This window comes from Bacillus sp. EU52, from assembly GCF_037964975.1.
Lineage (GTDB): Bacteria > Bacillota > Bacilli > Bacillales > Bacillaceae > Bacillus > Bacillus subtilis.
In genome coordinates this window covers 1,131,592-1,188,550 of sequence record NZ_CP150177.1, presented here as the reverse complement: position 1 = coordinate 1,188,550, position 56,959 = coordinate 1,131,592, and the positions used below count along the sequence as shown (strand labels likewise).

Below are 56,959 nucleotides of genomic sequence, written 5' to 3'. Positions count from 1 at the left end.
CAAATGCTGGATAAATACGGCGGCAATGTGTCTATGGCATTAGCGGCTTACAACGCCGGACCGGGGAATGTTGACCGATACGGAGGCATTCCTCCTTTCCAAGAAACGAAAAACTATGTAAAAAAAATAACTTCAGCTTATTACGCGTAACCAGAGGTGCTCTTTCCCTCTGGTTTTTTTGCGAAGTGAAATCTTACGCATTCCTGATTTTTATGTGATATGATATGAAATACAAACCCCGGCTGTTAGCCGAAATGAGTCATCAAACGCATAAAAGGCAGTTTGTTTGTAGAAATGATGCCTTGTTGCTAAAATAAATCTAGATGAAACAATGAAATACAGAAAATTACTTTTTGCAATAGGATTTATGATTCCTATTAGCCATATTTAAAGGAGTAGTCAACATGGGACAATCGTTTAACGCACCTTATGAAGCGATTGGAGAGGAACTTCTATCGCAACTTGTTGATACTTTTTATGAGCGTGTCGCGTCTCATCCTTTGCTGAAGCCGATTTTTCCAAGCGATTTGACAGAAACCGCCAGGAAACAGAAGCAATTCTTAACTCAGTATTTAGGCGGGCCTCCGCTTTATACTGAGGAGCACGGCCATCCTATGCTCAGAGCAAGGCATCTTCCCTTTCCAATTACAAACGAGAGAGCTGATGCGTGGCTCAGCTGTATGAAGGACGCAATGGACCATGTAGGGCTGGAGGGCGAAATTCGTGAGTTTTTGTTTGGCCGGCTGGAGTTGACAGCAAGGCATATGGTGAATCAAACGGAAGCGGAGGATCGATCATCTTGACAAACTATCAGCATGAGCTATACTTCGCCCATTGCCACGGTCATCCAAAAAAGCCGCTTGAAATTTATATGTTTGTAGACCCTTTATGTCCAGAATGCTGGTCCTTAGAGCCCGTCATCAAAAAGCTAAAAATCAGATACGGACGTTTTTTCACCTTACGCATTATCGCTTCCGCAAGCCTTACCGCTTTAAATAAAAAGCGAAAAAAGCATCTTCTCGCAGAAGCATGGGAAAAGATCGCGAGCCGCTCTGGCATGTCATGTGACGGCAATGTCTGGTTCGAACAGGAACAGCCGCTTTCATCGCCTTATATGGCTGCTCTCGCTTTTAAAGCAGCCGAATTGCAAGGCCGAAAAGCCGGCATGCAATTTCTCAGAAATATGCAGGAGAGCCTATTTGTTTCAAAGAAAAATATTACGGATGAAAACGTGCTTTTGGAGATTGCTGAAAATACAAGTCTCGATCTTGAAGAATTCAAAAAAGATCTGCATTCTCAAAGCGCGGTCAAGGCGCTTCAATGTGACATGAAAATTGCTGCTGAGATGGATGTTTCTGTTAATCCGACACTGACGTTTTTTAATACGCAGCATGAGGATGAAGGGCTTAAAGTTCCTGGCAGCTACTCATATGATGTATATGAAGAAATTTTATTTGAGATGCTTGGCGACGAGCCGAAGCCTTCGGAAACACCGCCTTTAGAATGTTTTATTGAATATTTCCGCTTCGTTGCCTCGAAGGAAATTGCTCTTGTATATGACCTGAGCCTTGAAGAGGTAGAAAAAGAAATGAAAAAACTGGCGTTTGCTAAAAAGGTTGCCAAAGTAGAAGCCAAACACGGAATGTTTTGGAAGTCTCTCAGCACTTATTCTGATGAATATCAATCATGTGAAAAATAGCCGCAGGCGTGCATATGCTTGAGGCTGTTTTTTTATGCCATAACCAAACGTACGTTCCATTTTTAGCACTAAAGAAACCGCGCCGGGATAAGCGCGGTTTCATATGTCTTAACGACAACAAAGGGGATGGGAGAAATTTTTCACGGTCAAACAAAGGGGTAATGTTTGTTTGTGATCAATTTCACATCCTTATGATAACAAAAGATGTCGACTTTTGACAACCTCTATGCTTAATGTTCATATTTTTGTCACAAAACATAACGAAGTGCATTCACTCATATCCTTATAAGGAAAAAGGACGAGGAGGACCGCCATGATGTCTACTTTGATCTCAATTGTGTGCATTGCTGTTTTTTTCTGCTTGAATATCTTAGGCATGATGCATATGCTGCCGCTTTATATTACCTCTCCTCTGCTGTTTCTGTCTATTTTGTTTACCCTCTACCGCTTGAATCACCGGAAAACCTTTAAAGGGTTTTAAAAAAGCCTGTGCGTCATTTCCGCACAGGCTTACTTTTTTAAGACTGCTTGACTTTCATCAGCAGCTCTTCCATTTCATCAAGTTTTTCTTCAAACATTTTGCACGCGGCTTCGATTGGCTCTGGAGACGTCATATCAACACCCGCTTTTTTCAGGACATCAATCGGGTATTGTGAGCTTCCCGCTTTCAGGAAGTCAATATAACGGTCAACCGCCGGCTTTCCTTCCTTCAAAATCTGGCTGCTTAATGCTTGGGCAGCGCTGTACCCTGTCGCATACTGATACACATAGTAATTGTAATAGAAGTGCGGAATACGCGACCATTCAAGGCCGATTTCCTTATCAATCACCATGCCGTCTCCAAAATACTTTTTATTCAGGTCGTAATAGACATTTGTCAGAAGCTCAGGTGTAAGCGGCTCGCCTTCTTGCGCCTTTGTATGGATCAGATGTTCAAATTCAGCGAACATCGTTTGTCTGAAAACCGTTCCCCTGAAGCCCTCAAGCATATGGTTGAGAATATATAAGCGCTGTTTTTCATCCTCTAAATTGTTCAGCAAATATTCGCCAAGGAGCGCTTCATTTGTCGTAGAGGCAACTTCCGCGACAAAGATGCTGTAATTGCCGTATGGATAAGGCTGGTGCTTTCTCGTATAGTAGCTGTGTACGGAATGTCCAAACTCGTGCACAAGCGTAAAGAGATTATTGACGTTATTATGCCAGTTCATCAAAATATACGGATTCGTGCCGTAAGCTCCTGATGAATAAGCCCCATTGCGTTTGCCTTTATTTTCGTAAACGTCCACCCAGCGGTTTTCCAGTCCTTCTTTTAGGATAGAGGCATATTCTTCCCCTAAAGGTGCGAGGCCTTTCAGCATGTAATCTTTGGCTTCCTCGTATGTCACCTTCATCCCAGCATCTTTCACAAGCGGTGTATACAGGTCATAGATATGCACTTCATCAAGCTCAAGCACTTTCTTTCTTAGCGCAATATAGCGGTGCAGGAGCGGCAAATGCTTATTAATCGTCTTAACAAGGTTATCGTATACTTCCTCAGGAATACTGTTGTTAGAAAGCGCAGCCTCACGCGCGGACTTGTACTTTTTCACTCTCGCGTAGAAGTTGTCCTTTTTCACAGTGCCGCTTAGCGTCGTGGCCATTGTGTTTTTATATTGTCCGTACGTTTTATACACTGCGTCAAACGCATTTTTGCGGACTTCACGGTTTTCACTTTCCAAGAAATTAATAAAGTTGCCGTGAGTGATCTGTTTTTCATTCCCATCTTCGTCTTTAATGGATGGAAACGTTATATCTGCGTTATTTAACACACTGAATGTATTTGAAGATGACCCCAGTACCTCGGAGGCTTCAGCAAGCAGTGCCTCTTCCTTCTCGCTCAGCACATGCGGACGTTCCTTTGTAATCTCCTCAATCGCATGAGAGTACAGCTTTAATTCTTCTTTTTCAAGAATGAACTGCTGCAGTTTGTCTTCTTCTATGGATAAAATCTCCGGAACCAAATAAGCTGTCGCGCTTGCGGCCTGTGTATACAGGTTTCCCGCCTTGTCATTCAGCCCCTGGTAAAAGGAGTTCCCAGTATCCTGGTCAGAGCGCATATGCGCATATGTGTACAGCCTACCCAGCCGCTCCATCACTTTATCTTGATACGTAAGAGCCTCGTATAAATGATCAGCTGAATCTGCCAGCTTTCCTTTATACTTAGATAAATTTGGAATTAATTCTCTTACAGCTTGAAATTCTTTATTCCAGGCCTCATCACTAGGAAAAATATCCTCAAGTCTCCATGTGTCTTCTGCCTTTACCTCACTTCTGTCAGGCAGTTGGTTTGCTTTTTTTTCCTCAGCCATGGTAATCCCCCTCGTCTTCTTTGATTCAAGCCAATTGAAAAAACAGCTGTTTCTCAATAAACTTGTGTTGTGAATATCTTCCGGTTTTTCACTGCCTTTTGTCAAATCATATGCAGTAATGAAGAGAACGAATGCCAAAAAAGCAGTAAAAACACGAAAAACCTTTCCTTTTGTGCCTTTCACAGCCTGCCCACCACCTTTGTCTTAGGGTGAGCCAAATCAGACAAACTCATTCTACAAAACAGCTGCGGTCTCTTTCTATGAGATCCTGCATGGAATGTATGCCGCCTGCAGGCTGATTCAGCACATATACTTCTTTCTGAGTCTCCCTTAAAAATCCCTTCTTGCACAAAAAATCAATATACTGTTTAACCGCTTCTGAAAGACACTCTTCGCTGCATTCGAACCTGAGTGCAATGTTCTTTTTATGAATGTGCAGTTTGCACTGCTGCAAAACGGCTGAAAAACGAATTGGCGCACGTTTATCTCCAAGATCCGTCATAAACAAATAAAGAAACCCCTGCCACACAAAAACCGGACTCTTAAAAACTGCCCCTTTTCTAACAGGAACAAACACTTCAGTCGGCAGAAAAGAAAAAGATGTCTGCCGCTTCTCATAAAACATCTGCCTAAGGCGATTTGTTTCCTTAGAGTTAAACCGATGGGGTTTATGGCGAAAACGGTGAATCGCTTTCGTCCAGCCTGAATATTGAATTGAGGGTTTCGGTTCAGTGAAAAAAAGATCGTCTGCACCTGCCCGATGGATAGGGATCGTTTGGACTGAGGAATAAGAATGGTTTGTGTAGAATGGAATGATGTGGCTGAGTCGGAGAAAAGAACGCCTTTCAGGACAATAACATATCAGTTCTCTGTATGGACTTGCATTGATAAACTGCCAATGAAAAGCTGAAAGCTGATAAAAGGACGAAGCAGTCCGTTTTAAGCGGCTGTATCCCATAATCCACTGCGGGATGATTCCTTCTTGTTTGAAGCCCTCTGTCCGCTTTTGAAAGACATCTGGAGCGATAGTGGCGCATTGATATTCAACAGCAACCATATGCTCCTTGATCCTTGCCATGACGTCTGGTCTTTGGTTGATTGTCTTTATATACGGCTCCAATATTGGTGAAGCCCGTTGCGTTTTCAGCCATACATACAACTGTCTTTTTCCTTCTAAGTGGTAGGCGCTTTCCGGTTCGATATCTATGGAGCAGGACTTGTTCTGTTTATGGGCAAAATGCGGCGCTTTTTGAAGTCCGAGCTTCACAGCTAGCTCTCCCCCGCATACCGGACAGAAGAACCGTCTCCGCTTTAATTTCTGGTTTTGCTGAGCGCCTAGAAGGTGAAACATTTGGCCGTCTTCAGTCACAGCACTAAACAATTGTCATCTCTCCTTTCCAGATGAAGTATACTTTCTGGAAAAGATGATCAACTCCTGTTCGCTGTATTTTCCGCTTGTCTATATGTTTTTGATTTTTCACATCTCTAAAATGGCATTTTCGTGCATAAAAAAAACCGATTTCCGGAAGGAAATCGGTTTGCTATGATGCAAAGTGTTTTTTTATCGTTTCTAGAGCATGCTCTGAAATAATCAGCTTGCCGTACTCTTCAAGACGGTGTATGCTGATTGAGGATTCATTTGCGTACTCCAGCAGGATGCTTAGCTGATTTTCAACCTCTTCATCAGTCATATTGCAAAAATCTACATATAAATAATATCGGTTCTCAAACGAATATAAAGTCGTTTTGCTTCCGTTAACGTTCAAATTAGATAGAGAAATAACATCCTCAAAATCGCCAAATCGCAAGACAAATTGAAGCTTTTGCTCCTTCTCTTCCTGATTGACGGCTTGCTCTTCTTTCTGGAAATCATCCAGCAAGGCGTCAAGATCCTCAGATGCTGGTTCTTGCTTTTTATCCTCAGGAATCGGCAGTTCGAGCTTTTGTCCGTCTTTGGAAAGCTGGGCTTTTGTGACGATGATTTCTAATCCTTTGTCCAGTGCCTGAACTTGAATCCAAAGTGGGCCTTCCACAGCGAATTCCTCTTCTTCATGAACTTCATCCATGACTTCCCAGAAAAGTTCTTCACTGCGCTCACGGTTATACCAAATTTCTTCTCTGTCAAAACCGCGATCTTCAATATCTCCGTAAGACATATAAAATTTTACTGTATGCTCGTTAATTCTTTCAATTTCCATTTGCCAACCTTCCCTTCTATATAAGATGTTGAAGGGACATCTAAGCTCCCGATTAATTGTACTTTACTACACTTTACCCATTCCGTCCACATCTTAACCTTAACCAAGGCCAGTGTGAATTCCTTTGTATTTCTATTTTATGATAAAACAGTCACAAAAGAAATAAAAATGCACCTTTGCCTAAAAAACGGCAGTTCAGGTGGCTGATATCATAAAATACAACCTGTCTCATATAGTAGTAGTACAAGCGAAGGACTGAAAGCGAGGTGCCGCTTCATGGAGCATGACTATCTGATTTCTCTGCTTGTCATTGTTGGGATTGACCTGATCCTCGGCGGAGATAACGCGGTTGTTATTGCCATGGCCAGCAGACATTTGCCGGACAAGCAAAGACAGCAAGCCATTATTCTCGGAACATTTATTGCCGTTGCCATGAGAATCGGATTAACAAGTGCAGCAGTATATCTTTTGAACATTCCGTTCTTGCAGTGCGCCGGCGGAATTTTCCTGCTGTATTTAGGATATCAGCTGCTGATTGAAAAAAAAGACACGAAACACATTAAAAGCAGCACCTCCCTGTGGAGAGCGATACGAACGATTGTGCTTGCAGATCTCTTTATGTCGCTGGACAACGTCATCGCAGTTGCGGGAGCATCACACGGTGAGTTTTCTCTCGTTGTTATAGGTTTGTGTGTATCGGTTCCGGTTATTATTTGGGGCAGCAAACTCATCCATATTGCACTAGAGAAAATACCGCTTCTGATTTACGCGGGAAGCGGGCTGCTTGCTTATACTGGCGGAGAAATGATTGTCAGAGACAAAAAGCTGTCGCTTTTTATGGCGCAGCACGGCACAGTTGAAACGCTCCTCCCCATTTTGACGGTTGCGTTTGTCATCCTTGCGAGCATTTATTACCAGCAGGTTGAAAAATAAAAGAAGGCTGATGACTCAGCCTTCTTTTGATGATACGATCTATTAGTTTGCCAAACGCTGTGCTTCTCTTAATTGGAAAGAGCGAACTTTTCTTGGCAGGAAACGTCTGATTTCGTCTTCGTTATATCCGACCTGCAAACGTTTTTCGTCAATGATGATCGGACGGCGAAGCAACCCTGGATGCTCGTTGATCAAGCGGTACAAATCTTGCAGCGGCATAGATTCAACGTTCACATTCAGTTTTTGGAATACTTTTGAACGGGTTGAGATGATTTCATCTGTTCCATCCTCAGTCATTCGAAGAATTTGTTTTATTTCATCAATTGATAAAGGTTCAGAGAAAATGTTTCTTTCTACAAATGGAATATCGTGCTCCTCGAGCCACGCTCTCGCCTTTCTGCATGAAGTACAGCTTGGTGATGTGTATAGTGTAACCATTCATCTTCACTCCTCTAATTAGTAGGATGAACATCTATTTTATTCTTAAATTGAAATTACTCTAAAAAAGGAATCTTTACAGGTATTATACTATAAAAAAGTAAGTGTGAACAGTATCCTAAGAAAAAAATGTGTCAATCCAGCAAATTTTTAATGTTCATGATATGTTCTAATTCTCAATTAGCTTAACTGATCGAAAATATTTTTTTGTTTTTCTTCATCAATGAGTTTCAGGACTTCATCCGTTTTTTCGTACGATTCCCCGTACCATTTCTCGTCTTTATAAGTATGAATGTTTTCATATGTTTGTTTCATGGCTTCAAGAATTTCTTCTTCTGATTCTGTTTTTGGTGACCAGTACAGAATCTCCATCTTGTTTACTTCATTCGTAGCCAATGACCGGCGCCGGTACCCAATTGACTGAGCATGCTTGAAATGCTCTCTTTGATAAAACCTCAGGCGTTTTTCTGTATCAGTATCATCTTCATCCACAGGTTCCACCTCGAGCAATATGGGCTTATTTTTCTTTTTCAGCTTCGCGATCAATTTGCCGCCAAGCCCCTGCCCTCTTGCATCCTTAGACACATACAGATAATCAACGAAGATAAAAGAATCGAATTCCGCAAACATTAAAATATGATGTTTGCCTTCATCTTTATGATAAATATCGCTTCGCTCTTTCAGAAGAGCTTCCATATGCGCTTTTGATTTCATTTCTTCAATTGGAAAGTACTCGCTAAGCTTTTCATACCAGTTCATTGATTTGCTCCTTATGAGTTCGTTGTCTTCATACTTTTAGATATACCCCATTTCTTCTTGTTTAAACAGCCTTACATCTATAAAGACGTGCGAACTTCCGCCATGGTTTCATTTTTTTTTTCAGCAAAACGGAGCCAACTGCTCCGTTCATTTTGAAGTGTTTCTCATTGAACTCGATTTTCCCGCCTGTAATGAACCAGGCGGGGCTGCGCCAGTGCAATCAGAAATGTCATGATATATAATGCAGCAGCCGCGATAAAAGCTATTTTCGCACCAGCAGCATCAGCCACTAGCCCCATAATGGAGTAGGTGACGCCTGACCAAGGAGTCAAAATCGCATTTTTTGCAGCCATGATTCCGATTCGTTTCTGCTCGGGAATAACTTCCTGCAGCATGGTTTCCTGGCAAATATCACGCACCTGATAAAAAGGCCCCATTGCAGCACAAGCCAGAGCGCATAAAAATGGGACTGGAGAAAATGAAAACAAAAGGGTCAGCGCCGACATTACAAGCGAGCTGAACATAATGGCATAGCCCATATTCCGCTCAAAAAAAGAAGAAAAACGAATAGCAATCACACTGCCGACAATTGCGCCTATAAAATAGGAAGCGTTAAACATCCCCCACCACACCTCTGTTTCATGCAAAACAGCCGCAGTAAATGCGAGGAGAATAGCAGATGACCATACGGAACCCGCCAAAGCTTCTAACATGTCCATTACAGTAATGTCTCTTACAATAGGGATGATCATTAAATCCTTCCATATACTTCTGACAGATGCTGTTTCAGCAGTTCCTGCAGCCTCTTCTTCATTTACATGCAGCACACTGATGGAAGCTCCCGATAGAACAAACAGGCAAATGGCAGCGCCGACAACGAGTTCAAAAGGAACGGCGTACGTCAGAAGGCCTCCAAGGCCCCAGCCTGCTGTTAAGAACAATTGATTCGAGAGGGAGATCACACCATTCGCTTTTACATATTGCTTCTTTGGAACAATAATCGGCAGCAGCGCAAATCTTGCCGGCTGAAAAAAAGCGCCCGCGAAGGAAAAACAAAACACAAACAGCAACGTAATCCAAAAGAATGCCTGTCCGTGATGAGTGACGCTGTATGCCATCAGGATTATAAAGACCGCTCTCAGCAGATTCGCTCCCGCAAGCACCTTTTTAAAACCGAGAATGCGAAGCACCGGAGAGACGCAAAAGCTTGCTGCTATACTCGCAAACGACATGAACGATAAAATAAGGCCCGCCAAAAAAACGGAGTCAGTCATTTGATAGATCCGGACCATTAAAACGATTGTGACGAGGACTCCTGCTAAAGATTGAAAAGATTGAGACAGCAATAGCGCAAAAACATTTTTGTTATGCAGAAATTGAATCGTATTTCGCCTCCGCTTTTTCCTCTAATTGTAAATGTTATCATTCTCACTTTCTATGAAGACGCAAAAAAATCCTTCAAGAGAAATCTCTTGAAGGATTGATGAATCATGAAAAAGCTTTAAATTCGGCTTCCGTGCACATCACAAAATGTCCCGGTTTGACTTCACGGAATTCCATCGTTTCCCCATCCTTTAATTGATGGACAGACGGATCATATTTCTGGCGAACGCGATTTCTCTCATAGTCCGGATCAGGAAGCGGAATCGCAGAAAGCAATGATTTTGTATATGGGTGAAGCGGATTTTCATAAAGCTCATCTGCCGGCGCAAGCTCAACCAGTTTCCCGAAATACATGACGCCAATGCGGTCACTGATGTATTTGACCATCGATAAATCGTGGGCAATAAACAGGTATGTGAGCCCTTTTTCTTTTTGCAGTTCTTTCATTAAATTCACGACCTGCGCTTGAATGGATACATCCAAAGCGGAAATCGGCTCATCCGCGATAATGAATTCCGGATCAACAGCAAGAGCTCTGGCAATCCCGATTCTTTGGCGCTGGCCGCCGGAAAATTCATGCGGATAGCGGTTCGCGTGTTCCTTGTTTAAACCAACTGTTTCCAATAGTTCATGAACCCTCTGCATCCGCTCTTTTTTCGTTTTTGCCAGCTTATGAATATCAAGGCCTTCAGCAATAATATCAGCAACTGTCATTCTCGGATTCAGGGATGCATAGGGGTCTTGGAAAATCATCTGCATTTTGCGGTTGAATTCCAGCAGCTTTTTCCGCGATTTTCTCCCGTGCACATTTTCACCGTTAAACAGCACCTCACCATCGGTTGCTTCGTACAGCCGGATAATGCTTCGGCCTGTTGTCGATTTACCGCAGCCAGATTCACCAACCAGCCCTAATGTTTCACCTTTATAGATATCAAATGATAAATCATCTACAGCCTTAACCGTTCCCCTCGGCGTGACAAAGTGCTGTTTTAAATGTTTGATTTCTAATAGTTTTTCAGTCAATTCATTCACCTTCTCTCACTAAGACAGGTTTTTCAAACGTGTTTGCCAGTTTACGCATTTTCGCTTTTACCGCTTCTGGCGGCTCTACCTTTGGCGCGTCGGGATGAAGCAGCCACGATTTGACATAATGAGTATCAGATACCTTAAACATTGGCGGCTCCTGTTCAAAATCGATTTTCATCGCATAAGGGCTCCGCAGGGCAAAAGCATCTCCTTTTGGCGGGTTTGTCAAATCAGGCGGCGTGCCCGGAATGGCAGTCAGCTCTTCCTCTCCTGAACTTTCCAGTGTCGGCATGGATGCAAGAAGCCCCCAAGTGTATGGATGTCTCGGATCGTAGAAGATTTCGTCTACCGTACCGGTTTCTACAATCTGTCCCGCGTACATGACAGCGACCCGGTCAGCAACGTTAGCCACAACACCAAGATCGTGTGTGATAAAGATGATGGACGTGTCAATTTTCTTTTGCAAATCCTTCATTAATTCCAAAATTTGCGCTTGAATCGTTACATCAAGAGCAGTTGTCGGCTCATCGGCGATCAGAAGCTTCGGATTCGCTGCAAGCGCCATGGCAATGACAACCCTCTGTCTCATCCCGCCTGAAAATTCATGCGGAAATTGGTTCACCCGCTTTTCCGGCATTGGGATACCGACTAATTCCAGCAGTTCAACCGCGCGTTTTTTAGCCGCTTCCTTCGAGATCTTTTCGTGTTTAAAAAGCACTTCCGTAATTTGTTTACCGACCTTCATCGTTGGATTTAAAGAGGTCATCGGATCTTGGAATATCATGCCGATCTCTTTTCCCCGGACATTTTGCATTTCTTTTTCGGACAGCGGCACCAGATCCTTTCCTTCAAACAGGATCTCACCGCGTTTGAAATAACCCGGAGGCATTGGAATCAGCTTCATAATCGCTTGAGAGGTTACACTTTTTCCGGAACCTGATTCTCCAACAATGGCCAGCGTCTCCCCTTTATCCAGATGGAAATTCACTCCGCGGATCGCCTGGACCTCTCCGCCATATGTTTTAAATGAAATTGCTAAATCTTTTACTTCTAATAGGCGTGTCACCCGTATCACTCCCTTATTTACGTAACTTAGGATCCAATGCGTCTCTTAATCCGTCGCCGACAACGTTGAAACCAAACATTGTAATGCAGATAAATCCGGCAGGGAAGAATAAACGCCACGGATAATAGGTCAATGCAGGCAATCCGTCAGAAGCCATCGTTCCCCAGCTTGCCAGCGGAGCCGGAACACCAAGTCCCAAATAGCTTAAAAAGGCTTCTGTGAAAATCGCAGTAGGAACTGTCAGTGTCATCGTGACCAAAATAGAACCCATCGCGTTTGGCACGATATGTTTAAACAGAAGACGGGATGTTTTTGCACCCAGTGTTTGTGAAGCAAGCACATACTCCTGATTCTTCAGCTGCAGCACTTGTCCGCGCACGATTCTGGCCATATTAATCCAGCCTGTAATCGTCATGGCAATAATAATCGTAAATAGACCTTTCGGAAGAACAACCATCAGTAAGATAACCATTAATAATGAAGGAACTGCCCAAAGGATATCAGCGATACGCATCATGATTTCGTCCGTTCTGCCTCCGCGGAAGCCTGAAATGCTCCCCCAAATGACGCCGATCAGCAAATCGAGAATAGCAGCTGCAACACCGATAAAGATTGAGATTCGAGCCCCTACCCATGTACGGACGAAAATGTCTCGTCCAAGATCATCTGTTCCGAACCAGTGATCTTTTGAAGGCGGCTTATCCGCATTTAAGAGATTAGTAGTTGAATAATCATACCTTGAGAACATCGGCGCAAAAATTGCCATAAGGATAATAAGTACGATAATGATAAGCCCGACCATTGCAAGCTTATTGCTGCGGAAGCGAAGCATCGCATCTTTCCAGAGGGAAAGGCTCTTTTTACTTATTTTTTCTGCATCGCCGGCATTCGCTGCGGCTGGTTCAAACATGTTTTTTGGAATGTTCTGCATGGCCTAGGCTCCTTTCTTTGCTTTGGAAAGCTTGATTCTTGGATCAATAATGCCGTATAACACATCTACGATTAATACACACAATAGCAAGATGACACTGAAGAACACCGTTACACCCATAATGACCGTATAATCACGGTTTGTAATACTGTTGACGAAGTGTGCACCAAGCCCCGGAATCCCAAAAATGGTTTCAATAATGAAGCTCCCCGTTAAGACCTGTGCGGCCATCGGGCCCATATATGTAACAACCGGCAAAAGCGCGTTTCGAATGGCGTGCCGCACTGTAACCGCTGGGCGGGACAACCCTTTCGCTTTCGCTGTGCGGATATAATCACTGTTTAACACTTCGATCATGCTTGAACGGGAAAGTCTGGCAATAAACGCCATCGGCATGGAAGCAAGTGCGATTGAAGGCAAAAAGGTGTATGCCCAGGAATCCCACCCCGCGACCGGAAACAGCCCAAGCTTCATGGAGAACACATATTGCAGAACAGCCGCCATGATAAAGCTCGGAACCGAAATACCAAATATCGTTAAAATCGCGACGGTATAATCCTGCCACTTATTATGGTAAAGGGCTGCAATGACCCCAAACAATACACCTAACGCTAAAGCGAGGAGAATAGCTTCTGCTCCAAGAGTAAATGAAACGGGGAAACCTGAACTGATCAGGTCGTTAACACTCTGACCTTTATATTTAAATGACGGTCCGAAATCCCACATTGCAACTGATTTCAAATAACTGACATATTGTACAAACAGCGGCTTGTCCAAGCCATAATGCGCATTTAAATTTGCTTCAATTTCAGGCGGAAGCTTTTTCTCACCTGAAAATGGCCCGCCCGGTGCTGCTTGCATTAAGAAGAATGTCACAGTTACAATCACAAATAGTGTGATAATCATATAGACTAAGCGTCTTCCGATATATTTTAGCAAGGGGGAACACCTCCATGGTTTTTACATTTTTATACTCCATCAGTAAGAAAGGTATATGGGGCTTTTCTCCCCATATACCTTGAGGTCTTTTATTTTCAGACGTAGCCTTATTTAAAATATGCGTTTCTGAAATAAACCTCACCAGTACCTGGCATGATAACACCTTTTAGGTTTTCATCCTGTACCCAAGTATCAGTATAGAAATAGATTGGGGCAACCGGCATTTCATCAATGAAAATACCTTCTGCTTTTTTCAGCAGCTCTGCACGTTTTGTTTTATCTGTTTCAGTTTGTGACTGATTCAGAAGCTTTTTGAATTCTGGATTTTCCCAGCCTGTATCGTTATTTCCTCCGTTTTTGTCGCGGAACAATTCAAGGAAGTTGATAGGATCATTGAAGTCGCCGAGCCAGCCCATACGGCCGATTTGATAATCTTGGCTGTGGAGCTTATCAATATAGACATTCCACTCTGAGTTATCAAGCTCAACATCAACGCCTAAATTTTTCTTCCACATTTCTTGTACTGCTTGAGCGATTTTCGCGTGTGCGTCATCAGTGTTGTAAGACAATTTGATTTTTGGCAAATCAGATGCCTTGCTTAAGCCCATTTCTTTTAGGCCTTTATCAAGGTATTCTTTTGCTGTTTTGACATCATTGTCTTTGAAGTATCCTTCTTTGTTATCCTCAAATCCCTTCATTGTAGGCGGCACTGCAGCCATTGCCGGGATTTGCTCTCCTTGCGTAACGTTTTTAACAATCGACTGACGGTCAAGCGAATATGTTAAAGCTTTACGGATATTTACGTTGTCTAATGGCTTAGCTTCAGTGTTGAATTTGTACCAATACACACCTGCAATCGGCTCAACATGTAAAGAACCGTCTTTTTTCAAGGTCGGCAGGGATTCTGTCGGAAGCTGTCCGAGCGGCATACCGGCCCAATCAAGTTCGCCAGCTTGGAATTTTTTTAGTTCCGTATTGTTATTGTTGATCATAACCATATCGATTTTCTTCAGTTTGACTTTGTCTTTATCCCAATACTGGTCATTTTTTTCGAGAGTAATAGAGCCGCTGTGTTTCCATGCCGTCATTTTGAACGGCCCGTTTGATACATAATCATCTCCGGCATTTGTATTCCACTTTTTATTTTTCTCTGCAATTTTCTTATTGATCGGCATATACGTATAGAACGCAGTTAATTCAGTGAAATATGGAGTCGGGTTATTTAATTCAACCTTCAGCGTTTTGTCATTCACAGCTTTTACTGCCACATCGTCTAGGCTGCCTTTTCCGGTATTGGCCGCTTCAGCACCTTTTATGTAGTAGAGCTGGTAAGCGTATTGTGATTCGTTATTAGGGTCAAGCGCCCATTTCCAAGCATATTCAAAATCTTGTGCAGTTACAGGGTCTCCATTAGACCATTTCACACCATCACGAATGGTAAATGTATATGTCTTTCCGTCCTTGCTCGTTTCAATCTTAGAAGCCATGCCTTCTTCAGGCTCACCATCTGCATTGATACGTGTCAATCCTTCAAAAGTCTGACGGATAACACCGCCTGATACTGAATCATTTGCCAATCCCGGATGTAAGGAGAACGGCTCAGTTTTAATATTAATGTTAAGTGTCGTCTTTCCTTTACTGTCCTTTTTCCCTTCACCGTTTGATCCGCTGCCGCCAAAGCCGCACGCGCTCAGCACGAGAGTGAAAATGAGCATCAACGTGACAATCGACCAACGTTTTTTCATATTCGCAAACCCCCTAATAATAATTTTCAGCTCCTTACGGCTAAATCCTCAGAAATATCAGACAAATGAACCTGAGTTTCCACAACTTTTATTCTGTTCCGTCTTTTCTGATTATTTTTGTAAAAAAGCTGTAACAATAGAGTGAACAAGTTCATTATAATGAAACAAATAATTTATTGCAATATTATTTTATCAATTTAAAATATTTAAACTTCGTTAGTTTTTCTTCCATGAACATAATATCCTTCTACCATTTAAAGCATAAATTGATTAAAAACTTTTTCATGTGTTTTCTGCCCATATTGCTTTTTACATATAATATCTGCCTGTTTTTACGCTGATAGCAGTTATCATTTAAGGATTTTACAGCACTCGTGTTATTTATATTATTACAATTTTACTGGAAAAAAGAATGTTTTTTCATGATGACAATTGGTTATAATTGATTTATAATGAAGCAATCAAAAGAAAAGCTTGCTATGAAAAAGAGTAGTACACGTTTCACCTGTTTGAAGAGAGTCTGCGGTGCTGGGAGCAGATAACGGGCAATGTGGAATGGACTTTGGAGCAGCTGACCGAACTGGAAAAAAGTAGGCTCAGCCGGAGCAGTCTCCGTTACAAACGTCAGAGTGATTTCATTTTAATGGAATAATCAGGGTGGTACCACGGTTCATTCGTCCCTTTTTTACAGGGGAAGAATGAGCCTTTTTTATTATGTTTTAAGAAATGAGGTTGATGTTTTCATGAAACAAACGATTTTTTCAGGCATTCAGCCAAGCGGCTCAGTGACGCTCGGCAACTATATCGGTGCAATGAAGCAGTTTGTCGAACTGCAGCATGATTATAACAGCTATTTTTGCATCGTGGACCAGCATGCGATAACTGTTCCTCAAGACCGGCTTGAGCTTAGAAAGAATATCCGCAATCTCGCAGCGCTTTACTTAGCTGTCGGACTTGATCCAGAAAAAGCAACATTGTTTATTCAATCAGAGGTCCCCGCGCATGCGCAGGCCGGATGGATGATGCAGTGTGTCGCATATATCGGCGAGCTTGAGCGGATGACTCAATTTAAGGACAAATCCAAAGGCAATGAAGCTGTCGTCTCCGGCCTGTTAACATATCCGCCGCTAATGGCCGCTGATATTCTGCTGTACGGAACGGATCTTGTGCCTGTCGGTGAGGATCAAAAGCAGCACCTTGAGCTGACGCGGAATCTCGCAGAACGCTTCAACAAAAAATACAACGACATCTTCACGATTCCGGAAGTGAAAATTCCAAAAGTCGGTGCACGCATCATGTCTCTGAATGATCCGCTGAAGAAGATGAGCAAATCTGATCCGAACCAGAAATCTTATATTACCCTGCTGGATGAGCCGAAGCTTCTTGAAAAGAAAATCAAAAGCGCTGTGACAGATTCTGAAGGCATTGTGAAATTTGACAAGGAAAACAAACCGGGCGTTTCCAACCTTCTTACAATTTATTCAATCCTCGGCAATACGACAATTGAAGAGCTTGAAGCAAAATACGAAGGAAAAGGCTACGGCGAGTTTAAAGGTGATTTGGCAGAAGTCGTGGTGAACGCATTAAAACCGATCCAGGACCGCTATTATGAGCTCATAGAATCTGAAGAATTAGACCGGATTCTTGATGAAGGCGCGGAACGAGCGAACCGGACAGCAAACAAAATGCTGAAAAAAATGGAGAATGCCATGGGTCTTGGAAGAAAAAGACGCTAATCAAAAAACCGCTCTTTGCAAAGAGCGGTTTTTTTCAGTTGACCTTTGATTCGTTTTCCATTTCCCAAAGCTTTTCGAAAAAAGGCTGTCCTTTTATTAGGTTTTCGCAAAAAGCTAGGTGTTTGTCCGACCAGCCTTCAATTGTTTCGTTATACAGCATGTCCCAAATCTCTTCAAAGCTCATCCTTTTGATTTGTTCATACATATGCGGATTCCACTCTGTGTACCAGTAGCCGATTTCAGCCCGGTTTTTCAGCCCTTTTAATTGGTCAAGCGCCATAAACATCAGCTGCTTAATTTGCCGTTCTTTTCTAGTCAGTCCTCTGACATGTTCTGGTGCTAATGATAAGATGTGATATTCCTTAGAGGATTCCAGCTTCTTTGGCTCAAATTCATATGTTTCAGGCTCTACATCTTTTACCATTTCATAAACGAGCTGCTCCTGTCTTGGGATTAAACGGCTTTTTCTGACAGGGATCGTGTAGCCGATCGTGTCGACAGCTAAAATGCCGATTCCGTCTGTTACGACAAAACAATACTCAAGCTTTGTCCGCTCATGATTTTTCCGAATGTACGATTTCTGATGTACGTCTTCAAGCAAACCTTTCGGAAGCTCTGACAAATCGTTTTCTATGTAATGAAACAGTACTGACGGCACCCTTAACAGCGGCACCTGATCCAAAAGCTCAACCGTATCTTCCTTGCGCCATTCGTGAAAGTGGCATACATTGTAGCCATTTTCTTCCCCTTCAAACCAATTGACCCACACATCATGAAGAAATAACATCTCTAACCCCTCACTTTTATAAAAACTGTTGTCCACAGTATAGGCAAGGGATAGAGAAATTATTCCAAAGAGATTGAGGAAATCTGGAATCACTGGGTTTATGTAAGAATCGCAAAAAGCAGATCTCTTTGTATATTTTCTAACAAAAGGAGACCTGCTTTTTTTCTGATTTGGTAATATTTTATCACAGTTATGATATTCATTTTTATTTAATATTTTTCGGGTCAAGCGCATCCCGCAGGCCATCACCGACAAAGTTGAAGCATAAAACGGTCATTAAAATAAATAGCCCGGGAAATAACGGGTACCACCATGCTTGAATCATTACTGTGAAATTCTGTGCGTCTTGAAGCATGTTCCCCCAGCTAGCGATTGGCGGCTGGATTCCAAAGCCCAAGTAGCTTAGCGCCGATTCAGCTAGAATAACAGACCCTACTTTCAGCGTAGCTGACACGATAATCGGCCCTAACGCATTGGGCAGGATATGAGAAAAAATAATTTTGTTCGTTTTTGTTCCAATTGTTTTAGCAGCAAGAACATATTCCCTTGAACGGAGCGACAAGAATTCTCCCCTTACTAATCGTGCTGTTGTGGTCCATCCTGTGAGACAGAAAATTAAAATCAGTTTGTCCACACCCGGCTTGAAGATGGTGACCAGCGTGATCAACAAGAAAATATCAGGAATGGATAACACAATGTCAACTACACGCATAATGACAGCATCCACTATTCCTCTGAAATATCCGGCTAATGCTCCTAAAACCGTTCCGATCAAAATCGAACCGACTACGGACGCAAATCCAACCAATAAAGAGACACGCGCTCCATATAGGATCCGGCTGAAAATATCACGTCCAAATTTATCCGTTCCCATCAGATGTTCAAGGCCCGGCGCCTTATATTTATCAAGCAGGCTTTGCTGCTCTTGGGGATAAGGTGCAATTAAAGGGGCGAAAACAGCAGACATAATAATGGTAAAAAGAATAACGGCACCTAAAATGGCCAGTTTGTTTTTCGAGAATTTTTCCCAGAAAATCTTTGTCATTGTTTCTGGCTTTTTCGAAATATTTTCTTTCAGCCTGATCTCCGGCGAGGGAGTTGTTTGCAGCTCTGACATCTCTGTTTCCCTCCTTTTAATATTCGATCCGCGGATCAACAATCGCGTAAAGGATGTCTGCAATGAGGTTTCCGACAACGACAAGAACCGCCGAGATCACAGTCATTGCCATGATAACCGGATAATCGCGCTGGAATGCTGAATCGACAAACAGCTTTCCTAATCCCGGCCAAGTGAAAATCTGCTCTACGACAACCGCTCCGCCAATAAAGGAAGGAATCATTAAGCCGAAAATCGTAATAACAGGCAATAGTGCATTCCGCAAGCCGTGCTTAAATAATACTCGATTCTCTTTGAAACCTTTTGATCTGGCAGTCCGGATATAATCTTGATTTAAAACATCAAGCATATTGGATCTTGTATATCTCGTTAAGCCTGCCATATCAGCTGTCGCCAGCACAAAAGCGGGTAAAAGCAAATGATGAATCCGGTCTACTATACTGAAATCTGAGTTAAGGGTGGCGACTCCCCCGGTTGGAAACCAGCCGAGATTCACGGCAAACACCATGATTAAAATCAAACCGAACCAAAAATTCGGGATTGCCAAACCGATAAATGAAGTAAATGTAATGCCGTAGTCCAGCTTCGAATAAGGTTTTTTTGCAGAAATTACCCCGAATGGGATGGAAATGATCAGCGCCAAAATTGTTGACACCAGCATCAAGAGGAGTGTGTTGGGCAGCCGTGCTAAAATCAGTTCTGAAACAGGCGTCCCTTTTCTGATGATGGATGTGCCGAAATCACCTTGAACCATATTGCCCAGCCATTTTAAATATTGAACATACTCAGGGTCATTGAGACCGTACTTTTCAATAAACTGAGCCCTGTCTGCCTGGCTGATCGTAGGATCCATCATAAGTGTCATCGGGTCCCCTGGAGCGGCTTTCATAATAATGAAAGACAAAATTGTAATTCCCAAAAGAATAGGAATCGAAGATAACGTTCTTCGAATAATATATGTAACCATATTCTTGTCCCCTTCGTTGTTCTTTTTCAAATTCAAAGGGGAAGGAAACGCACTCCCTCCCCTGCAAGGGAAAATTATTGGGCAAGCCACCATTTTTCAATTTGGTACAACTCGCGTTTTGGATGATACACATAACCCTCTAAGTTAGCCGGCATCGCCATATGGTTGTTCGGATAGTAAAGGAAAGTATACGGCTGATCTTCAGCAAGCTTTTGGTAAATCTTTTCGTAAGCTTTTGAGTATTCGTTACGGTCACTGATTGATTTTGCATCTTTGAGAAGCTTATCAACTTCAGGGTTTTTGTACCACATGTTATTTAAGCCTTTTTCAGACTGGCTAGAATGGAAGATATCGTAATGGTCTGGGAACGTTGATAAACTCCATCCTAAAACCATTGCGTCATAGTCCCAATTAGGTGGATTTGTCTGTTCTACTAATGCACTCCACTCAACGATTTGCGGCGTTACCTTAATCCCGACTTTCTTCAATTGTTCTTGAACAACAACTGCAATGTCTTCACGAACTTTATTTCCTTGATTCGTTTTCAGTGTAAACTCGAATTTTTTACCGTCTTTATCGAGGATGCCGTCACCGTCAGTATCTTCCCAGCCGGCTTCTTTCAACATCTTCTTAGCTTTTTTGACGTTGTATTCAAATTTAGGAACCTCTATATCTTTCGGATAGTTCCATGAAACCGGGCTTTCAGGGATATAAGCGACCTTCCCATCCCCATCTAATACGGTTTGCACCATTGTTTCACGGTCTAAAGCTGTCGTAAGCGCCTGGCGCACTTTTTTGTCTTTAAACAGCTCATTTTTCTCATTCCAGCCGATATACGTATAGCTTAACGCTAAATCTGTTACGACTTTGACATTATTAAACGATTCAGCTGTCTTATAGTCAGTTGACGGCACGTTAAAGAAATCAATATCTCCGGCCTGAAGCTGGGCAACTGCTGCATTGGCGTCAGGAATGATTTTATACGTGACACTGTCTAAATACGGACGGCCGTCATAGTAGTCATCATTGGCAACGAGCTTCACGTATTGTCCGTCTTTCCATTCTTTAAATTTGAAAGGCCCTGAGCCGATTGGATTTTTTCTATTAAATTCGTTATCTTCAAGCTCTGCAACCGGTACATCTTTTAAAATGTGCTCAGGCAGAATCCCGTAGCTGTCTAACGTATTGTTATAGAAGTTAGGGTCTTTGTATTTCAGCGTAAATAAAACCTCATAATCTCCCTTTTTCTCTACTGATTTCAGCATTTCAAAGTTAGAGCCGCGCTCTCCTTTGTAATCCTTGTTAAGCGGAATGCTGTACGTAAAGACGACATCATCGGCAGTAAGCTCTTCTCCGTCATGGAACTTAACGCCTTTTTTGATTTTTACGTCATATTTCAATCCGCCATCCAGCTCTTTCACACTTTCCGCCAGTGACATTTTGACATTTAAGTTTTCATCGGTTTTCGTTAAAAAGCTGTAAATCATTTGTTCAATATCTGTACTTGATTCATCTGTTGAATATAATGAGTTGAAAAGTGTTGGCGCTCCGATTGAACCAACAACCAAATCCCCGCCTTGCTGCGGTTTGCCTGCTGATTTTTTCTCGCTGCTGTTGCTTGATTTTGATCCCGAGCAGGCTGATAAAAATATGGCCAGAACCATCAATACACTTAGCATCATCAGTGCGGTTTTCCGTCTTTTCATTAGATATTCCCCCTCTTGAAATGTTCGTTCTTCTCAGCTGTTGTTTATGTAGTGTGCATACCCCCTCTCAAAGCTGTGCGGGCAACATTAGCTATAAAGGTGACAAGCCACAAAGTGGCTGGGAGCAGCTTCTTTAAATTCTGGTATTTGTTCCTTGCATATCGGTTTTGCAACAGGACATCTTGTGTGGAATACGCAGCCTTTTGGCGGGTTGGCCGGACTAGGCAGTTCTCCCTTCAGGACAATGCGTTCACGTTTGACAGATCCTCTTTTTCTTGTAACCGGAACGGAGGATAAAAGCGCTTGGGTATATGGGTGAAGCGGGTTGTCATAAAGCTCATGCTTGCCGGTCAGTTCCATCATTTTGCCAAGATACATTACTCCGACTCTGTCGCTGATATGGCGTACGACACTCAGATCATGAGAGATAAATAGATACGTAAGATTAAATTCTTCCTGTAATTCCTCCATCAAGTTAATCACTTGGGCCTGAATGGATACATCAAGTGCGGAAACCGGCTCATCTGCAATGATCAGCTCTGGATTCAAAGTGAGTGCTCTGGCAATGCCGATCCGCTGGCGCTGGCCGCCGGAAAATTCATGGGGATAACGGCTGGCAAACGACGGGTGAAGCCCTACTCTTGCAAGCAGCTCTTCAACTTTTTCGTTTCGTTCACGCATGGTATACATGTTGTGCGTATTAAACGGCTCCTTTATGATGGAACGCAGGGTCTTTCTCGGGTTTAACGAAGCAAATGGATCTTGGAAAACCATTTGAATATTTTTGCGGACACTCTTCCGCAGCTTCTCCTCTGACAGATTGGAAATATCCTGCCCTTTAAAAAGAATTTGGCCCTCTGTCGGTTTGTACAGTCTGATCATCGTTCTGCCGGCAGTCGATTTTCCGCAGCCCGACTCTCCAACGATTCCGAGTGTTTCTCCTTTTTTTAACGAAAATGAAACACCATCCACCGCTTTTACATCACCGACTTTTCTTTGAAAAAGGCCTGACCGGATCGGAAAGTATTTTTTTACGTCACGAAGCTCTAAGATTGTTTCTTGATTAGCTGCTGTCATGATTGTTCGGCACCCTCTTCCTCATATAAAAAGCATCTCACCGTTCTTCCGCTTTTGTGTGTCAAAAGCGAAGGCTGATTTGTCCAGCACTTATCCATAGCTTTCGGGCACCTTGGGGCAAAACGGCACCCCGGCGGCAGATTATCCGGTGTAGGCACACTGCCTTTAATTGCATTTAATTTATCAATCTCTCCATCTATAACAGGAATTGACGTAAGCAGGCCTTCTGTATACGGATGAAGCGGTTCTAAAAATAAGTCATCAACAGTGGCATTTTCTACGACTTGTCCGCAGTACATGACAATTACTCTATCGGCAGCCTCAGACACGACACCTAAGTCGTGTGTGATGAGAAGAATCGATGTATTGAACTTCTGACAGAGATCTTTCATGAGCTCCAGCACCTGGGCTTGTATTGTCACATCCAACGCTGTCGTTGGTTCATCGGCAATGAGCAGTTTAGGATTACAGCTCAGTGCGATGGCAATCATCACCCTCTGTCTCATACCGCCGGACAGCCGATGCGGGTACTCCTTCATAATTTGCTCCGCCCGGGAGAAACCGACCATCTGCAAGAGTTCAACAGCTCGTTGACGGGCTTCTTTTTTCTTCATGTTTTTATGGTAAATCAGCACTTCGGTAATTTGTTCTCCGATTGTTAACACCGGATTAAGGGAGGTCATTGGTTCCTGAAAGATCATGGATACTTCGTTACCGCGGATTTTGCAATAATCGTTTTCAGTGAATGAGGTGAGGTCTTTGTCTTCGAGTTTAATAGAGCCGTCCATGATTTTTCCGCCTGAGCTTTGGACGAGGCCCATAATTGATAAAGAAGTAATGCTTTTTCCGGAGCCCGATTCACCTACAAGCGCGACGGTTTCGCCTTTGCTGATGTGAAAATCGACTCCGTCAACCGCAGGGATCGGCTCCTTTTTCCTGAAAAAATAAGTCTTTAAATTATTCACTTCTAAAAGTGTGCTCATGCTAGCTCCCCTTTCCCCCCTCTTGTTGTCAAACGTTTTCAAGAGAAAGCAATCCCTTTATTCAGAAATAATAAATAATATTGAATTATCGAAAAATTTTATAGTTGTATATTATTACAATCATTTTGCAAAATCAAGAATTTTTTAGGATAAATGTAATATTATTAATGAAATTCCATTATTTTATCCTTTTAAAGCATTGCATCCAAAAAGGTCTCAGCAGGAATGGACAGCCCGTCTGCGGCGCTTGCCTTGCTGGCGGTTAAATATTTTTTTACAATATTGAATCCAACTGCGTATCCAAGCATTTTTGGCTGATATCCTTTGCCGAATAACAGCTGGGGAAATAATCGATTATCCCGTTTGATATTCCGATGGGGCGCAATCTTTTTTTCATATAAAGCCTGAAGCTGCTCCGGTGTATACCAAGTCGTCCACTCAGCCGTTTGACTTCGGCCGAACCTCTCATAAACAGCATATTCCGCCAGCCCTTCCATGATGATTGTATCAAGTAATGTGACATCCTTTTCCTCTTTTGTCAGATGACCTAACCGGCAAACGTGATGATACTCATGCGTCATAAGGGCAGATACCGACCCAAAATCTAAATCTGACGAAAGAAAAAGGAACATTTTGTCTTGAAAGGCGAGTCCTGATTTTGATCCGAATTCTAAACGGATTCTCCTGTTTCGTTCATCAACCGGCAGCGTGACAATTGGTACATCAGGACCTTGCCATTTGTTTTTGAGGTACTGTTCTTCCTTTTGGATATGTCCGTAAAAACCTTTTTCCTTCAGCTTGGAAACCGTCTGAATACCCTCTTTTATGTTTTTAAACATCCCATGATGCTGAAGATGCCCCAGAATGCCCTTCCAGTTCTTTTTCTCCGCACCTGAAAAAAGCGGGATAATGTAATGCGCCAAATCATCTATTGAACCGGCCTTCCTGAGCCAGCTATATGTTTGTTCTACACTCATGTGATCGCCTCCTCTTTTAATCCTATGCACACAAAAAAAACCGGCTACCCTTTAAGGGCAGCCGGTTTGGCTTGATTATGATTGATATTTCTTAAAGATTAATGTTGCGTTGTGTCCGCCGAATCCTAATGAGTTGCTGAGAACATAATTAAGTTCCTGTCTGCGGGCTTCATCAGGCACATAATCCAAATCACATTCTTCGTCAGGTGTTTGAATATTGATTGTCGGCGGAATCACGCCTTCTTTAATGGCCAGGATAGAGAAAATGGCTTCAATACCGCCGGCTGCTCCTAAGAGGTGGCCTGTCATCGATTTTGTAGAGCTTACCGCAAGTTTATGCGCATGCTCGCCAAAAACGGTCTTAATCGCCATTGTTTCGTATTTGTCGTTGTAATACGTGCTTGTCCCGTGAGCATTGATGTAATCAATTTCTTCAGGTGCAATGCCTGCATCTTTAATGGCTTCTTGCATCGCTCTCGCTCCGCCTTCACCGTCTTGGGCCGGCGCTGTGATATGATAAGCGTCTCCGGTTGAGCCGTAGCCGACAATTTCTCCGTAAATTTTAGCGCCGCGGGCCAGGGCATGCTCAAGTTCTTCAAGAACGATAATCCCTGCACCTTCCCCCATGACAAAGCCATCACGGTTTTTATCAAACGGGCGGCTCGCTGTTTTCGGATCTGGATTAGTAGACAGCGCTTTGTTGGCACTAAAGCCGGCGAATGACATTCTTGTCAGCGGCGCTTCTGTTCCGCCTGTGACCATCACGTCTGCATCACCGCGCTGAATAACCTTAAACGCGTCACCGATGGAGTTCGTTCCTGTAGCACATGCTGTAACCGTACAAGAGTTCACCCCTTTTGCTCCTAATGCAATAGAAATCTGGCCTGTCGCCATGTCAGGAATCATCATTGGCACGAAAAACGGGCTTACCCGTCTTGGGCCTTTTGTTAAGAAGATTTCAAATTGAGACTCTAGTGTTTCAAGTCCTCCGATACCGGAGCCTACCCAAACACCGACTCTCGGCGCGATCTCATCGGTAATGTTAAGATCTGCATCTTCAACCGCCATTTTCGCAGCCACAACCGCATATTGTGTAAAGCGGTCCATTTTTCTGGCTTCTTTTTTATCCATATAATCTTCAACATTAAAATCTTTTAATTCAGCGGCAACTTTTGCCGGATATTCTTCAGCGTCAACACGAGTGATCGGACCGATTCCGGACACACCGTTGATTGCGTTATTCCAACTTGTATCGACGTCGTTGCCAAGTGGAGATAATGCTCCAAGTCCTGTAACAACTACTCTTTTTTTAGTCATCTTGTGTGCACCTCACCTTTTTTTATCGGCCCCAGCGGATTGCAATGGCGCCCCATGTTAGTCCTCCGCCGAACCCTACCATAACGACCACATCGCCGTCTTTGATTTTACCGGCTTCCAATTCTTCTACAAGAGAGATCGGAATCGATGCGGCAGAAGTATTTCCATATTTATGAACGGTTTTAGACATCTTTTCGACAGGAAGCTCTAAACGCTCGCGAGCAGCTTCCATGATGCGGATGTTCGCCTGATGCGGAATCAAAAAGTCGACATCCTCTTTTGAAAGTCCGGCTTTTTCAATGACATTTACGCATGATTCTCCCATTTGGCGGACTGCAAATTTGAAAACTTCTCGTCCATTCATGATTGTATGTCGTTTTTCATTCAGATACAAGTGCTGACCGCCTGTGCCGTCGGCTCCTAGTTCAAATGAAAGGATTCCTCTGTCATCACTGACTGGCCCGACTACCGCAGCGCCTGCTCCGTCTCCAAACAGAACGGCTGTATTGCGGTCTTCCCAGTCGGTAATGCTTGAGAGCTTCTCTACACCGACAACTAGAACATGCTTGTAGGTTCCGGATTCAATAAATTGTTTACCGGTTACAACCCCGTACATGAAGCCCGCACAAGCCGCGCTGATATCCATAGCACACGCTTTCTTCGCGCCGAGTTGTTCTTGAATCATACAAGAGACCGTAGGGAATGACTGATCAGGTGTAACAGTTGCAACCAAGATCATATCCAGATCCTCAGCAGCCACTTCAGCTTGTTCCAGCGCATTTTTCGCTGCTGCAACAGCCATATGTGATGAAAACACATCATCTGCTGCGATTCTTCTTTCTTCTATTCCTGTTCTTGTACGAATCCACTCGTCAGAAGTTTCAACCATTTTTTCAAGATCATGATTTGTTAAAACCTTCTCAGGAATGTAACGTCCAACACCAAGTATTCCAGCTTTCATTAGGGAAGACTCCTTTATATCTTAAATTTAGAAGATCAATCAGGTTGTGATCAATTATTAGTATCAGGTACTAATTCTATCCTATTTTTTTTCACATGGCAATATATTCGTCTAAACTATCAGTTCATCTTACTCATAGAGTATGGTATATGGAAAGGAGGCGTATGCAGTTGGATGTGTTTTCAAGAATGATGTTCGGCGATGCAGCAAAACCAACAGAAGAGAAGGAGGAGGAACAGCAAGAGGAAGTTTCTCAGGTTTCTCAGACAAACGACGAAGAGACGATTAATTACATGCATATTATGGACCAAATCGGTTCAATTATGAACTCTCTTGATCAAATCAAGCCTGCTTTAAAGGAGCTTGCGCCCATGCTCTCCGCTATTAAAAAGAAAATCATGTGAAAAGCCACTTTCAAAAAAGTGGCTTCTTCTTATTCTGTTTCAGATTTAGCGTCAGACTTGCCAAGCTCATAAGCTTCCGCCATTACCGTTGTAAATAGATTCATAAACGGCTGGATGGCCTCCATTGAGAGCTCAATGCCTGATTTCTCAAGCTGTTCTTTCGCTTCAGGGAGATATTTCATGGCAATTTGCAAGAATTCAAGTGATTTTTCGTGCTGCATGTGACGTCACTCCATTACTCGTTTTTTGGCAGCTCGCCTGTTTTGTTGTATGTTTTGATCAGCTTGGCGATTCTTTGCTGAAAGTCTTTGTCGACGAGCGGGCTGAATGTTCCCATCTCAACGACTCCCGTATTCAGGTCGTAGTAATGATCGCCGCCCTCAAGGTTGCCTTTATTAAATTGTTCAGCAATGATTTCATAGGCCTTGTCCACATTTTGCACCGTGCTGGTTAATACGGTATTCTCCCCCAGATCCGATTGATCTGTGACGTAGCCAATGGCATAAAGACCGTCTTTTTTGATTTGCTGAATAACAGGAACATTATACCCGTCTCCGGCGGGATACACAACATCCGCGCCTTCGTTCTTCATTTTCTGATAAAGCTTTACTGCTGTTGTATCATCATCCCAATGATCCGTATATTTCGTATTTACCTCTATATCCGGATTTTCATACTTGGCCCCTTTGATAAAACCGTCAACCTCAGGCTGCCACGTAAAGGAAGCAATTACACCGACCTGATTCGTTTTCGACATATGGGCAGCAGTCATTCCTCCAAAAAAGCCCATTGCTTCCCCGCTAAAATGGACACTCGTTACATTATCAGCTTTCGCTTTCGCATTGGAAATGACGAATTCCATATCTGGATAATCTTCGCCGACCAAGTTAAACACCTCAGCATATTCACTCCCATGGCCGTAGAGCAGATTGACGCCCCTCTTATGAAAATCCTCAATCGCATTTATGATATCTTCTTCTGTTTTAACGCCTTCTTTATAATAGACGTCCACATTGTATTTGGATTGTATATTCAGTAATCCTTTATACCCTTTTGTGCCCCATACGAGGTCATTAATCGTATCAGGAAAGAGCATGCCGACCTTCTCAATTTTTCCTTTGAACGGAGTTTGTCCACATCCACTCAATAAAAGGAGGACAGAAAAGATCATGACAAGCCTTGTGATCAAGTCATGTTCAACTCCTTTTGACAAGCTATAACATGTTTATTTTTATACGTTTATTGTATCTAGAAAACTCGAAACATGGAAGGTTTTTCTTAATATTTGTCGAAAATTGATGAAAATTGTCTTTTCCACTCGATAATTTTTGTTTTTGCTTCTTCTTTTGAGATTTTCTCTGTGACTTGCAATTCAAAAAGCTGATCTTTGCTATGACGGCTTGGTTCTAACAGGAATCTCAGCAACTCGTCAGCGACGTCGTTTGTGTAATAGCCGTCTTCCTCTGTTTCTTCTTTCCATGGCCCATACATTTTCGGCAGGATCACGGTTTTTTCCGAGCCTGTTTTTTCACGTTTTTCCCATTCTTTGCGGTCTTCTTCATATACTAAAATATAAGGAGAATCACATTGGTCTAAAGGCAAAAAACTTCCGAACTGGATACAAATTGTATCATAATTTTGGTCTCCAATGTGTTCAAGCTGGCGAAAGAGTTCATTTCTCCCAAGCCACATGAGTCTTTCTTCTAAGTACATTTGTCTCATTTTATCTTCTGTTTCCGCCAGAACAACGTCAACATGTATGCCTTCATCCATCATTCGCTCACATAATGAAAGGCCGAAAAATTCGTCCGCACCTACAATCAGCGTTGATTCCATTGCATCTGCCGCCCTTCCGGTTTTTCATTTCCCAAAACAAAACAGCCTCCGCAAAAGAGAAGGCTGTTGTCATTATATTCTCTATAATTCTTTTTCATGACTGTGAAAGAATTTGCAAATTGATGCATAAATTCTGCTTGGATGCTCAAATAAATGAAATGTCATGTCGACCGGTGAGCCTTGCTTTTGCTGTTTTTCCTTGAAAACTTCCGCATGTACACTGTAGGGATATGGAGCTCCGGTCATACGCTGCCATATATGAACCGGTACGCCGCTCGGGTAGCTTTGAATTGTTTTATAACGAAGCGCTTCCGCTTCTTTTTCAGAAATTCCGTAGCTTTTCGATACTTCTTTCAAAAATTGCTTATAGAAAAATTTATTTTCTTTTTCCGACTCATAATGTGCCTGAAGATCGAGACAAGGATTCAACATTGCGGCTGAGCGGATATGATCCGGGGAAAAACGAAGCAGTTCATCGGCCACGAGAGCACCCATGCCTTCTGCTAAAATATGAATCTTCGGATTGAGGATTTCCTGCTTCAGCACAGAATGTATCAGCTGTTTGGCATAGGTGACTGCTTTTTCCGCCCCCCAATGCCTTCCGAACAGATTGCTGTTAAAAAGAGTGTATCCTTCATTCATCAACATGCTCAGAAGCTGATTTCTGCCATAATGCTGCTGCCAAAAGCTTGAATCATGTCCGACAAAGTGGGTTCTGTCCCCCAAGATAAAGATGCCGAAGCCGTTCGGGCGATAGGGCAGATGAATGACATTATGCTCCGTTCCCAGTTGAAAGTATCTTTCCGTTATTCCCATCGCTTGCCCGCCTCCTTTCACACTTCATCTCACGCTATCTTATGTAAATAGAAAAGAAACGAATAAGGTAAAGTCCTAGCCTTTTACATTTTTGGCTATTATACTGATTGACGTTTTATATTTTACCATTAAAGTGTGACGAATCAGACTCTTTTGTCACCTCACTTTCTGCTAAAATTGGATTCCCCCTTCGCTTTTTGTATGGTATGATAACTTTTAGAATAGAATGAGAAGGACGAGGTGGAAACGTGCGATATATTATTGCCTTTATTTGGACGTTCCTTTTATCACATATGGCATGCTACTTGGTTGCAAGCATGAACAGCGTTACGTATAATTTCAAAACATCATCTGTCATTGCTGTTGTACTGTATGTCTTAATCATTGTTTTAGCAGAAATCATGCCTATGAACAAAAATGCAAGCCAGCATTAAAAAGCCAAAAACCCAAAACATTTATTGTTTTGGGTTTTTTAGTGGTCACGGCTTTCTTTTGTAGGTCCACAGCCGGTTGTGGTTTGATGTTTCGGGGAACATTTCCCCTGCTGACAGATGGACCTTTTGAGGGTTTTTAACCATGCTCCCTGTCTCGCCGATTTCTACGTAGACACCGTTATTAGGCGCTTTCTGTCCGGGCCGGAATTGGTGCTGCTGTCCCACTGTTTTTCCTCCTTTTCCTTTTTGCTGTAGTATGCGCCTAAGCGGCTGTGAATATGTTGCCATCAAAAAAACTGCTGAGTTTGGCTCAGCAGTTTTTTGATGATTCCCCTTTATATAAAATGGCCTTCAGCAGTGCTTTTTGCACATGAAGACGGTTTTCGGCCTGCTGGAACACTGCAGAGTTCGGCCCGTCAATAATCTCCGCAGTCACTTCTTCCTCACGATGCGCAGGGAGACAATGTAAAAATGTATAGTCAGGCTTGGCATGGCTGACCAGCGCCGCATTTACCTGATAAGGCGCAAAGACAGCAAGACGTTCTTGCTCCTCCGCTTCCTGCCCCATGCTTGTAAACACATCAGAATAAATTACTTCCGCGTCTTTTACAGCTTCAATCGGATCATCTGTCAGCGTGATAGAAGAGCCGGATTGAAGTGCATATGTTTTTGCCGCTTCAGCTGCTTCATCTAACACTTCATATCCCTTTGGCGAAGCGATCGAGATATCACAGCCCATTTTCGCGCAGCCGATCATCAAGGAGTGCGCCACGTTATTTCCGTCACCGATGTATGCGACTTTTACGCCTTTAAGCTTCCCTTTTATCTCCTTAATCGTCAAGAGATCCGCCAGCGCCTGGCATGGGTGGTATTTATCGGTAAGTCCATTGATCACCGGAATGTCAGCTTCTTTGGCAAGTTCCTCCACCTTTTCATGTTCAAAGGTCCGGATCATAATGGCATCCACATAGCCTGACAGCACTTTCGCCGTATCAGCGACAGTCTCACCGCGCCCCAGCTGCAGATCTTTCTGGCTTAGAAAGAGGGCGTTCCCGCCGAGCTGCGCCATACCCGCTTCAAATGAAACACGGGTCCGCGTTGATGATTTTTCAAAAATCATCGCCAAGGTTTTGCCATGGAATATAGGCTGAATTTTGTTTTGTTTCAGCTCACCGGCTTCTGTAAGCAAGGCGTTTATATCCTCTTCACTAAGGTCCTTTAACGTTAATAAATCTTTTCCGTATAAACTGGTTTGCGTCACTGTGTGCATGTTGCCACTTCCTTTTTATAGAGGTCTTTGAGAGATACAGGCTGCGGATGGCCTGAACCGCTTTGTAAAAACGCCCGCACAGTTTCTTCTTCTGTAAAGACGGGGATGCCGTGCGTCATGGCTTCCAAACGTTCTTTGCGTGCTTCTTCAGAACCGCTCAGATTGATGTGGAGCGATTTTCCTTCCTGTTCCATCCATGAGGCAAATGTCCCTTCATAAATTGTAAAACCTGCGTTTTCTGCTAACTCCTTCACTTCTTCCGGAACGTTTTGGAAATAAATGCTTCCTTTTTGACTCCAGACTCTTGTATAGATTTTTTTCAAGGCGCTGTTAGAATCATATGCGACACACATGCCTTCTCCCGTTGATTTCATTTCCGGCCCAAGCTTGACATCCACATCCTGGATCGCATGAGAAGAAAAAACAGGGAACTTCACGGCAACTCCATGATGATTTTGAACTGCTGGATTTAGATCTTTTAAGGAAGCTCCCGCCAGCAGACGTGTGGCGAGCGGAATCATCGGAACGCCCATTACTTTGCTGACGACAGGAACCGTGCGGCTCGCTCTCGGATTCACTTCAAGAACGAGTATGTTTCCATTGTCGATCACAAATTGAATGTTCATGATGCCTTTAAATGAAAGTTTTCGGGCAATTTTTTGTGCCGCATCTTTCATGCCCTGCTGCAGCCCGCTCGTGATGGACGGTCCGGGAAGAATGGCAAAGCTGTCCCCTGAATGGACACCTGCCCGTTCAATATGCTCGGTATATGTCGGGATAAAGACATCCTCGCCGTCGGAAATCAAATCAATTTCGACTTCCTTTCCAGACACATACTGATCAATCAAAATCGGATATGGCATGCTGTCCTCATCATTCAGCAGCTGAGAAAGCTGGGCTTGCGAGTCAACAATGATCATGCCCATTCCGCCGATAACGTAAGATGGGCGGATTAACACCGGATAACCGATCTCACTCGCTTTTGAAGCCGCTTCTTCTTTTGTATAAGCAATTTCTCCTTTTGCGTGCTTCAATCCCAGCTCGTCAAGAAGCTGATAAAATTGATCCCGATCCTCTAACACGTCGAGCGTTTGAAATGATGTGCCAAGAAGAGTAATGCCGGCTTTTTCGAGCGCTTCAGCAGCATTGATTGCAGTTTGGCCGCCGAATTGCACAATTGCAAAATCAATATTTTCCTGCTCCGCCACGTTTACAATATGCTCCGTTGTCATCGGTTCAAAATACAGGCGGTCCGCAATTTCATAATCGGTGCTGACCGTTTCCGGGTTATTGTTAATCATGATGGTTTCGAACCCAAGCTCTTGCAGTGTCAGCACACCGTGAACAGCACTGTAATCAAATTCAACGCCTTGGCCGATCCGAATCGGGCCTGATCCGATAATGAGCGCGCGTTTTTTCTCTTTGCGGCTGATGTCTCCATCGGTCTCTCCGAAATATGTGGAGTAAAAATAGTTTGTTTTCGCATCAAACTCTGCCGCGCATGTATCTACGATTTTAAAGGAAGGCGTAATGCCCATCTCCTTGCGAAGCGCGCGCACCTCTTCTTCTGTTTTGCTGATCAGCGAGGCAATCGTTGCGTCTGAGAATCCCTTTTCCTTTGCTTTCTTCAATAATTCAAAAGAGAGATCACTCCCTGCTTCCATCAGGCGGTTTTCTAATTTGATGATGTTGTTAAAGGTATGCAGGAAAAACGGATCAATTTTTGTTTTCGCATGAATGTCATCAATCGTCACGCTGCGGCTCAACAGCTCCATGACAACGAAAAATCTGCGGTCATCCGGAGTAATTGCCAAATCCCATAGCGTATCAATTGACAACCCGCTGAGCTCTGGAAGGTGTGTTCCGATATTTTTTAACTCAAGGGACGCGGCTGCCTTCTGTATCGCCGCTTCTAAATTCCGCTCAATCGCCATCACTTCACCTGTGGCTTTCATTTTTGTGCCAAGCTTGCGGTCTGCGTTCTTGAATTTATCAAACGGCCAGCGCGGAAATTTGACGATCACATAGTCCAGTGCCGGTTCAAAGCTTGCGTAAGTAGAGCCTGTGAGCGGATTTTTCAGCTCGTCAAGGGTGTATCCGACTGCCAGTTTCGCGGCCATCTTCGCAATCGGATAACCGGTCGCTTTAGATGCGAGAGCCGATGACCGGCTTACACGCGGATTCACTTCAATGACGTAATATTGCTTGCTGAATGGATCAAGCGCGAATTGAATGTTACAGCCGCCTACGACATCAAGTGCTGAGATGATCGTCAGACTTGCTGTCCGCAGCATTTGATAGTCTTCGTCTGTCAATGTTTGTGACGGCGCCACAACGATAGAGTCACCTGTATGCACGCCGACCGGATCGATATTTTCCATATTGCAGACGGTAATGCATGTGTTATTGCTGTCACGCATGACTTCATATTCAATTTCTTTAAAACCGGCAATGCTTTTTTCGACAAGGCATTGATTGATCGGACTTGCTAATAGCGCCTGTTTAATCATAGCTGTAAAGGCTTCTTTATCAGGGGCGATTCCTCCGCCCTTTCCGCCTAATGTGTAAGCCGGTCTGATAATAACAGGAAAACCGATGGATTCCGCAAAATGGAGGGCATCGGCCTCGTTATCAACAATTTCACTCTCCGGTACGGGCTGTTTTAATTCATTCATTAACGAACGGAATTTTTCCCGGTCCTCTCCTTTTTGTATCGTTTCAACGGATGTGCCGAGGAGTTTGACGCCGTGCTCTTTTAAAACACCCGTTTCTTCAAGCTCCACCGCTAAATTCAACGCGGTCTGACCGCCTAAATTGGCAAGAAGCCCATCAGGCCGTTCTTTCTTAATGATGGCTGTCAGGCTTTCTGCTGTCAGAGGCTCAAAATAAATTTCATCAGCGAAGGCTTCATCAGTCATAATTGTCGCCGGATTGCTGTTGACGAGAATGACACGGTAGCCCTCCTCCTTCAGCGCGATGCACCCTTGAGTGCCTGAATAATCAAATTCTGCCGCCTGCCCGATGATGATCGGGCCTGAGCCGATTACTAATATGCTTGAAATACTGGTGTCTTTAGGCATGCGCGATTTCTCTCCTTGCTGGTATCACATTCTTTAGATAATCATCAAAAATCCATTCGCTTTCCGCAGGTCCGGGATGGGCTTCCGGGTGGAATTGAACACTTATGACAGGCAGTTTTTTATGGGCAAGCCCTTCAACTGACGTATCATTGACATGATGAAACCTGATCGTGAGCTCTTCTTCATTAATCGACTGTTCATCAACCACATAGCTGTGGTTTTGGCTTGTCATAAAGACCCGTTTCGTCTCACGGTCGATGACCGGATGATTAGCTCCCCTGTGTCCGAATGGCAGCTTAAAAGTATTCCCTCCGAACGCGAGCGCGATCAGCTGATGTCCGAGACAAATGCCGAGAGTCGGAAAGCGGCTGATGATGCTTTTGATCTTTCCTAAATATGGCTGGATTGCTTTCGGATCTCCAGGTCCGTTCGATAGCACAATGCCATCGGGTTTGATGTTGTATACGGCCTCCATTTGCTGGTATGGCACCACAGTAACCTTGCAGCCTCTTTTGACAAGTGATGATGCGATTGACTTTTTATAGCCAAAATCAATGAGAGCGATATGTTTATTCCCGTCGCCGAATGTGCTGATTTCCTGGGCTGAAGCCTGCTCTGCCACATTCTCTGGTTGAAGGGCCATCTCAGCTCCTTCTTTAGAGGCTGTGACTGTTGCACCCATCGTCCCGTTTGCCCGGATTTTCTTCACGACAGCCCTCGTATCAACATGGGTTAACAACGGAATGTTCCATTTCTGTAAATACTCCTTGAGGCTGTATACCGCTTCATAATGAGAAAAGTGATCACACGCCTCATAGACAACCGCGGCTTTTACTTGCGGTTTCTTGCTTTCAAAGTCCTTTTCATTTATGCCGTAGTTGCCAATCAGCGGGTAGGTAAATACAATAATCTGTCCCTTATACGATGGATCTGTCAGCACTTCCTGGTAGCCTGTCATTCCTGTGAAAAAAACAGCTTCTCCCGTACAGTTTTCATGACCGTCCAGCTCGCCGCTGAACGATGTCCCATCTTCTAACACTAAATAACCTTCCATCTAACAGCCCACCTCTTGATGAATAATTAATTATAAAAATGAATTTTTATGCCTTTATATCGAAAAAAAATCACAGGTTTACAGCGGAATGATGAGCGATTGCCTGTTTTAGCTTGCTGACGGCTTCTGCTATTTCATCCTTAGTCACGGTGAGCGGCGGCAGCAGCCGAATCACGTTCGGGCCGGCCGGCAATACAAGCAAGCCTAATGTCTGCAATTCAGCAATAATGTCAGCAACAGGGCCATCACACTCAATTCCAAGCATTAATCCTTTACCTCGGATTTGTTTAACAAAAGGGCTCTTTAGCTCTGCCTCAAGCTGTTCTTTTAAAAACGCCCCTTTGTCAGCAGCCTCTTGCAAAAAGTCAGGCTGGAATACAATTTGCAATGTGGCATTCACAGCAGCCATCGCCAGCATGTTTCCTCCGAAAGTCGTTCCGTGAGAACCAGGGGTAAACGCTTCTCCAAGCTGTTTTTTTCCGATGACAGCGCCGACCGGAAAGCCGTTTCCCAATCCTTTGGCGACTGTGATGATATCCGGTGAGAGTCCGAAGTGCTCATATGCGAAGCCTTTTCCCGTCCGTCCGATGCCGGTCTGGATTTCATCAATGATGAGAAGGGCTTGCTTTTCCTTGCAAAACGACTGTACGGCTGATAAAAATTCAGCACTCGCCGGATTGACTCCTCCTTCTCCCTGCACTGTTTCAAGCATCACCGCGGCAATATCGCCTTCCTCCCCAAGAGCTTTAAAAGCAGAAGGATCATTGTATGGCAGGTAGTGAAAGCCTTCAAGCATCGGGCCGAAGCCTGTTTTGATTTTATCCTGTCCGGTCGCAGCCATCCCTGCATACGTGCGGCCATGGAACGACTGAAGAAAAGTGATGATTTTTGTTTTTCCAGTTGCTTTTCGGGCAAGCTTTATCGCACCTTCATTCGCCTCCGCGCCACTGTTGCAGAAAAAAACAAGATCTCCTGCACTATGCGCTGCCAGCTTCTGCGCCGCTTGCTCTTGGAGACTGTTTTGAAACAGGTTGGATACGTGCCATACGCTGTCAAGCTGTTTTTTGACTGCCTCTGTCACCGCTTCATGACAGTGTCCTAGATTTGATACCGCAATCCCCTGAATGAAATCGAGGTACGTTTTGCCGTTTTGATCCTCAACGTACGTTCCCTTTGCTTTTTTGATGTCAATATCCCAACGGCCGTAGGTTTGAAACAAGCTGCTCATGAAACAGCCTCCTTTGCTTTGACGATTTTTGTCCCTTGAAAGGTTTGTTCTGCGAAGAATGATCCTTTTCCGTTTACGATCATGACTTCAGACACCTGATCTGATAAAGCTGACAAGGCTGAATTGACCTTCGGGATCATCCCTCCTGTGATCACTTCCTGCTTGATCAGCATCTGAATCTCCTTAGGGGTCAGGACGTTCAGACGCTGCTTTTCCTTCATGATTCCATCGACATCCGTGACGAACATCAGCTTATCGGCTTCAAGCGCTCCGGCGACTGCTGAAGCAGCCAGATCAGCATTTACATTCAGCGTTTTGCAGTCGCTTGTCATAGACAGCGGCGCAATAACGGGGATGATGCCATTTTCCATCAGCGCGTTCACCATGGACGCATCGACTTTTTTGATTTCTCCCACTTCTCCGTATGTTTCCGGATCTAGATAATCAGCCTCCAAAAGACCGCCATCCTTACCAGAAATGCCCGCGGCTCGCAGTCCGTGTTTGGCAAGCTCAGCAACGAAAAATTTATTGACAGAACCGGATAAAACCATTTCCGCCACTTCCAGCACCGGCTTCGTTGTTTTCCTCTGTCCGCCCGAAAACTCTGTCTTGATATTTAACCGTTTCAGCATATTTGTGATTTCCGGTCCCCCGCCATGTACGATTGCCAGCTTCCAGCCTGACGCCATCAGCTCTTTCAGATTTTGATAAAATTCCTCCGACAGCTCACGGATGACGCTTCCCCCGCATTTAAAAACGATTGTTTTCTTCATTTCGCTCCCCTTTATTACGTGCGATAGCTCGCGTTAATTTTGATATAGTCATAGGTCAGGTCACAGCCCCACGCTCTCCCGTTTCCTTCCCCTTCATCCATCTTGATGACAATGGTGATTTCATCTCCTTCAAGGTATTCCTTGGCGAGAGATTCAGAGAATGGCTGAGGTTCGTTATTCTTAAACAGGCATTGGCCGCCAAGATAAACCTCTACTTCTTCTGCCGTCACCTGTGCTGCGGAGTGTCCGATGGCTCCGATGATCCGCCCCCAGTTGGCATCTGTTCCGTATACTGCCGTTTTTACAAGATTTGAGCCGACAATCTTTTTGGCAATGACGTTTGCATCAAGATTGTTTTTCGCTCCCTGTACTTGGGCTTCAATTAGTTTTGTCGCGCCTTCTCCGTCTCTGGCAATCTCTTTAGCCAGATCCTCACAAGTGAGCAAGAGCGCTTTTTTAAAGACCGGCCAGTCTGGATGGTCTTCTGTCAGGCACTCGTTTTCGGCGCAGCCATTCGCCATAACTAATACCATGTCGTTCGTGGATGTTTCTCCGTCAACTGTGATTTGGTTAAATGAAACGTCAGTGATTTCCCGAAGCGCCTTTTGCAGCGCTTTTTCTTCGATTGCCGCGTCAGTTGTCACAAATCCCAGCATCGTGGCCATGTTCGGGTGTATCATCCCTGAGCCTTTGGCCGCTCCGCCGATCGTGACTGTTTTGCCGCCGATTGCCAGTTCATAGCACGTCTGCTTGATCACCGTATCAGTTGTTAAAATCGCTTCCTCAAAATCGCCTGATCCCACAGGTGTTTCTTTCAGCAGTTCGATCCCCGCGTGGATTTTTTCCATGTCTAAATGCTCGCCGATGACGCCCGTTGATGAAACAGCGACAAGCTCCGGCTCAATGCCAAGCTGTGAAGCAAAGCTCTCCCGCATTGTGTATGCGTCCTTTAGGCCTTGTTCTCCCGTGCAGGCGTTGGCAATGGCGCTGTTGACGATGACGGCTTTCAGTGTCGGTCCGTGCTTTAAGCTGTCTTGTGTCACTTTGATCGGAGCAGCCTGAAAGTGGCTTTGGGTATAAACTGCTGCACTCACAGCCGGTGTCTCGCTGATAATGACGCCGAGGTCTTTTTTCGAGTAGCGCAGCCCGCAATGCACACCCTTTGCCTGAAACCCTTTTGGCGAGGATACATCACCTGTTACTTTTACAATTTGATCTTCACTTAACTGAATCATGGTTCGATTCTCTCCCGTTCTATGGATAAATTGGCGTGATGGTGAGTCCAGTTTCTTCATTCCAGCCATTCATCAAATTAAAGTTTTGCACTGCCTGACCGGCGGCACCCTTCATTAAATTATCGATTACCGAGACGATCGTGACTCTGTTCGTTCTCTCATCGAGGGTCACGGCGATATCACAGAAATTGCTGCCGTACACTTCTTTCGTTTGCGGGTACTGACCTTTTGGCCTCACTCTCACAAAATATGAATCTTGGTAAAATTCCGAATATAAATCATGCAGGTCATCTGCGGATAGGTCACAGGTTAATCTGGTATACATCGTCGCCATGATGCCCCTTGTCATCGGAACCAAGTGAGCCGAAAATGTAATGGGCCCGAGACCTGGCTGCCATTCATTCAGCGCCTGCTCAATTTCCGGCGTGTGCTGATGTTCATTGACTTTATAAATTTTAAAATTGTCGTTCAGCTCAGAAAAATGAGTTCCCATGGATGCTTTTCTTCCCGCTCCGGAAACACCGGTCTTCGCGTCAACGATAACGAAAGATTCATCGAGCAGTTTCTTTTGAGCCAATGGCGCGAGGCCAAGCAAAACAGCTGTTGGAAAACAGCCTGGATTGGCAATGAGTTTCGCCTGTTGAATTTGCTGTTGATTCAGTTCTGCCAGACCGTATACCGCCTCTTGAATCACCGCCTTCGGTGCCGCTGTCCGTTTATACCATTTTTCATATTCAGCCGGTTCTTGTATCCTCAGATCACCTGACAGATCAATAACCGGAATTCCCGCGTCTGCCAGCTTTGGAGTCAATTCACTTGATACTCCGGGCGGCGCAGCGAGAAACATGATATCTATTTCGTGTTTGATCGTATTCATATCAATCGGCTTCAGTTGCTGATCCGCTAAGCCGGTAAGATGAGGATAACCCTCGCTATAGACATTCCCTTCTCCGCTGGATGAATAAAGTATGCATTCCTCTGCATGAGGATGATGCGAAAGAATCCTGACAAGTTCGGTGCCTCCATATCCTGTAGCACCTACAATTCCTATTTTCAAAACAAGTTCACCCTCTTGGTCTTTGTGAAATTATTTAACATTATAACATGAATAAAAATTAATTCAATCGTATATTTAATATTTTTATTCATTTATAAATTTTCTGTTCAATGGAAATTCCGCTCAAAAAAATCAGCACGACTCTAGCACAAAAACGTTGATGCGGCGCCGCATTTCAGCCGCATAAAAAAACAGGCTGACCGCGTCAGCCTGTTTTCATCATCATCAATCCACTCAAAAAATATAGAATAGAGCTTGCATAAAAAATCATTTGCACTGTAAAAAAGTCAGCGAGAAAGCCCCCAAGCATAATGGCTGCTGCTGAAAAGACAGCTGTCCAAAAATGGTAATTTCCAATCTTTTTTCCACGCTCTCCGCTGTCTGTAAAATTAGCGATCAGCACTTTTTCTCCATGCTTTTGCATCGCTCCAAAGAGCCCTAACAGCACTTGGACGATATACACTTGAACGACGCTTCCGATATGCGGGACATATAAAAGCAGAACAGCCATCCCCCACGAGTTCAGAAGCAGAAAATAACGGCTGTCAAACCTTTCAGACAGCCGTCCGAGGAGCGGGTAAATGAGCGCTCCGCTCAACCCGAACAATCCGTAGGAAAAACCGAACTGTGTGTAGCTTGAGCCGATATTTTTCACAAACAGAATATAAAACGGAAAGATTAAGCTGCTTGCGAAAAACACGCTGCTTTGTGATAATGTCAGCCATTTTAATTTGTTTTTCCCCATTATTTATACCTCTGATAAAAGTAATTCATAAAGCGCTCATCCGGGTCATAGGTTCGTTTTTTCTGAAAAAACGCTTCACTTTTCGGATATGCCTGTCTCATTTGCGCTTTTGTCTGGTAGGTCATATAAGGCAGATAATAGCTGCCGCCGTGCTTGATGGCAACGTCTGTCATGCGCCTGATGATTCGGGCAGTATCTGCCTGGTCTTCTTTTGAAAAGCCCTCGTTTATTAATAGCACGAGCGAAAACATATCGTCCTTCGCATAGGAAAGGTCGGCCTTTTCATTTTTCTGCACGTAGCGAATCGTAATGTTCAGCAGGTTCAGATCTTCGTCCGACAGCGTTTGTCTCAGGTCATCAATAAAGGACCCATACTCCTTCACGGGCACAAAGTATTCTTGCAAAACATCTGTGTTGTCATTGTTTTCATACTCAAGAAACTTAGATTCGGACCGCATGACGTTATTGCGTGAAATCTCTGTGCCGTTTTGGCTCAGAAAATAGGATTGCTGTGTGTTCCACAGCCAATTCCTGCCCCATTCATACTGTCTTGACAAACCGAGTGCAAACTTTGTGGCTCCCGTATACTCATCTTCTTTGAGATCGCTGTATGATGGCAGCTGATCCTGATGATCAGCCAATACGTAATTTGTGACATACATGTCTTTCAGAAATCCTTTTTTCGCTGTTGAAATTCGCGCCAGATGCATTCGGACATCTGGATTTCCTTTTACATGCTTTGAAAAATAGTCTGAGTATGTGCTGTAATTCATTTTTTCTGTCTTCATGACATACAGCTCATCATCTGTCAGCTCAAGCGTTACATCAAGAATCACGCCAAAAAGGCCGTACCCTCCGATGACCGCCGTAAACAAATCATCTTTTGGAGTGACAGTGATAATCGTCCCGTCAGCTTTTAAAAGCCGGAATGATTTGACTGTATCAATCAGCGAGCCGTAGCGAATATCACGTCCGTGTGCATTTGCGCTGAGAGATCCGCCGATTGTAAAAATGTTTTGTGACTGCATGACTTTTACCGCGAGTCCGTATGGATTCACGTATTTCTGGATATCATTCCACGTTGCACCGCTTTGCACCCTGATGGTTTTCTTCTCTTGATCGAGTGACAGGATTTTGTTGTAGCCCGTCATGTCGAGAACGATGCCGTCCTCATAATATGTATGGCCGCCCATGGAGTGCTGGGCCCCGGCGATTGAAATTTTTATGTTTTTTCGATTTGCCTCTTTGACTGTGTCAATGAGCGTTTCCTCTTCCTGCCCTTTCACTGTCTGCTTTATTTTTACAGGCATCAGGCGGCTGACATCCGTCATCTCGCTTGTGTCTGTTTTTTGCTCTGAGTGCACAGAGTACGCAAACAGGGCCGCATACGCGCCAGTACAAAGCGCGAATGCAAGCAATTTCTTTTTCATAGTGCTCTCCCTGCTGTTTTTATGACCATTATACCATGACTGCATCCTCATTTTTCCAAATTATCTTCTTGCCCGTTTTTCGGCACGGCGGTCGGCGACGATAAAGCAGGCGTGAATCGCGCCCGGCAGCCAAAAGATACAGGTCAATATGAGATTCAGCAAGGCCTGAAACGGTTTTCCCGAAAACAAAACAGCAAGCGGCGGGCATAAAACTGCCAGCAGGTACATCATTTCCTTTCACTCCTTTCAGCTGTAAAAAAGGACAGCCTCACATGTCAGGCTGTCCTCTTTTGTTTTATTGAATGCCAAGCGCAATTTTTGCGTATCTGGACATTTTATCCCTAGTCCAAGGCGGATTCCATACAATGTGAACCTCTGTGTCTTTCACTTCAGGAAGGTCCGCTAATGCTTTTTTCACCTCATCCACGATAATCGGCGCTAAAGGGCATCCCATTGATGTCAGTGTCATCGTCACGTGCGTTAAGCCGTCTTCATCCATGTCAACATCGTATACCAAACCAAGGTTCACGATATCAACGCCAAGCTCAGGATCGACAACCTGTTCCAGGGCGCCCATGATGTTTTCTTTTAATGCTTCTTCCACGTTCCCTCACTCCTTTTTTCTACAGTATAACGTAAATTCAGCTCTTGTTAATAACTTCGTGCTTTATAAGTACGTTTCAAACCATTCAATCGTTTTTAACACAGCTGCCCGCGGGACTTTATGGTCAGCGTTTTCATCTCCGATAAATTGCAGGCGTTCCGGCTGCTCGCTGTAATGGGATTTAATCGTGTCATAAAATTTCCGGGTCGGCGCGTAAGGCACAACTTTATCTTTTGCGCCGTGCCAAAATAAAAGCGGGCGCTGTTGCAGTTTCTCCGGCTGAAGGCTGAGATCCCGCAATTCGAGACGTTTCATCAGCTGCTGTACCTTCTCTTCCGGCACATCGATTTCAATGCCCTGAGATTGAATATGGTCAATCTGCTGCTGAAACAGCTCCACGTAATTCGGGCTTCCCATCAGGCTGACGCCGGCTTTTATCCAATCATATGCAGTCAAAGCGCCAAGCGTTGTGATGCCGCCCATTGACGTGCCTGCGAGACCGATGCGGCCGCCGTCTATCAGGCCCTCTTTTTCAAAATGGTTTTTAAGTACGCCGATCTCTTCAATCTCGTTAAGGACGATATCCCAAAAATGCCCCGCCAGCTCTTCGACAGCCATTTCTTCTCCCCGTTCCCCATGGTGCAAAGCCTCCGGCAGAACGGCTCTAAAACCCTTCTCCGCAAGCAGATAAGCAATATGAAGGTTGTGTTCCTTCGCGCTTGTAAAACCATGTATAAAGATCACGAGAGGAACAGCGCGGTGCCTGTTCTCTTCCTTTACAATATGTAAAAACGGAATACCGGAAACGGTTTGATTCTCAATTTGTATCACAATATGCCCCTCCTTAGGATAACCATAATCATAAGTGTAACATGTAGACAATAAAGATGGTAAAAAGCTACACTGTAAGTAAGGCAAAACAAGCAAAATCTAAGGTTAAAGGAGCTTTTCATGGAGACAAACCCCTATTTAATCGCATTAGATTTAGATGGAACATTATTAAAGGATGATAAAACCATATCTGAAAACACCCTTCAGACGATACAGCGCCTAAAAGATGACGGGCATTATGTCTGCATCTCAACAGGCCGTCCGTATCGTTCAAGTTCCATGTACTACCAGCAAATGGAGCTGACAACGCCAATTGTCAATTTTAACGGAGCATTTGTCCATCACCCGCAAGACGACAGCTGGGGACGGTATCATACGTCACTGCCGCTTGATGTTGTCAAACAGCTCGTGGATCTCAGCGAGAGCTACAACGTACATAACGTGCTTGCTGAAGTGATTGACGACGTATACTTTCATTACCATGATGAGCACCTGATAGATGCCTTTAACATGAACACAACAAATGTAACGGTCGGAGACTTGAGGGAAAATCTTGGTGAAGATGTGACTTCTGTACTCATACATGCAAAAGAAGAGGATGTGCCGGCAATACGCTCATATTTATCGGATGTGCATGCCGAGGTAATCGACCATAGAAGATGGGCCGCACCGTGGCATGTCATTGAAATTATCAAAAGCGGCATGAATAAAGCGGTCGGCCTGCAGAAAATCAGCGATTATTACGGCGTGCCGAGGGAGCGGATCATTGCTTTCGGGGATGAGGATAACGATTTGGAAATGCTTGAATTTGCAGGCTGCGGCGTTGCAATGGGAAATGGAATTGACGCGGTCAAGCAGATTGCCAACCGAACCACGGCTACAAATGAAGAGGACGGCGTTGCAAGGTTTTTGAAAGAATATTTCTCACTTTAAAGAAGGTCCGTATTAATTTTTCCCACTCATAAACCTTACTTTACCCCACCATACTATTGAAGACGACTCATCTCGTCAAAGTATGGAAGGGGGCAGTCTCAAAATGGGTAAACGAAGCAAATCCAGAAGGTTTATTCAGCAGGGTAAAGACTCCATCGGGCTACACGCCGCAAGATTTCCATATCGGTCTACTTTAGAAGAAGCTCACCAGCATGCCGCGGCACGAGACTCGGCCGAAAGCCAGGTTGAATATTAAATGAGAAATGAACTGTTTCAGCAGGCAAAATCATTTGTTCAACAGGCGGTCATGGTGACAAACGGCTTTGAGGAAGGCGATCAGGAGCAAGCGATTCTGAGAGCCAAAAATGCTGTATCTTCTGCGTATGCCAATTCGACAGATGCGGAACGTCGACAGCTCCATCAATTTCAAAATCAGCTGGACAAACTGCAATAAAAAAAAGGCTATGGCGACTCGCCATAGCCTCTTATTTGACTTCAAACTGCTGAACAGCCTGAACCTGCTTGAGATTTTCCGCCCTGCCCTTAAATGTCACCTTTACCTCATAGGTTCCGGGCTCTGGGACTTCCTTCCACACATCAGAGAAATCATATGTTTCTCCAGATTCGAGCGTCAGGTTTTGAAAAGCCTGCGTAAACATTTTGTCTTTCGAATAACGGTATCTTTCTTTGTGCTCAGAATCATACACGACAAGTTCAAATTTTTGCCCTGTGCTGAATTGAAACTCAATAGCACGTTCACTTTGGTTCTTCAGCGACATGTTAAACTTGATTTGTTCAGGCTCCTGAATTGCGTCAATAGATAAAACAACCTCTTGATTCTCCATTCCGCCTGATACCTCCTTATCGGGTTCTGTCTGCTCATCTTTCCCGCAGCCTATCAAAAGCAGCACGGGGAGGAGCATCACAAGCAGCCGTTTCACGACTTCCACCTGCTTTCGTCAGTCTTTTCTAAAGAAACCAAAAATCCCTGTCGTTTGAACGATGTTCGTAAATGCTTTTGGATCAACTTCTTTGACGATCTTTTCTAAATCGTACAGTTCATACCTCGTGATGACGATAATCATCATTTCTTTCTGTTCGTTCGTAAAAGCTCCTTTTGCCGGAACAGTTGTGATGCCGCGCACCATTTTTCCGTAAATGGCTTCCTTGATTTCGTCCGCTTTTTTCGTCACAATCATTGCCGTAAGCTTCATGTGGCGAGTGTGAATGGCGTCGATCACCCTCGTTGTCACATATAGTGTAACCAGGGTATATAATGCTTTCTCCCAACCTTGCAATAATCCTGCCGTCAAGATGATAATCCCGTTCAGAATGAAGAAATACGTGCCGACGGGTTTATCCTTCCACTTTGCAAGCACCATGGCGACGATATCAAGCCCGCCTGTCGAAGCTCCGTATTTTAATGTTAAGCCGATACCGACTGCGGAAATGACGCCGCCGAACACCGCGTTCAGCAAAATGTCATGTGACAGGCTTGTTTCCGGCAGGATCCCCATAAACAGAGTAGTGAGTGCGACACTTAAAATGCTGTACACTGTAAACGATTTGCCGACCTTCAGCCATCCTAAAATACCGACCGGAATGTTTAAGAGGAACAAGAGCGTTCCCGTCGATATGTAAAAGGGGGCATATTGATCAACGACGCTTGATAAAAGCTGGGCAACACCTGTAAATCCGCTGGCATATACATCTGCAGGTATCAAAAATAAGTTCAGCCCGGCAGCATTGAGTAAAGCGCCGATGATGACGATGAGTAATTTTTTTGTTTGATCTAGTACCATGGCATGTTCCTCCGCTCTTTCTTCTTTATTATGTTTTCCCTTAAAACAAATATTTGAACACGATTTTGGCAAATTAATATGATATAGTTGGCTTAACTCTCATGATAACGAGCGATAACGGAAAGAAGGGAAGCAATATGACAGTTCATCTCATCGCTGACAGCGCCACTGATTTGCCTCGTTCTTATTTTGAAGAAAAAGGCATTGGCTTTATTCCACTCAGGGTTTCTCTCGGCGATAAAGAATTCGAAGATGCAGTCACAATTCAAGCGGATCAAATATTTGAAGCGATGCAAAATGGAGAAACGCCTAAGACGTCCCAAGCCTCACCGCAAACGATTAAAAATGTGTTTTTGCAATATGCCGAAACAGGTGATCCCGCTCTTTACATTGCCTTTTCCTCAGGTCTCTCCGGCACGTATCAGACAGCTGTAATGATCGCCAATGAAGTGAAGGAGGAATTCCCCGATTTCGATTTGCGGGTCATTGATTCCAAATGCGCTTCATTAGGATACGGTCTGGCTGTCCGGCATGCTGCCGATCTCTGTATCAACGGGAATACAATACAAGAAATTGAAACGTCTGTAAAGAACTTTTGCAGCCAGCTTGAACACATTTTTACCGTTGATGATTTAACATATCTCGCGAGGGGCGGCCGGATATCCAAAACGTCCGCTTTTGTCGGCGGCCTGTTGAATATTAAACCGCTGCTTCAGATGGAGGACGGCAAGCTTGTGCCTCTGGAAAAAATCCGCGGACAGAAGAAACTTTTCAAACGGATCATCGAGCTTATGAAAGAGCGCGGGGATGATTGGAGCGATCAAACCGTCGGGATCAGCTACGCCGCGAACAAAGAAAAAGCCACGGACATGAAACACCTGATTGAGGAAGCGTTCAAGCCGAAAGAAATCATTATGTATCCAATCAGTTCAGCAATCGGCTCGCATGCCGGCCCAGGTACATTGGCGATATTCTTTTTAAGAAAATGAGCAAACAAAAACAGTCAGACTCTGTGTCCTGACTGTTTTTGTTTGCTCATAGAATGCCGACAGCCTCATACGCCTTTTCGACTGAAACTGATTGCTTCGAGCCTTCACCGTATAAATCATTGGCAGCTTCAATCGCCGCTTGCTTCATCATGCTGAAATCTGTAGATGCCGTTACATAATATGTTAAAGCCCGATAGTAAATTTGTTCACTTGCTTCACGCCCAATCCCTTCAACCTGTACACCGTGGTGCACGCCTCCTTCTGCAAGAAGATAAGCTGCTTTATTGTGAATGGACGAATTGATATGGACTCCGCCATAATCCTCTGTTCCTGTGTAGCGGTTCGAGTAATGATCTGGATTTCCCTGCTTAGATGGGTCCTCCAATGACCGCAATGAATCTCCTGCAATACCAGGAGTATAGACATCTTCGCCGATCTCCCAATCATCACGGTCAGCCATCGCGCCCATAATGTCAGAAATGGACTCATTTAATGCACCGGGTTCTCCTTGATATAAAAGACCGGCGGAATACTGTGTGACTGCGTGTGTGATTTCATGCGCGACAATGTCGAGCGATCCAGACAGCGGCTTAAATTTCGAACCGTCTCCATCCCCGTATACCATCTGGACACCGTTCCACGCAGCATTGTTCCATTGTTTGCCGACATGCACGGTAGACGTAATCCTTGCTCCGTTTTGATCAAAAGAATCACGGCCAAATGTCTTGCTGTAATAATCGTAAACGGCTTGCGCATTTGCGTGTGCGTCTACAGCCGCAGGTTCATTAAATACGGACGTGCCGCTGACTATTTCTTTGCCCGTATACCCGATCAGTTGAGACAAAAGCGTAAACAAGGTTTCGTTCAGGTTCTTCGCGTCAAATGTATTGATCCCTTTTCCCCTTGTTTCGTCAGCCAAATAAAAGCGCCCATTTTGTTCTGTGACGTCAAAGCTTTTTTCATCACCTGATACGCCGATTCCTGTACCTGCCGCTTCATGAATGGCATTAAAGGACTCAATGACCTTTCCGTTTTTGGCATCGATGAAATAATGCCAATAGCCAGGCTCAGGTTCAGATGTCGAGAGTCTCACAAGGTAGGCGAGATCATATTCACCGTCGTGTGGATAGATATATAATTCGCCTTTTGGTTCCCCATCAAGATATTCGATTTTTCCAATGGAAGCCTCGAGCTCACGCCTTGCTGTATGTATTGCTTTTTTCTCAGAAATAGACGGTGTAATGGAGACGTCTTTGATTTGCGGATGCACCTTTCCAAAGAAACTTTTCACTTGTTTGTTTTCCTTCATCGCGACCGCTTGTTCAAAGCCGTAAATCGGAATTCCTTTGTAAACCTCAGTTAATTTAAAAAACGTTTGTTTTGTCTTTGGATCCTTTATGGTTTTCGAAACGCGAAAATGGCTGTTCGCATTCCCTTTGAGCTTAAACTGCGTTTGATGCTTGTCAAGATAGGAAAATAGCGATTCTTTCTGGGTTGTGTTTTGTACCGGCTTCTGCGATGACTTTTCGATGATGTATGAAGGGGTTTGATACGTATGGTCGTATTCGATGCTTTGTTCAGCTGAGGCATGTGTTACAAAAACCATTTGGGCCGCTGTGCATAAGCCGGCCAGTAATAGAGATGTCTTGGTCAAGTTGCGCAAAACACCACATCCTTCCTATTTTGGAATCTACCATTTTTCTTCATCCTATCAAAAATACAAAAACTTGTATGTGGTGCTTCGTTCTTATTTTCCCAAAAAAGAAGGGCAGAGCTATTTCGCTCTGCCCTTCTTTTTCTACTCTACTAATTTTTTATTGACATAAATAATAACCCCTGCTCCATATGCCAGTATAAGCGGAGGTATGAGCTGCTCCTGACCTTGAAATGAGATAAAACTATTCAGCAAAATGAACAAACCGGAATTCAAGAAAAAGTAGCCTGCTATTCTGGCCAGCCGGTCTTTATCCCGTATACGCGCCTCGTTAAACCCAGCCAGCATCCAGGTTTGTTTTTTGATTCCGACAAAATAGGCAACCACAAAGAATAAAAGCGCGATGACAATTAATAGATAATTGATGCTGATTTCCATCTTACAGCCTCCTACAAGATTACTTGATGTTAAGAAAAAGAAAAAAAGCGGCGCAGCTTACTGCAATCAGCAGCAGGACGACAAGCGCATTGAGGAACGGGCTCAAAAGAAGCACCACTGCTAAAAACAGCAGATAAACCGCACCGACTCGCGAAATCGTAACAATCTCCTTTTGAGAGCGCATTTTGTTTTTTCTGACACCTGCAAACATCATCAATTTTTTCCGCTTCCATACATATCCGGCGAGCACCATTAAATAAACAGCCAGCGGCAGATGTCTGAAGTCGGACGGCAGCAGCGGCAGGGCGATAATCGTGACAATGAGAAGGACCGAAAGCCAGCTTTTGCCCAATAAAGACCTCCTCCTTTTCGTCTCTCCCCCATCACCCATCATCAATTCGGCAAGCTCCTTCGGATGAGAAAATTCAGATTCAACAGCTTCCTGCAGTTCCTCTTCACTAAGGCCGGCTTTGATTCTGTCTTGAACGAAAGCGGTGATATGCCCCTTTAATTCGTCGATAGCGTTTTCTCTCTCTACATCAGGCATATTCGCCAGCTCTGCATTTAGTTCCTCCATGTATCGGTCAATGATAAGCTGTCCATTCATAGCAAATCCCCCGATAAAGACAGTAAGGCTTGATGGGTTTCCAGGTATTTCTCCAGCCGTTCTTTTAACATTTCTTCTCCTTTTTGTGTCATTTTGTAATACTTTCTTTTCGGGCCGTCCAGTGAATCTTCCCAAAAAAATTCGATCCATCCCTTCTCGGTCATACGTTTCAGAATCGGATAAATCGCTCCCTCTGAAATAGCCAGAGCCGAGGTGGTTTTTAAGGATGACGTCAGCTCATAACCGTACATCGGTTTAGAATGCAGTAGGGATAGGATGGCCAGCTCGAAAATCCCTTTTCGAAATTGAACAATCCAGCGGTCATTAACTTGATTCGTTTTCATGGTTTAAATATATCGAAAAAAACACTATATATCAATCACATATAGCAGTGTAAAATGTCCTGTTTTTCCTTTTAACAAAAATGGAATTTCTCATACTTTTTAACCTTTTTATTACATAAATGTTTTTATATTATGAAAAGTGTAAAAACGATTCTTCAGGTTAAAAGGAGCAGTCGAATGCAGAAATCGATATCATTTTTTGTCATTTTTTCAATCCTTTGGGGTTCGCTATTTCTGTTTTCTATTATTGGCAGCTTAGGGACAACCCCGATTCCGCTGACAAAGGACTCCAAATTTCTCATGTCCAGCATCCTCCCTCAGGGCTGGGGCTTTTTTAGCAAAAATCCGCGTGATACTGCAATCGGCTTATATGAGGCTGAAAATGCCAGCGCCAAGGTCAGATGGCCCAATATGAGGGCTGACAACCTATTCGGCCTGTATCGGTATGGGCGGTCACAAGGCGTTGAAATGGGCGTGATCTACAGCCAAGTCGGCAAGGAACAGTGGACAGCATGTAAAGAAAAGGACCTCGGCGCATGCAAAAGCAAAGCCAAAACCGTGCAATTAAAAACACCCGCTCCCCGCCCGCTGCTTTGTGGCAGCTACTATTTGACGAAAGAGGATATTGTTCCTTGGAGCTATTCTAAATATACCCCTTCGTCTTATCAGGTAAAAAGCATAGTCAAGGTTGTGATCTCATGCTCGAAAACATAAAACAGACCATCACCAGATGGGACGAAAGAAACCCGTGGACAAATGTATATGGCCTCGCGCGAAGCATCATTGCGCTATCCAGCCTGCTGACGCTGCTCATCAATCACCCGAGCCTCATTATGAAGCCAGCCAGCGGGATCAGCAGCTATCCAGCTTGTAAAATGAATCTCAGTCTCTTTTGTCTCGGCGAAAATAACTATATGATGTTAAATCTTTTCAGATGGGTCTGCATTGCCATTCTGGTGCTTGTTGTCATTGGCTGGCGCCCCAGAATCACCGGGGTTCTGCATTGGTATGTCAGTTACAGCCTGCAGTCATCGCTGATCGTCATCGACGGAGGCGAGCAGGCAGCAGCCGTCATGACCTTTTTATTGCTTCCCATCACGCTGACCGATCCGAGAAAATGGCATTGGAGTACGAGACCTATAGAGGGCAAAAGAACACTTGGAAAAATAACAGCTTTTATTTCTTATTTTGTGATCAGAATCCAAGTGGCGGTGCTTTATTTTCACTCTACCGTCGCTAAGCTATCTCAGCAGGAATGGGTGGACGGAACGGCCGTCTATTATTTCGCCCAGGAAAAAACCATTGGCTTCAACGGCTTTTTTCAGGCGTTAACGAAGCCAATTGTAACAAGTCCGTTCGTGGTGATTCCGACATGGGGGACGCTGCTGGTTCAAATTGTCATCTTCGCGGCACTGTTTGCGCCGAAGAAGCATTGGAGATTGATTTTGATCATCGCTGTTTTTATGCATGAGATTTTTGCAGTCATGCTGGGCCTCATCAGTTTTTCGATTATCATGGCCGGCATTTTGATATTGTATCTCACTCCTATCGATTCCACGATTCAATTTACATATATTCGCAGACTGTTGTGGAATAAAAAACACAAGAAGGGAGAGGTTTCAGTTTGAAGAAGGCGTTTCTAGTATTTTTGTCGGTTGTATTGGTGACGACTGTGTTTTTGGTGAAGCAGCAAGAAAGTGTGGCACAGGCAAAGCAGCTTGAGTATTCAGGTGAGGAAATTTTTAAAGGCTTTGTGTTTGCCCAAGGGGAAGTTGGCAAACAACTTCCAGAGGTCTTTAATAAAGCGATGACAGACAAACTCAACACAAAACAGGCAAAGGCTTTTGCCAATCAGGTTGTCGCTGATATTAAAAAAGAGGATGCTGACTTTTTTGATAACCTGAAGAAAGCTGTTTACAGCAAAGATGCATTGAAAGTGGATGAACTGCTGAAAAAAGCAGGTCAAATCGTTGAAGAAAAAGTAGAAGCTGCAAAGGAAATCGCCGCTTCTAAGGATGATACATCCAGAGTTCAGGCCGAGCTTGTCAACACTGTTGATACCGCTAACTATTTCTATTATGTTTCTTATGTTGCTGCAGCAGGTGCCCTGATTCTGATCATTCTCGCCATTGATATTACGCCGATTGCGATTTCAGACAATGTGGATCGCGAAATGGCAATCAGAACGCTGGTTGATGAATTAAACTAGACATAAAAAAACGGCTCGCTCCGCAGTCTGCTGCAGGCGAGCCGTTTTCATGCTATTTTTTCTCGTATGTCCATCCATTTTCCTGATACACTTTTCCGTTTTTCATCAAATGGCCCAGCGCGCGTTTAAAGGCGGCTTTGCTCATATTAAAACGTTCTCTGATATCGTCAGGCTGGCTTTTGTCACTGTACGGCATGGCACCGTTTCTCATTCTCATATACGTTAGAATGCACTCAGCATCAACTGACATTGCATCCTGTTTTCTCGGAAGCAGCGACAAGTTGACTGAACCGTCTTCTTTCACTTGAATCACCCGGCCTGTGACTCTTGAACCCAGTCTTGGCTCCTCTTTTCTTTCTGACGGGTGAATAAAACAGCGGATACCGTCATCCGTGATCACGAATGAACCCGATGCGATCAGCCTGTACACCGTACCTGTCAGCTCTTTATTCATCAGATCTTCTGAAGCGTCGGTAAACAGTTCGCTGATGATATCTTCCGGCGCTGGTTTCGCAAACATGCGCCCCCGGTTCGTCACCTTCAGCATACAGTAAAGTTTGTCCCCTTTTTGCGGCCAGACATCTTCGTACGGCGGCAAATGCTCAGTTGCGACTAGTGCGTCCTTCGATAAACCGACATCAACGAAAACGCCCATATCTTCCACTTTATCCACCACTTCAACCCAGCCATATTCATCCGCGCTGATGATCGGAATTTTCATCGTGGCCGCAAGCCTTTCCTGCTGGTCTACGTATATAAAGACTTCTACTTCGTCTCTGTCCTCGATATCCTCAGTCATTTCACTGTTATGTAAGAGAATCGTATCTTCCCCATCGGTTAAAAAGTAACCGAAGTCGGTTTGGTGATCTATACTCAAGGTTAATTGCTGCCCTGGTCTCATGCTATCGTCCTTCCTGTTCCGCTTATTCTCTGCGGATTTTGTTAACATTTTTTCCAATCATCACAAATTGATTCTTTGTTCTGTTGGAAGTTTCTCTTTATTCTACTATAATCAACACATAAGTTAAATGTTATGGAGGTTTTCATATGGCAAAAGAAAGTTCATTTGATATTGTATCCAAGGTGGAATTGCCTGAAGTGCAAAACGCAATCCAAATCGCACTGAAGGAAATCAGTACCCGATATGACTTTAAAGGCAGCAAAAGCGACATTTCTTTAGATAAAGAGGAGCTGGTCCTCGTTTCCGATGACGAATTCAAATTAAGCCAGCTGAAAGATGTGCTGGTCAGCAAATTGATTAAACGAAACGTACCGACAAAAAACATTGATTACGGCAAGGTTGAAAACGCGTCAGGCGGAACGGTGCGCCAGCGTGCAAAGCTTGTTCAAGGCATTGACAAGGACAACGCAAAAAAAATCAATACGATCATCAAAAACTCCGGACTGAAAGTAAAGTCTCAGGTGCAGGATGATCAAGTGCGTGTCACCGGAAAAAACAAAGATGACCTGCAGCAGATTATCTCAGCTGTACGGGGAGCAGATCTGCCAATTGACGTTCAATTTATAAATTTCAGATAAATTTTCTGATTCCTATTGATTATTGTCTTTATTTTCGGTAAATTTGGAGAAAGGGAAAAACGCCAGATATCTTTTGGCACTTCCTGACACGAAAATTTCATATCCGTTCTTATCAAGAGAAGCAGAGGGACTGGCCCGACGAAGCTTCAGCAACCGGTGTAATGGCGATCAGCCATGACCAAGGTGCTAAATCCAGCAAGCTCGAACAGCTTGGAAGATAAGAAGAGACAAAATCACTGACAAAGTCTTCTTCTTAAGAGGACTTTTTTTATTTCTCTTTTTTCCTTGCTGATGTGAATAAAGGAGGCAGACAATGGGACTTTTAGAAGATTTGCAAAGACAGGTGTTAATCGGTGACGGCGCCATGGGGACGCTCCTCTACTCCTATGGCATTGACAGGTGTTTTGAGGAGCTCAATATTTCAAAGCCGGAGGAAATTCAGCGCATACATAAAGCGTACGTTGAAGCGGGAGCCAACATTATTCAAACGAATACGTACGGGGCCAACTATATTAAATTATCCAGACACGGGCTTGAGGATGACATCAAAAAAATGAATCAGGAGGCCGTAAAGATCGCGCGGGCTTCAGCAGGCGATGCATACGTGCTTGGAACGATGGGCGGCATACGCACATTTAATAAAAACGCATACAGTCTTGACGAAATTAAGCGCAGCTTCCGCGAGCAGCTGTATCTGCTGCTGCATGAAGAGCCGGATGGCTTGCTGTTAGAAACGTATTATGATTTGGAAGAAGCCCGTGAAGTGCTGAAAATCGCGCGCAAAGAGACTGATCTTCCGATTATGCTCAATGTCTCCATGCACGAGCAAGGCGTATTGCAGGACGGAACGCCGCTTTCTGACGCATTGCGCTCGATTGCGGATCTCGGAGCTGATATTGTCGGCATTAACTGCCGCCTCGGCCCTTATCACATGATTGAAGCGCTCAGCGAAGTGCCGATTTTTGATGACGTATTCTTATCCGTTTATCCGAACAGCAGTCTTCCTTCGCTTGAAGAGGGACGGCTCGTCTATGAAACAGACGACACGTATTTTCAAAACAGCGCGTCAGAATTCCGTAAGCAAGGCGCGCGGATTATCGGCGGCTGCTGCGGCACAACACCGAATCACATCAGGGCGATGGCGGAAGCGGTTGGCGGGCTGGCTCCGATTACGGAAAAAGAAGTCAAAACCCGGGCGAAAGAATTCATTTCTGTTCATCACGAGCGAACCGAGCCCGGTCTGGATGAGATCGCAGCGAAAAAACGCTCTATTATCGTAGAACTGGACCCGCCGAAAAAACTAAGCTTTGACAAATTTCTATCGGCGGCTGCTGAATTAAAAGAAGCGGGAATCGATGCCCTGACACTCGCCGACAATTCTCTGGCGACCCCGCGGATCAGCAATGTTGCCTGCGGTGCCCTTGTCAAGCAGCAGCTCGATATGCGTTCCCTTGTCCATATTACGTGCCGTGACCGTAATATTATCGGCTTACAGTCACATTTAATGGGCCTTGATACGTTAGGGCTGAATGACGTGCTTGCTATTACAGGTGACCCTTCTAAAATCGGGGATTTTCCTGGTGCGACGTCTGTATATGATTTAACATCTTTTGATTTAATCAGGCTGATCAAACAATTCAATGAAGGTCTGTCTCTGTCTGGAAAACCGCTCGGCAAGAAAACGAATTTCTCAGTTGCCGCCGCATTTAATCCTAACGTCCGCCATCTGGATAAAGCGGTAAAACGGCTTGAGAAAAAAATAGATTGCGGCGCAGATTATTTTGTTTCTCAGCCTGTCTATTCCGAGCAGCAGCTTGTCGATATCCATAACGAAACAAAACATCTGAAGACGCCGATCTATATCGGCATCATGCCGCTGACAAGCAGCCGGAATGCCGAATTCATCCATAATGAAATTCCCGGCATTAAGCTGTCTGATACGATTCGCGAAAAAATGGCCCATGCCGGTGAAGATAAAGAAAAGCAAAAGGCGGAAGGCCTTGCAATTGCACGCTCCCTGCTGGATACGGCATGCGAGCTGTTTAACGGCATCTACTTGATAACGCCTTTCCTCAGATCTGACTTAACCGCTGAGCTCACATCATATATTCAGCAAAAAGATGAGCAGCGCCAAAATATCTTTTTGCATTAATTTCCAAAAGACTGCCTGATCGAATCGGGCAGTCTTTTTCAACGAGATTCGTGTTACGATATAGAAAAACAATCATGAGGAGGAACATTATGCTCGAAGTCAAAACCATTTCCGCGGAAGATACATATGAAATCCGGCATCGCATTCTGCGTCCCCATCAATCCATCGAACAATGCAAATATAAAGAGGATCACGCAGAAGGCTCCTTTCATCTCGGCGTGTTTTATGATGGAACGCTGATCAGCATCGCTTCTTTTTCCCCGCAAAGTCAGCCTTTATTAACGGAAGCCCCTGCGTATCGGCTGAGAGGCATGGCAACGCTCGAGGGATATCGCGATCAAAAAGCTGGAAGCACGCTGATCAAACACGCGGAGCACAAACTGGCGGAGAGCGGCGTTCAGG

At 44.2% G+C, this 56,959-nt stretch carries 64 protein-coding genes, 1 riboswitch and 1 other annotated feature (2 of these 66 running past the window's edge); of the genes, 19 read left to right on the top strand and 45 right to left on the bottom strand.

Annotated elements, in window-relative coordinates:
• The 4 genes from cwlQ to NSU05_RS06120 form a co-directional block, all read left to right on the top strand.
• A protein-coding gene (cwlQ, locus tag NSU05_RS06135) for a bifunctional muramidase/murein lytic transglycosylase (protein WP_038428790.1) crosses the window boundary here: on the top strand, positions 1-150 show its final stretch. Its footprint begins 585 nt before the window's first position; only the last 150 of its 735 coding nucleotides appear in the window; its start codon lies off the left edge, out of view; the stop codon is at positions 148-150.
• A gap of 254 nt (positions 151-404) precedes the next feature.
• Entirely contained in the window at positions 405-803 is a 399-nt protein-coding gene (locus tag NSU05_RS06130) for a group 2 truncated hemoglobin YjbI (RefSeq protein ID WP_003232928.1), read from the top strand.
• Positions 800-1,699 (top strand): protease adaptor protein SpxH, encoded by a 900-nt coding sequence (gene spxH, locus NSU05_RS06125; protein ID WP_024573348.1) that lies wholly within the window; start codon positions 800-802, stop codon positions 1,697-1,699. The genes NSU05_RS06130 and spxH overlap by 4 nt, the downstream gene beginning before the upstream one ends.
• 313 nt (positions 1,700-2,012) lie before the next feature.
• Positions 2,013-2,180: a hypothetical protein gene (locus NSU05_RS06120; protein WP_003244944.1), complete on the top strand. Its 168-nt coding sequence runs from the start codon at positions 2,013-2,015 to the stop codon at positions 2,178-2,180.
• 37 nt (positions 2,181-2,217) lie between these two features.
• On the opposite strand, the gene pepF is transcribed toward NSU05_RS06120, so the two are convergent.
• Together pepF and coiA are read right to left on the bottom strand one after the other, a co-directional pair.
• Complete coding sequence (gene pepF / locus NSU05_RS06115) at positions 2,218-4,047, bottom strand: oligoendopeptidase F (RefSeq protein WP_195757679.1); 1,830 nt, start codon at positions 4,045-4,047, stop codon at positions 2,218-2,220.
• A gap of 229 nt (positions 4,048-4,276) precedes the next feature.
• Positions 4,277-5,428 (bottom strand): competence protein CoiA, encoded by a 1,152-nt coding sequence (gene coiA / locus NSU05_RS06110; RefSeq protein WP_038428787.1) that lies wholly within the window; start codon positions 5,426-5,428, stop codon positions 4,277-4,279.
• Positions 5,429-5,471: 43 nt separating this feature from the next.
• Between coiA and NSU05_RS06105 the strand changes: the two genes are divergently transcribed.
• A complete protein-coding gene (locus NSU05_RS06105) occupies positions 5,472-5,594 on the top strand; it encodes a hypothetical protein (RefSeq protein ID WP_021479547.1) in 123 nt (40 codons plus the stop codon).
• Here the strand turns inward: NSU05_RS06105 and mecA are convergent.
• Together mecA and NSU05_RS06095 are read right to left on the bottom strand one after the other, a co-directional pair.
• Positions 5,589-6,245, bottom strand: coding sequence for an adaptor protein MecA (gene mecA / locus NSU05_RS06100; protein WP_003232942.1), 657 nt, complete (start codon positions 6,243-6,245; stop codon positions 5,589-5,591). The genes NSU05_RS06105 and mecA overlap by 6 nt on opposite strands.
• Positions 6,212-6,352 carry a hypothetical protein gene (locus NSU05_RS06095; RefSeq protein ID WP_119122854.1) on the bottom strand — a complete coding sequence of 47 codons (141 nt, stop codon included), beginning with the start codon at positions 6,350-6,352 and terminating at the stop codon, positions 6,212-6,214. The genes mecA and NSU05_RS06095 overlap by 34 nt, the downstream gene beginning before the upstream one ends.
• A 169-nt stretch (positions 6,353-6,521) precedes the next feature.
• On the opposite strand from NSU05_RS06095, the gene NSU05_RS06090 reads away from it, so the two are divergent.
• On the top strand, positions 6,522-7,178 hold the full coding sequence (locus tag NSU05_RS06090; protein ID WP_003232944.1) for a TerC family protein: 657 nt from the start codon (positions 6,522-6,524) through the stop codon (positions 7,176-7,178).
• 42 nt (positions 7,179-7,220) lie between these two features.
• Here the strand turns inward: NSU05_RS06090 and spx are convergent, their stop codons facing one another.
• The 8 genes from spx to oppA all read right to left on the bottom strand — a co-directional run bounded on the left by spx (position 7,221) and on the right by oppA (position 15,465).
• Entirely contained in the window at positions 7,221-7,616 is a 396-nt protein-coding gene (gene spx, locus NSU05_RS06085) for a transcriptional regulator Spx (protein WP_014476435.1), read from the bottom strand.
• Positions 7,617-7,796: 180 nt separating this feature from the next.
• Complete coding sequence (locus NSU05_RS06080) at positions 7,797-8,375, bottom strand: GNAT family N-acetyltransferase (RefSeq protein WP_003224597.1); 579 nt, start codon at positions 8,373-8,375, stop codon at positions 7,797-7,799.
• A 164-nt stretch (positions 8,376-8,539) separates the two neighbouring features.
• Positions 8,540-9,757, bottom strand: coding sequence for an MFS transporter (locus NSU05_RS06075; protein WP_010886478.1), 1,218 nt, complete (start codon positions 9,755-9,757; stop codon positions 8,540-8,542).
• A gap of 106 nt (positions 9,758-9,863) precedes the next feature.
• Positions 9,864-10,781, bottom strand: a complete 918-nt coding sequence (gene oppF, locus NSU05_RS06070) for an oligopeptide ABC transporter ATP-binding protein OppF (RefSeq protein WP_003245567.1) — start codon at positions 10,779-10,781, stop codon at positions 9,864-9,866.
• Position 10,782: 1 nt separating this feature from the next.
• Entirely contained in the window at positions 10,783-11,859 is a 1,077-nt protein-coding gene (gene oppD / locus NSU05_RS06065) for an oligopeptide ABC transporter ATP-binding protein OppD (protein WP_072173823.1), read from the bottom strand.
• 4 nt (positions 11,860-11,863) lie between these two features.
• Complete coding sequence (gene oppC, locus NSU05_RS06060; protein ID WP_015252359.1) at positions 11,864-12,781, bottom strand: oligopeptide ABC transporter permease OppC; 918 nt, start codon at positions 12,779-12,781, stop codon at positions 11,864-11,866.
• A 3-nt stretch (positions 12,782-12,784) separates the two neighbouring features.
• Positions 12,785-13,720, bottom strand: coding sequence for an oligopeptide ABC transporter permease OppB (gene oppB, locus NSU05_RS06055; protein ID WP_003245554.1), 936 nt, complete (start codon positions 13,718-13,720; stop codon positions 12,785-12,787).
• Positions 13,721-13,827: 107 nt separating this feature from the next.
• Entirely contained in the window at positions 13,828-15,465 is a 1,638-nt protein-coding gene (gene oppA, locus NSU05_RS06050) for an oligopeptide ABC transporter substrate-binding protein OppA (protein ID WP_015252360.1), read from the bottom strand.
• Between the two features lie 470 nt (positions 15,466-15,935).
• Positions 15,936-16,150, top strand: a binding site (T-box leader).
• 58 nt (positions 16,151-16,208) lie between these two features.
• Here oppA and trpS point away from each other — a divergent pair.
• Positions 16,209-17,201, top strand: a complete 993-nt coding sequence (trpS, locus tag NSU05_RS06045; RefSeq protein WP_038430004.1) for a tryptophan--tRNA ligase — start codon at positions 16,209-16,211, stop codon at positions 17,199-17,201.
• A gap of 34 nt (positions 17,202-17,235) precedes the next feature.
• Here trpS and NSU05_RS06040 read toward each other — a convergent pair whose 3' ends face one another.
• The 9 genes from NSU05_RS06040 to fabH form a co-directional block, all read right to left on the bottom strand.
• Positions 17,236-17,988: a YjbA family protein gene (locus NSU05_RS06040; RefSeq protein ID WP_003239298.1), complete on the bottom strand. Its 753-nt coding sequence runs from the start codon at positions 17,986-17,988 to the stop codon at positions 17,236-17,238.
• Positions 17,989-18,193: 205 nt separating this feature from the next.
• Positions 18,194-19,105, bottom strand: coding sequence for an oligopeptide ABC transporter permease AppC (gene appC / locus NSU05_RS06035; RefSeq protein WP_038428785.1), 912 nt, complete (start codon positions 19,103-19,105; stop codon positions 18,194-18,196).
• Between the two features lie 16 nt (positions 19,106-19,121).
• Positions 19,122-20,072 (bottom strand): ABC transporter permease, encoded by a 951-nt coding sequence (locus NSU05_RS06030; protein ID WP_014476430.1) that lies wholly within the window; start codon positions 20,070-20,072, stop codon positions 19,122-19,124.
• A 74-nt stretch (positions 20,073-20,146) separates the two neighbouring features.
• On the bottom strand, positions 20,147-21,778 hold the full coding sequence (locus tag NSU05_RS06025; protein WP_029317612.1) for a peptide-binding protein: 1,632 nt from the start codon (positions 21,776-21,778) through the stop codon (positions 20,147-20,149).
• An 87-nt stretch (positions 21,779-21,865) separates the two neighbouring features.
• Positions 21,866-22,855, bottom strand: a complete 990-nt coding sequence (appF, locus tag NSU05_RS06020; protein ID WP_014476428.1) for an oligopeptide ABC transporter ATP-binding protein AppF — start codon at positions 22,853-22,855, stop codon at positions 21,866-21,868.
• Complete coding sequence (gene appD, locus NSU05_RS06015) at positions 22,852-23,838, bottom strand: oligopeptide ABC transporter ATP-binding protein AppD (protein WP_003232965.1); 987 nt, start codon at positions 23,836-23,838, stop codon at positions 22,852-22,854. The genes appF and appD overlap by 4 nt, the downstream gene beginning before the upstream one ends.
• 191 nt (positions 23,839-24,029) lie before the next feature.
• Complete coding sequence (locus NSU05_RS06010; protein WP_038428784.1) at positions 24,030-24,815, bottom strand: DUF2268 domain-containing protein; 786 nt, start codon at positions 24,813-24,815, stop codon at positions 24,030-24,032.
• Between the two features lie 75 nt (positions 24,816-24,890).
• Positions 24,891-26,132 carry a beta-ketoacyl-ACP synthase II gene (gene fabF, locus NSU05_RS06005; protein ID WP_003244890.1) on the bottom strand — a complete coding sequence of 414 codons (1,242 nt, stop codon included), beginning with the start codon at positions 26,130-26,132 and terminating at the stop codon, positions 24,891-24,893.
• A 22-nt stretch (positions 26,133-26,154) separates the two neighbouring features.
• Complete coding sequence (gene fabH / locus NSU05_RS06000; protein ID WP_003232971.1) at positions 26,155-27,093, bottom strand: beta-ketoacyl-ACP synthase III; 939 nt, start codon at positions 27,091-27,093, stop codon at positions 26,155-26,157.
• Positions 27,094-27,257: 164 nt separating this feature from the next.
• On the opposite strand from fabH, the gene yjzB reads away from it, so the two are divergent.
• Positions 27,258-27,497, top strand: a complete 240-nt coding sequence (yjzB, locus tag NSU05_RS05995; RefSeq protein ID WP_003232972.1) for a spore coat protein YjzB — start codon at positions 27,258-27,260, stop codon at positions 27,495-27,497.
• 29 nt (positions 27,498-27,526) lie between these two features.
• On the opposite strand, the gene comZ is transcribed toward yjzB, so the two are convergent.
• The 4 genes from comZ to NSU05_RS05975 all read right to left on the bottom strand — a co-directional run bounded on the left by comZ (position 27,527) and on the right by NSU05_RS05975 (position 30,149).
• Positions 27,527-27,718, bottom strand: a complete 192-nt coding sequence (comZ, locus tag NSU05_RS05990; protein ID WP_003224559.1) for a ComG operon transcriptional repressor ComZ — start codon at positions 27,716-27,718, stop codon at positions 27,527-27,529.
• 14 nt (positions 27,719-27,732) lie between these two features.
• Positions 27,733-28,686, bottom strand: a complete 954-nt coding sequence (gene med, locus NSU05_RS05985) for a transcriptional regulator Med (RefSeq protein ID WP_032721344.1) — start codon at positions 28,684-28,686, stop codon at positions 27,733-27,735.
• A gap of 89 nt (positions 28,687-28,775) precedes the next feature.
• Positions 28,776-29,333, bottom strand: coding sequence for a hypothetical protein (locus NSU05_RS05980; RefSeq protein ID WP_038428783.1), 558 nt, complete (start codon positions 29,331-29,333; stop codon positions 28,776-28,778).
• A gap of 81 nt (positions 29,334-29,414) precedes the next feature.
• Positions 29,415-30,149, bottom strand: a complete 735-nt coding sequence (locus NSU05_RS05975; RefSeq protein WP_032721340.1) for a hypothetical protein — start codon at positions 30,147-30,149, stop codon at positions 29,415-29,417.
• 248 nt (positions 30,150-30,397) lie between these two features.
• Between NSU05_RS05975 and NSU05_RS05970 the strand changes: the two genes are divergently transcribed.
• The gene (locus tag NSU05_RS05970) at positions 30,398-30,583 is read left to right on the top strand and encodes a DUF2929 domain-containing protein (RefSeq protein WP_029317607.1); all 186 of its coding nucleotides are present in this window, start codon (positions 30,398-30,400) and stop codon (positions 30,581-30,583) included.
• 45 nt (positions 30,584-30,628) lie between these two features.
• Here the strand turns inward: NSU05_RS05970 and NSU05_RS05965 are convergent, their stop codons facing one another.
• From NSU05_RS05965 to NSU05_RS05905, 13 genes are all read right to left on the bottom strand, one after another.
• Positions 30,629-30,808 (bottom strand): YjzC family protein, encoded by a 180-nt coding sequence (locus tag NSU05_RS05965; RefSeq protein WP_003245356.1) that lies wholly within the window; start codon positions 30,806-30,808, stop codon positions 30,629-30,631.
• Between the two features lie 85 nt (positions 30,809-30,893).
• Positions 30,894-31,853 carry an ornithine carbamoyltransferase gene (gene argF, locus NSU05_RS05960; RefSeq protein WP_038428782.1) on the bottom strand — a complete coding sequence of 320 codons (960 nt, stop codon included), beginning with the start codon at positions 31,851-31,853 and terminating at the stop codon, positions 30,894-30,896.
• On the bottom strand, positions 31,841-34,933 hold the full coding sequence (locus NSU05_RS05955; RefSeq protein ID WP_038428781.1) for a carbamoyl phosphate synthase large subunit: 3,093 nt from the start codon (positions 34,931-34,933) through the stop codon (positions 31,841-31,843). The genes argF and NSU05_RS05955 overlap by 13 nt, the downstream gene beginning before the upstream one ends.
• Positions 34,926-35,987 carry a carbamoyl phosphate synthase small subunit gene (locus tag NSU05_RS05950; RefSeq protein WP_038428780.1) on the bottom strand — a complete coding sequence of 354 codons (1,062 nt, stop codon included), beginning with the start codon at positions 35,985-35,987 and terminating at the stop codon, positions 34,926-34,928. The genes NSU05_RS05955 and NSU05_RS05950 overlap by 8 nt, the downstream gene beginning before the upstream one ends.
• A gap of 70 nt (positions 35,988-36,057) precedes the next feature.
• Entirely contained in the window at positions 36,058-37,215 is a 1,158-nt protein-coding gene (locus NSU05_RS05945; RefSeq protein ID WP_038428779.1) for an acetylornithine transaminase, read from the bottom strand.
• Positions 37,212-37,988 (bottom strand): acetylglutamate kinase, encoded by a 777-nt coding sequence (gene argB / locus NSU05_RS05940; RefSeq protein WP_038428778.1) that lies wholly within the window; start codon positions 37,986-37,988, stop codon positions 37,212-37,214. The genes NSU05_RS05945 and argB overlap by 4 nt, the downstream gene beginning before the upstream one ends.
• Positions 37,989-38,002: 14 nt before the next feature.
• Complete coding sequence (argJ, locus tag NSU05_RS05935) at positions 38,003-39,223, bottom strand: bifunctional ornithine acetyltransferase/N-acetylglutamate synthase (protein WP_038428777.1); 1,221 nt, start codon at positions 39,221-39,223, stop codon at positions 38,003-38,005.
• 19 nt (positions 39,224-39,242) lie between these two features.
• Positions 39,243-40,280, bottom strand: coding sequence for an N-acetyl-gamma-glutamyl-phosphate reductase (gene argC / locus NSU05_RS05930; RefSeq protein WP_029317601.1), 1,038 nt, complete (start codon positions 40,278-40,280; stop codon positions 39,243-39,245).
• 205 nt (positions 40,281-40,485) lie between these two features.
• On the bottom strand, positions 40,486-41,025 hold the full coding sequence (locus NSU05_RS05925; RefSeq protein WP_003232993.1) for an MFS transporter: 540 nt from the start codon (positions 41,023-41,025) through the stop codon (positions 40,486-40,488).
• Complete coding sequence (locus tag NSU05_RS05920; RefSeq protein WP_038428776.1) at positions 41,025-42,455, bottom strand: FAD-binding oxidoreductase; 1,431 nt, start codon at positions 42,453-42,455, stop codon at positions 41,025-41,027. The genes NSU05_RS05925 and NSU05_RS05920 overlap by 1 nt, the downstream gene beginning before the upstream one ends.
• A 60-nt stretch (positions 42,456-42,515) precedes the next feature.
• Positions 42,516-42,686: a YqaE/Pmp3 family membrane protein gene (locus NSU05_RS05915; protein ID WP_003232996.1), complete on the bottom strand. Its 171-nt coding sequence runs from the start codon at positions 42,684-42,686 to the stop codon at positions 42,516-42,518.
• Positions 42,687-42,750: 64 nt separating this feature from the next.
• Positions 42,751-43,059 carry a metal-sulfur cluster assembly factor gene (locus NSU05_RS05910; RefSeq protein WP_014479422.1) on the bottom strand — a complete coding sequence of 103 codons (309 nt, stop codon included), beginning with the start codon at positions 43,057-43,059 and terminating at the stop codon, positions 42,751-42,753.
• Positions 43,060-43,122: 63 nt separating this feature from the next.
• Positions 43,123-43,890 (bottom strand): prolyl oligopeptidase family serine peptidase, encoded by a 768-nt coding sequence (locus NSU05_RS05905; protein ID WP_003233006.1) that lies wholly within the window; start codon positions 43,888-43,890, stop codon positions 43,123-43,125.
• 120 nt (positions 43,891-44,010) lie between these two features.
• Between NSU05_RS05905 and yitU the strand changes: the two genes are divergently transcribed.
• The 3 genes from yitU to NSU05_RS05890 all read left to right on the top strand — a co-directional run bounded on the left by yitU (position 44,011) and on the right by NSU05_RS05890 (position 45,277).
• Positions 44,011-44,823, top strand: a complete 813-nt coding sequence (gene yitU, locus NSU05_RS05900) for a 5-amino-6-(5-phospho-D-ribitylamino)uracil phosphatase YitU (RefSeq protein ID WP_038428775.1) — start codon at positions 44,011-44,013, stop codon at positions 44,821-44,823.
• 103 nt (positions 44,824-44,926) lie between these two features.
• Positions 44,927-45,079 carry a hypothetical protein gene (locus NSU05_RS05895; RefSeq protein ID WP_017695668.1) on the top strand — a complete coding sequence of 51 codons (153 nt, stop codon included), beginning with the start codon at positions 44,927-44,929 and terminating at the stop codon, positions 45,077-45,079.
• Entirely contained in the window at positions 45,080-45,277 is a 198-nt protein-coding gene (locus NSU05_RS05890) for a DUF3813 domain-containing protein (RefSeq protein WP_003233010.1), read from the top strand.
• A gap of 31 nt (positions 45,278-45,308) precedes the next feature.
• Here NSU05_RS05890 and NSU05_RS05885 read toward each other — a convergent pair whose 3' ends face one another.
• Positions 45,309-45,764: a BsuPI-related putative proteinase inhibitor gene (locus tag NSU05_RS05885; RefSeq protein ID WP_014479419.1), complete on the bottom strand. Its 456-nt coding sequence runs from the start codon at positions 45,762-45,764 to the stop codon at positions 45,309-45,311.
• 18 nt (positions 45,765-45,782) lie between these two features.
• Positions 45,783-46,625 (bottom strand): YitT family protein, encoded by an 843-nt coding sequence (locus tag NSU05_RS05880; RefSeq protein WP_003245017.1) that lies wholly within the window; start codon positions 46,623-46,625, stop codon positions 45,783-45,785.
• Between the two features lie 137 nt (positions 46,626-46,762).
• Between NSU05_RS05880 and NSU05_RS05875 the strand changes: the two genes are divergently transcribed.
• The gene (locus NSU05_RS05875; protein ID WP_038428774.1) at positions 46,763-47,614 is read left to right on the top strand and encodes a DegV family protein; all 852 of its coding nucleotides are present in this window, start codon (positions 46,763-46,765) and stop codon (positions 47,612-47,614) included.
• A 46-nt stretch (positions 47,615-47,660) separates the two neighbouring features.
• Here the strand turns inward: NSU05_RS05875 and nprB are convergent, their stop codons facing one another.
• From nprB to NSU05_RS05855, 4 genes are all read right to left on the bottom strand, one after another.
• Complete coding sequence (gene nprB, locus NSU05_RS05870; protein ID WP_038428773.1) at positions 47,661-49,277, bottom strand: neutral protease NprB; 1,617 nt, start codon at positions 49,275-49,277, stop codon at positions 47,661-47,663.
• A gap of 135 nt (positions 49,278-49,412) precedes the next feature.
• On the bottom strand, positions 49,413-49,706 hold the full coding sequence (locus NSU05_RS05865) for a DUF3784 domain-containing protein (protein WP_003233021.1): 294 nt from the start codon (positions 49,704-49,706) through the stop codon (positions 49,413-49,415).
• 19 nt (positions 49,707-49,725) lie between these two features.
• A complete protein-coding gene (locus NSU05_RS05860) occupies positions 49,726-50,313 on the bottom strand; it encodes a hypothetical protein (protein WP_015715661.1) in 588 nt (195 codons plus the stop codon).
• Positions 50,310-50,657 (bottom strand): PadR family transcriptional regulator, encoded by a 348-nt coding sequence (locus NSU05_RS05855; protein WP_003233025.1) that lies wholly within the window; start codon positions 50,655-50,657, stop codon positions 50,310-50,312. Before NSU05_RS05855 ends, NSU05_RS05860 begins: the two co-directional genes overlap by 4 nt.
• A 177-nt stretch (positions 50,658-50,834) precedes the next feature.
• On the opposite strand from NSU05_RS05855, the gene NSU05_RS05850 reads away from it, so the two are divergent.
• The 3 genes from NSU05_RS05850 to NSU05_RS05840 are packed head-to-tail and all read left to right on the top strand — an operon-like array spanning position 50,835 to position 52,866.
• Positions 50,835-51,371, top strand: a complete 537-nt coding sequence (locus tag NSU05_RS05850; RefSeq protein ID WP_003245405.1) for an SdpA family antimicrobial peptide system protein — start codon at positions 50,835-50,837, stop codon at positions 51,369-51,371.
• A complete protein-coding gene (locus tag NSU05_RS05845; protein WP_003233028.1) occupies positions 51,356-52,285 on the top strand; it encodes a sporulation-delaying protein SdpB family protein in 930 nt (309 codons plus the stop codon). The genes NSU05_RS05850 and NSU05_RS05845 overlap by 16 nt, the downstream gene beginning before the upstream one ends.
• A complete protein-coding gene (locus NSU05_RS05840) occupies positions 52,282-52,866 on the top strand; it encodes a sporulation delaying protein family toxin (RefSeq protein ID WP_003244950.1) in 585 nt (194 codons plus the stop codon). Before NSU05_RS05845 ends, NSU05_RS05840 begins: the two co-directional genes overlap by 4 nt.
• Positions 52,867-52,918: 52 nt before the next feature.
• Here the strand turns inward: NSU05_RS05840 and NSU05_RS05835 are convergent, their stop codons facing one another.
• Complete coding sequence (locus NSU05_RS05835; RefSeq protein WP_010886474.1) at positions 52,919-53,815, bottom strand: S1 RNA-binding domain-containing protein; 897 nt, start codon at positions 53,813-53,815, stop codon at positions 52,919-52,921.
• A gap of 98 nt (positions 53,816-53,913) precedes the next feature.
• On the opposite strand from NSU05_RS05835, the gene NSU05_RS05830 reads away from it, so the two are divergent.
• The 3 genes from NSU05_RS05830 to NSU05_RS05820 form a co-directional block, all read left to right on the top strand.
• The gene (locus NSU05_RS05830; protein ID WP_003233034.1) at positions 53,914-54,405 is read left to right on the top strand and encodes a YajQ family cyclic di-GMP-binding protein; all 492 of its coding nucleotides are present in this window, start codon (positions 53,914-53,916) and stop codon (positions 54,403-54,405) included.
• 106 nt (positions 54,406-54,511) lie between these two features.
• Positions 54,512-54,629, top strand: a riboswitch (SAM riboswitch).
• An 89-nt stretch (positions 54,630-54,718) separates the two neighbouring features.
• A complete protein-coding gene (locus NSU05_RS05825) occupies positions 54,719-56,557 on the top strand; it encodes a bifunctional homocysteine S-methyltransferase/methylenetetrahydrofolate reductase (protein ID WP_003245847.1) in 1,839 nt (612 codons plus the stop codon).
• An 89-nt stretch (positions 56,558-56,646) separates the two neighbouring features.
• Positions 56,647-56,959, top strand: partial view of a GNAT family N-acetyltransferase gene (locus NSU05_RS05820; RefSeq protein ID WP_015715658.1) — the 5' portion only. 137 nt of this gene lie beyond the right edge of the window; only the first 313 of its 450 coding nucleotides appear in the window; it begins with the start codon at positions 56,647-56,649; its stop codon lies beyond the right edge, outside the window.

Coding starts and splice junctions, on each gene's coding strand:
- NSU05_RS06130 (WP_003232928.1), top strand. CDS start 405: ATGGGACAATCGTTTAACGCACCTTATGAAGCGATTGGAGAGGAACTT.
- NSU05_RS06120 (WP_003244944.1), top strand. CDS start 2,013: ATGATGTCTACTTTGATCTCAATTGTGTGCATTGCTGTTTTTTTCTGC.
- pepF (WP_195757679.1), bottom strand. CDS start 4,047: ATGGCTGAGGAAAAAAAAGCAAACCAACTGCCTGACAGAAGTGAGGTA.
- NSU05_RS06105 (WP_021479547.1), top strand. CDS start 5,472: ATGATCAACTCCTGTTCGCTGTATTTTCCGCTTGTCTATATGTTTTTG.
- mecA (WP_003232942.1), bottom strand. CDS start 6,245: ATGGAAATTGAAAGAATTAACGAGCATACAGTAAAATTTTATATGTCT.
- NSU05_RS06090 (WP_003232944.1), top strand. CDS start 6,522: ATGGAGCATGACTATCTGATTTCTCTGCTTGTCATTGTTGGGATTGAC.
- spx (WP_014476435.1), bottom strand. CDS start 7,616: ATGGTTACACTATACACATCACCAAGCTGTACTTCATGCAGAAAGGCG.
- NSU05_RS06080 (WP_003224597.1), bottom strand. CDS start 8,375: ATGAACTGGTATGAAAAGCTTAGCGAGTACTTTCCAATTGAAGAAATG.
- oppC (WP_015252359.1), bottom strand. CDS start 12,781: ATGCAGAACATTCCAAAAAACATGTTTGAACCAGCCGCAGCGAATGCC.
- oppA (WP_015252360.1), bottom strand. CDS start 15,465: ATGAAAAAACGTTGGTCGATTGTCACGTTGATGCTCATTTTCACTCTC.
- trpS (WP_038430004.1), top strand. CDS start 16,209: ATGAAACAAACGATTTTTTCAGGCATTCAGCCAAGCGGCTCAGTGACG.
- NSU05_RS06040 (WP_003239298.1), bottom strand. CDS start 17,988: ATGTTATTTCTTCATGATGTGTGGGTCAATTGGTTTGAAGGGGAAGAA.
- appC (WP_038428785.1), bottom strand. CDS start 19,105: ATGTCAGAGCTGCAAACAACTCCCTCGCCGGAGATCAGGCTGAAAGAA.
- NSU05_RS06030 (WP_014476430.1), bottom strand. CDS start 20,072: ATGGTTACATATATTATTCGAAGAACGTTATCTTCGATTCCTATTCTT.
- NSU05_RS06025 (WP_029317612.1), bottom strand. CDS start 21,778: ATGAAAAGACGGAAAACCGCACTGATGATGCTAAGTGTATTGATGGTT.
- appF (WP_014476428.1), bottom strand. CDS start 22,855: ATGACAGCAGCTAATCAAGAAACAATCTTAGAGCTTCGTGACGTAAAA.
- appD (WP_003232965.1), bottom strand. CDS start 23,838: ATGAGCACACTTTTAGAAGTGAATAATTTAAAGACTTATTTTTTCAGG.
- NSU05_RS06010 (WP_038428784.1), bottom strand. CDS start 24,815: ATGAGTGTAGAACAAACATATAGCTGGCTCAGGAAGGCCGGTTCAATA.
- fabF (WP_003244890.1), bottom strand. CDS start 26,132: ATGACTAAAAAAAGAGTAGTTGTTACAGGACTTGGAGCATTATCTCCA.
- fabH (WP_003232971.1), bottom strand. CDS start 27,093: ATGAAAGCTGGAATACTTGGTGTTGGACGTTACATTCCTGAGAAGGTT.
- yjzB (WP_003232972.1), top strand. CDS start 27,258: ATGCAGTTGGATGTGTTTTCAAGAATGATGTTCGGCGATGCAGCAAAA.
- comZ (WP_003224559.1), bottom strand. CDS start 27,718: ATGCAGCACGAAAAATCACTTGAATTCTTGCAAATTGCCATGAAATAT.
- NSU05_RS05980 (WP_038428783.1), bottom strand. CDS start 29,333: ATGGAATCAACGCTGATTGTAGGTGCGGACGAATTTTTCGGCCTTTCA.
- NSU05_RS05975 (WP_032721340.1), bottom strand. CDS start 30,149: ATGGGAATAACGGAAAGATACTTTCAACTGGGAACGGAGCATAATGTC.
- argF (WP_038428782.1), bottom strand. CDS start 31,853: ATGCACACAGTGACGCAAACCAGTTTATACGGAAAAGATTTATTAACG.
- NSU05_RS05955 (WP_038428781.1), bottom strand. CDS start 34,933: ATGCCTAAAGACACCAGTATTTCAAGCATATTAGTAATCGGCTCAGGC.
- NSU05_RS05950 (WP_038428780.1), bottom strand. CDS start 35,987: ATGGAAGGTTATTTAGTGTTAGAAGATGGGACATCGTTCAGCGGCGAG.
- NSU05_RS05945 (WP_038428779.1), bottom strand. CDS start 37,215: ATGAGCAGCTTGTTTCAAACCTACGGCCGTTGGGATATTGACATCAAA.
- argB (WP_038428778.1), bottom strand. CDS start 37,988: ATGAAGAAAACAATCGTTTTTAAATGCGGGGGAAGCGTCATCCGTGAG.
- argJ (WP_038428777.1), bottom strand. CDS start 39,223: ATGATTCAGTTAAGTGAAGATCAAATTGTAAAAGTAACAGGTGATGTA.
- NSU05_RS05925 (WP_003232993.1), bottom strand. CDS start 41,025: ATGGGGAAAAACAAATTAAAATGGCTGACATTATCACAAAGCAGCGTG.
- NSU05_RS05920 (WP_038428776.1), bottom strand. CDS start 42,455: ATGAAAAAGAAATTGCTTGCATTCGCGCTTTGTACTGGCGCGTATGCG.
- NSU05_RS05915 (WP_003232996.1), bottom strand. CDS start 42,686: ATGATGTACCTGCTGGCAGTTTTATGCCCGCCGCTTGCTGTTTTGTTT.
- yitU (WP_038428775.1), top strand. CDS start 44,011: ATGGAGACAAACCCCTATTTAATCGCATTAGATTTAGATGGAACATTA.
- NSU05_RS05895 (WP_017695668.1), top strand. CDS start 44,927: ATGGGTAAACGAAGCAAATCCAGAAGGTTTATTCAGCAGGGTAAAGAC.
- NSU05_RS05890 (WP_003233010.1), top strand. CDS start 45,080: ATGAGAAATGAACTGTTTCAGCAGGCAAAATCATTTGTTCAACAGGCG.
- NSU05_RS05880 (WP_003245017.1), bottom strand. CDS start 46,625: ATGGTACTAGATCAAACAAAAAAATTACTCATCGTCATCATCGGCGCT.
- NSU05_RS05875 (WP_038428774.1), top strand. CDS start 46,763: ATGACAGTTCATCTCATCGCTGACAGCGCCACTGATTTGCCTCGTTCT.
- NSU05_RS05865 (WP_003233021.1), bottom strand. CDS start 49,706: ATGGAAATCAGCATCAATTATCTATTAATTGTCATCGCGCTTTTATTC.
- NSU05_RS05860 (WP_015715661.1), bottom strand. CDS start 50,313: ATGAATGGACAGCTTATCATTGACCGATACATGGAGGAACTAAATGCA.
- NSU05_RS05855 (WP_003233025.1), bottom strand. CDS start 50,657: ATGAAAACGAATCAAGTTAATGACCGCTGGATTGTTCAATTTCGAAAA.
- NSU05_RS05850 (WP_003245405.1), top strand. CDS start 50,835: ATGCAGAAATCGATATCATTTTTTGTCATTTTTTCAATCCTTTGGGGT.
- NSU05_RS05845 (WP_003233028.1), top strand. CDS start 51,356: ATGCTCGAAAACATAAAACAGACCATCACCAGATGGGACGAAAGAAAC.
- NSU05_RS05835 (WP_010886474.1), bottom strand. CDS start 53,815: ATGTTAACAAAATCCGCAGAGAATAAGCGGAACAGGAAGGACGATAGC.
- NSU05_RS05830 (WP_003233034.1), top strand. CDS start 53,914: ATGGCAAAAGAAAGTTCATTTGATATTGTATCCAAGGTGGAATTGCCT.
- NSU05_RS05825 (WP_003245847.1), top strand. CDS start 54,719: ATGGGACTTTTAGAAGATTTGCAAAGACAGGTGTTAATCGGTGACGGC.